The following is a 57,671-nucleotide window of genomic DNA, read 5'->3' as shown; positions in this document are numbered from 1 at the left end:
CGCACGGGAAGTCTGCGGCGTGCGCCAGCCGTCCACGATACCAGAAGACGGGCCGGAACAGGAGCAGGTCAGGCCGCGCGTGCCGTCCAGCGGCCGGCGTCCTCGGTCACGGTGAGCGCGACGCCGAACGCCTCGGTCAGGGTGGCGTCGGTGAGCACCTCGTCGATCGCGCCGGAGGCCTGGACGTGGCCGTCCGCGAGCACCAGGGCGTGGGTGAAGCCCGCGGGGATCTCCTCGACGTGGTGGGTGACGACGACGATGGCGGGCGAGTCGCTGCTCTGCGCGTAGCCGCCGAGCGTCCGGACCAGGCTCTCGCGGGCACCGAGGTCGAGCGACGCGGCCGGCTCGTCCAGGAACAGGACCTCGGGGTCGGTCATGACGGCACGGGCGATCTGCACGCGCTTCTGCTCGCCGTCGCTCAGCTCGCCGAAGGTGCGCTCGGTGAAGGCACCGAGGCCCCACTCCTCGAGCACGCGCTGGGCGCGGCGGACGTCGAGCTCCTCGTACTCCTCGTTCCAGCGCCCCGTGACCGAGTACGCCGCGGTGAGCACGACGTCGACGACCTTCTCGGTCACCGGGATGCGCCGGGCGAGCGCGGTGGACGCGAAGCCGATGCGCGGACGGAGCTCGAAGAGGTCGGCGCCGCCCAGGTCGGTCCCGAGCACCTCGACGGACCCCGACGTGGGGAACGTCTGCGCGCCCGCGACCTGCAGCAGCGTGGTCTTGCCGGCACCGTTCGCGCCGAGCACCACCCAGCGTTCGTCGTCCTGCACCTCCCACGAGATCCCGTCGAGGATGGTGGCCCCGTTGCGGACCACGGAGACGTCTGACAAGCGCACGACCGAGGGCATGTGCTCCAGCCTACGGGTTCTGCGCGAGCACCTCGTCGTAGACCTGCCGTGTCCGGTGGGCGATCGCGTCCCACGTGAACTCGGACTCCACGCGGAGGCGTCCGGCGCGGCCCATGAGCTTCGCCAGGCCCTCGTCGGCGAGCACCTCGTCCAGGGTCGCGGCGAGGTCGGCGACGAAGCGGTCGGGGTCGTTCGGGGTGCCCGTGCCGTCCTGCGCCTGGTCGATGGGCACGATGCGCCCGGTCAGACCGTCCGCGACGACCTCGGGGATGCCGCCGGTCTTCGTGCCGACGACCGGGATGCCGCACGCCATCGCCTCGAGGTTCACGATGCCGAGCGGCTCGTAGATCGAGGGGCAGACGAACACGGTGCCGGACGACAGCACGTTCACGACCTCGCGGTGGGACAGCATCCGGTCGATCCAGACCACGCCCTGCCGCGTCTCGCGGAGCGACTCGACGAGCCCGGTGACCTCGGCCATGATCTCGGGGGTGTCCGGGGCGCCGGCGCACAGGACGATCTGGACGTCCTCGGGGAGCGAGGCCACCGCGCGGAGCAGGTACGGCAGGCCCTTCTGCCGCGTGATCCGGCCGACGAACACCACGGAGCGCTTCGACGGGTCGATGCCGAGCGCGCGGACGGCGTCCTCGTCGATGGTCGGCTTCCACTCCTCGATGTCGATGCCGTTGTAGACGACCCGTACCGTCGCCGGGTCGATCGACGGGTACGAGCGCAGGATGTCGGCCCGCATGGCCTTCGACACGGCGATCACGCCGTCGGCGTTCTCGAACGCCTCGCGCTCCATCCAGCTCGAGAGCCGGTAGCCGCCGCCGAGCTGCTCGGCCTTCCACGGGCGGAGCGGCTCGAGGCTGTGGGCGGTGACCACGTGCGGGATGCCGTGGGTGAGCTGCGCGATCCGTCCGGCGGCGTTCGCGTACCAGGTGTGCGAGTGCACGAGGTCCGCACCGGCGACGTCGGCCGCGATCGCGACGTCCGTGCCGAGGGCCTGCAGCGCGCCGTTCGCCTGCTCCAGGCCGGCGGGCGTGCGGTACGCCCAGACATCGGTCTCGTCGCGGAAGGCCCCGAAGGCCCGCACGCGGACGTCCGTGTCCGTCCCCGACCGCAGCGCTGCGGTGAGTTCGGCAACGTGGACACCCGCTCCGCCGTAGACCTCCGGCGGATACTCCCTGGTCAGCAGATCGACTCGCACTGGTTCAACGTAACGGGTTCGCTGTCCGGACGCCTACTGTGAACCACATGGCACCAAAGAAGGTATTCGGCATCGTCCTCGCCGGTGGCGAGGGCAAGCGGCTCATGCCGCTCACCGCCGACCGCGCGAAGCCCGCAGTCCCGTTCGGCGGGAACTTCCGACTCATCGACTTCGCGCTCTCCAACCTGGTCAACTCCGGGTTGCAGAAGATCGTCGTCCTGACGCAGTACAAGTCGCACAGCCTCGACCGCCACGTCGCGGAGACCTGGCGCATGGAGGGGCTCCTCGGCTCGTACGTCGCCTCGGTGCCCGCGCAGCAGCGACTCGGCAAGCGCTGGTTCGCCGGGTCCGCCGACGCGATCCTGCAGTCGCTCAACCTGCTCCGCGACGAGCGCCCGGACATCGTCGTCGTGGTCGGTGCCGACCACGTCTACCGCATGGACTTCTCGCAGATGATCGAGGCCCACATCAATTCCGGCCGCAGTGCCACGGTCGCGGCGATCCGCCAGCCGATCGGCCTCGCCGACCAGTTCGGCGTGATCCAGGTCGACGAGGACGACCCGACCAAGATCGACGCGTTCCTCGAGAAGCCGAAGGACGCCGTCGGGCTGGCCGACTCCCCCGGCGAGATCCTGGCGTCGATGGGCAACTACGTCTTCACCGCCGACGCCCTCGTCGACGCGGTGCTCCGCGACGGGCAGATCGAGACGAGCAAGCACGACATGGGCGGCGACATCGTCCCGGACTTCGTGTCACGCGGCGACGCCGGTGTCTACGACCTGCAGCGCAACGACGTGCCCGGTTCGAACGAACGCGACCGGTACTACTGGCGCGACGTGGGGACGATCGACTCGTTCTTCGACGCGCACATGGACCTGATCGCGCCCGTCCCGGTCTTCAACCTGTACAACCAGGACTGGCCGATCTTCAACCAGCAGACGAACCTGCCCCCGGCGAAGTTCGTCCGCGACGGCAACGGCAACACCGGCTCCACGGTCGACTCGATCGTCTCGCTCGGTTGCCTGCTCTCGGGCGCGCAGGTCGAGCGCAGCGTCATCGGTCCCTGGTGCGGGATCGACTCCGGTGCGAAGGTCCTCGACTCGATCGTCTTCGAGCGTGCGTCCATCGGCGCCGGCGCGATCGTCAACCACGCGATCCTGGACAAGGACGTCGTCATCGCGCCGGGCGCGCAGGTCGGCGTGGACCGCGAGACCGACGAGGCCCGCGGCTTCACGGTGACGGAGTCCGGGATCACGGTCGTCGGCAAGGGCGTCCGCGTCGAGGCGTAGCGGGTCACGTCGTCGACGTGGCACCACCGGCCTGGAGGCGCGGCTGACGTCACGGACGTCGGCCGCGCCTCCGGCAGTCGGTACCGTTGGTCCGTGCCCCGCTTCCTCGTCGTCCTCGATGCCGATTCCACCCTCCTCGAGGACGAGGTCATCGAGCTCCTCGCCGACCACGCCGGGACCCGGCCACAGGTGCAGGCGGTGACGGAGCGCGCCATGCGCGGGGAGATCGACTTCGCCGAGAGCCTCCGGGAGCGGGTCGCGACCCTGGCGGGCCTCCCGGCCGACGTCTGCACGCGCGCGCAGCAGGCGGTCCGCGTGACGCGGGGCGCCGACGGACTCGTCCGCGGCGTGCACGCCGCCGGCGGGACCGTGGGCGTCGTGTCCGGCGGGTTCCACGAGGTCCTCGACCCGTTCGCCGCACGGCTCGGGCTGGACCACTGCCGGGCCAACCGGCTCGAGGTCGTCGACGGCGCCCTGACCGGCCGGGTGTCCGGCGACGTCGTGGACGCGGCGGCGAAGGCCGAGACCCTGCGGGCGTGGGCCGCCGAGGACGACGTGCCCCTCTCGCGGACCGTGGCGGTCGGCGACGGCGCGAACGACCTCGTCATGCTCGGCGTCGCGGCGCTGGGCGTGGCGTTCGACGCGAAGCCGCTCGTGCGCGCACGGGCGGACGTGGCGGTCGTGGACCGCGACCTGTCCGCCGTGCTCGCCACGCTGGGTCTGCGGGGCTGACCCGGCCCGCGGGACGGCCTAGTGGCCCATCCCGAGACCGCCGTCGACCGGGATGACCGCTCCGGAGACGTACCCGGCGCCGTCGCCGGCGAGGAACAGCGTGGCCGCCGCGACGTCCTCGACGGTGCCGTAGCGCGCCGCCGGGATCTGCTTCTTGAACTCGGCCTGCAGCTCCTCGGGGAGCGCGGCCGTCATGTCCGTCTGGATGAACCCGGGAGCGACGACGTTCGCCGTGATGCCGCGGGACCCGAGCTCGCGGGTGATCGACCGCGCCATGCCGACGAGCGCGGCCTTCGACGATGCGTAGTTGACCTGACCGACCTGGCCGTACGCACCGACGACGCTCGACATGAGCACGATGCGGCCGAACTTCGCCTTCATCATCCCCTTCGTGGCGCGCTTGACGACGCGGAAGGTACCCGTCAGGTTCGTGTCGACGACGCTCGTGAAGTCCTCCTCCGACATGCGGAGCAGGAGCTGGTCGTTCGTGATCCCGGCGTTCGCGACGAGGACCTCGACCGGGCCGAGCTCGGCCTCGACCTGCGTGAACGCGGCGTCGACCGAGGCGGAGTCCGTGATGTCCGCGGCGACGGTGAGCGCGCCCTCGGGTCCGCCCGTGCCGCTCCGGGAGGTCACGGCGACGCGGTGGCCCTCTGCGACGAAACGCTCCGCCAGCGCGTGGCCGATGCCGCGGTTGCCGCCGGTGATCAGGACGGTTCGGGGGGTGCTCATGGTCGCTCCGTTCGTGTGGTGGTACCGGGCGTCCGGTCGGTCGGACCCGCCGGACACGCCCGGACGAGCGTACCGGAGCCGGTACCCGCAGTTGTCCCCCGCGCGGCTGGCCCACTGTCGGTGGTGCGGGCTTAGGCTGGTCACCGGGAAGAGGAAGAACACCGTATGAAGTCGCAGCGCACGAAGTCGCGTACCACCGCGATGCAGAGCATCACGACGCTCCCGGACTCCCCGGAGCTGGACCGGGCGCACCGCCTGTCCAAGTACGTCTGGCAGATGGCGTTCCGCGTGGTGTGCTTCGTCGGCGCCGTCCTCATCTGGTCCGCGTGGCACACGTGGCTCGCGGTCATCCCGATCGTCGCCGCGGCCGTCATCCCCTGGGTCGCCGTGATCCTGGCGAACGCCGGCAGCCAGGCAGAGAGCGACATCGTGACGCCCGCCGGTGCCATCGAGCTCTACGACGCCGTCGACCCCCGCCTCCGCGAGCAACAGGAGGACGCCCGGGCCGAGGCCTACCGCGCCGAGCAGGAGCGCCTGCGCGAACAGGCGCAGCACGCCCAGGAAGAATGGCAGCGGAACGGCGACCGCTCCCGCGTCTGGACCGCGCGGTCGAAGGCCCGGCGCTGATGGGCGCGACCTTCGACCTCTTCACCGAGCCGGGCTCGACCCCGGTGTGCTCACGGGCCGGCTGCAGTGAGACCGCCGAGTGGCGCATCAACTGGCGGAACCCGCGCATCCACGCCACCGACCGGGTCAAGATCTGGGCCGCGTGCGACGAGCACTGCGACTTCCTCGCCGACTACCTCCGTTCGCGGTCCTTTCCCGTGCGCGTGACGGGTATGCAGGAAGAGGTCGAGCGGCTCGAGGACGTCCGGACGCGTGAGGACGCGCCGAAGAACGACGTCGGGGTGCGCTCCACCGGCACCGGACGATGACCGACCCGTTCGACCCGAGCAGCCGGTACGGCCGGAAGCACGCTGCCAAGCTGCAGCGTCAGGCAGAACAACACCGTGCAGGCTCGTCCGACAACACCGACACCGTCCCCGACGGCGTAGCTGCCGACAGCACTGCTGCCGACGGGCAGACCGTCGGCTGGCGATTCGTCCGCAGCCGTCGGTGGCTCGGCTACTTCGCGATCGCCGTCGCGTTCGCGATCGTCTGCACCCTGTTCGGCATGTGGCAGTGGGACCGGCGGAACGAGGCGGTCCGGCAGAACGAGCAGATCGCCGCGAACTACGACCACACCCCCGTCCCCCTGACCGAAGCGCTCCCGCAGGCGAGCAGCTGGGACGACGGCGACACCTGGCTCCGGGTGCAGGTCACGGGCCGGTACGACGTCGACGAGCAGCTCCTCGTCCGCAACCGCGTGCACAACGGGCAGCCCGGGTTCGAGGTGCTGACGCCGCTCGTCACCGCCGACGGACGCGCCTTCGTGGTCGACCGGGGGTGGGTCCCGACCGGCAACCGGCAGGACGCCCCGGATCACGTCCCCGCTCCCCCGGGCGGCGAGGTGACCGTGACCGCACGGCTGCAGCAGAGCGAACCGCGCATCCCCGGCCGGTCGGACCCGTCCCACACCGACCAGGTGCAGTCGGTCACGCTGCCCGACGTCGCCGACAAGGTGGACGTGCCGATCTGGACCGGTGCGTACGGGCAGCTCGCGTCCGAGTCCCCCGCGCCGACCCAGGCGGCTCCGCTCGGCTGGGACCGCCCTTCTGCCGACACCGGGCTGCACCTCAGCTACTTCATCCAGTGGTTCCTGTTCGCCGCCGGTGGCTTCGGGTTCCTGGCCTACGTGATGGTGCAGGAGTACCGGAACCTCAACCAGGACGACCCCGACGAGCGCGAGCGCGCGCTCGAGCGGCAGCGGCGGAAGGACGCCAAGCCGAAGTCCGACGACGAGGTCGAGGACCAGCTGCTCGGCGCCGGCCGCTGACGCCCGGCGGTCCTACGCCAGCTCGATGAGCTCCGCGTAGTCCTTGTTCCAGTGGTCCTCGGTGCCGTCCGGCAGCAGCAGGACCCGCTCGGGGTTCAGCGCCTCGACCGCACCGGCGTCGTGCGACACCAGGACGACGGCACCCTCGTACCCGGCCAGCGCACCGAGGATCTCCTCGCGGGACGCCGGGTCGAGGTTGTTCGTGGGCTCGTCGAGCAGCAGCACGTTCGCACCGGACACGACGATCATCGCGAGCGACAGGCGGGTCTTCTCGCCACCGGACAGGACCCCGGCCTTCTTGTAGCCGTCGTCGCCGGTGAACAGGAACGAGCCGAGGACCCGGCGCGCCTCGGTCTCGGTCAGGTTCGGCGACGCCGACACCATGTTCTCGATCACCGTGCGGTTCACGTCGATGTTCTCGTGCTCCTGGGCGTAGTACCCGATGCGCAGGCCGTGACCGGGCAGGATCTCCCCCGTGTCCGGCTGGTCCGCGCCGGCCAGGATGCGCAGCAGCGTCGTCTTGCCCGCGCCGTTGAAGCCGAGGATGACGACCCGCGAGCCCCGGTCGATCGCCAGGTCGAGGCCGGCGAAGATCTCGAGCGAGCCGTACGACTTCGAGAGCCCCTCGGCCATGAGCGGCGTCCGTCCGCAGGCGGCGGGCGTCGGGAAACGGAGCTTCGCCACGCGGTCGACGGCGCGCTCGTCCTCGAGTCCGGCCAGGAGCTTCTCGGCGCGGGCGACCATCTGGTGCGCCGCCGCGGCCTTCGTGGCCTTCGCACCGAACCGGGCGGCCTGGTCCTTGAGGGTGGCGGCCTTCTTCTCGGCGTTCGCGCGCTCCTTGCGGCGGCGCTCCTCGTCCGCGGCGCGCTGCCGCTGGTAGAGCTTCCACCCCATGTTGTAGACGTCGATGCACTGCCGGTTGGCGTCGAGGTAGAAGACGCGGTTGACGACCTCGTCAACGAGCTCGACGTCGTGCGAGATCACGATGACGCCGCCCGGGTAGGTCTTCAGGTGCTCGCGGAGCCAGACGATCGAGTCCGCGTCGAGGTGGTTCGTCGGCTCGTCGAGGATCATCGTGTCCGCGTCCGAGAACAGGATGCGGGCGAGCTCGATGCGGCGGCGCTGACCACCGGAGAGCGTCTTGAGCGGCTGGTCGAGGATGCGGTCCGGCAGCTTGAGGTTCGACGCGATGGACGCCGCCTCGGCCTCGGCCGCGTAGCCGCCGAGAGCGTTGAACTGGTCGTCGAGCCGGCTGTAGCGACGCATGGCCTTCTCGGCGACGTCCGGGTCCTCGCTCGCCATGTCGAGCGTCGCCTGGCGGATCCCCTCCACGAGCTCGCCGAGCCCGCGGGCGTCGAGGATGCGCTTGCGCGCGGTGTCCTCGGGGTTGCCGGAACGAGGGTCCTGCGGCAGGTAGCCGATCTCGCCCGAGCGGTCGATCTTGCCGCCGGTGGGCTGCGTCTCCCCCGCGAGGGCCTTGGTCATCGTGGTCTTGCCCGCGCCGTTCCGGCCGACGAGACCGATCTTGTCGCCCTTCTCGACGCGGAAGGACACGTCCTGCATGAGGAGGCGGGCCCCGACGCGGATCTCGAGTTCGTGCACGGCAAGCACAGAGGACGTCCAATCAGTTGGTGGATGTGCACAACGGTGTGTGCGGGAGGTGCACCGCTACGCTGACGGGACCGATGGTCCCGAACGGGACCAGCAGTCCATTCTAGGAGAATCCATGACGAACGCCACCGGGTTCGCTCGCCGCGCAGTCCTCGCCGACCGCCTCCGCACGCACGGCCTCGCCACCAACGTCGCCCTCGTGGCCGGCGGTGCCCTGTTCACCGCCGCGATGGCGCAGGTGCAGGTCCCGATGTGGCCGGTGCCGATCACCGGACAGACGCTCGCCGTCGTCCTCGTCGGTGCCACCCTCGGTGCACGCCGCGGCACGCTCTCGCTCCTGCTCTACGCGGTCGTCGGCCTTCTCGGTCTCCCCGTGTTCGCCGAGCACACCGGGGGCTTCGCGGCGCTCGTCTCTCCGAGCTTCGGCTACGTGATCGGCTTCGTCGTCGCGGCCGGGGTGGTCGGCTGGCTCGCCGAGCGCGACTGGGACAAGCACTTCCTGCGCGCGGGCGCTGCGATGCTCATCGCCAGCGCCGTTCCCTTCGTCTTCGGCCTGCCCTGGCTCGCGGTCGTCCTCGGCCAGCTCGGCGCGCCGAACGACCTGCAGTCGGTGCTGGCCGCCGGCCTGTACCCGTTCATCGTCGGCGGTGTCGCCAAGGCCCTGATCGCCGCTGGCGTGCTGCCCCTGGCGTGGAAGCTGGTCGGCCGCCGCTGACCTCCGGCGCCCCCACACGTAGCAGGGCCCCGCACCGGACGGTGCGGGGCCCTGCTACGTGTCCGGGTCGGAGACGCTCGCGTCCGCGCGCTCGCGAATCAGCGACCGCACTCCGCGAGCGTGCACGACACGCCGCGTGCACAACGCCGGACGGGCACTTCCGGTCGGCCGAGGGCGCCGAGTAGGCCACATGTGGCCCGCTCGGCGGGACGGGCCGACGCGCGACGCCGAGACGACGGACGGGAGGCACGGTGCCAGCTGGCACCGTGCCTCCCGTCCTGCAGGTGGTCGCGACTAGATCGAGAAGCCGAGCGCGCGCATCATCTCGCGCCCGTCGTCGGTGATCCGCTCCGGGCCCCACGGCGGCATCCACACCCAGTTGATGCGGAACGCGTCGACGATGCCGTCGAGCGCGTTGGCCGTGTCACCCTCGATGACGTCGGTCAGCGGGCAGCCCGCGCTGGTCAGCGTCATGCTGATCACGAGCGCGTTCGCCTCGTCGTCCATCGCGAGGTCGTAGATCAGGCCGAGGTCGACGATGTTCACGCCGAGCTCCGGGTCCTGGACCTCCTTGAGGCCCTCGACGACCTCGTCGAACTTCTCCGGGGAGAGTGCGGTGATCATCAGTTGCCCGCCGCAGCTGCCTGGACGTAGCGGTCGTAGCCCTCGTTCTCGAGGCGCTCGGCGAGCTCGGGGCCGCCCTGCTCCGCGACCTTGCCCGCGACGAACACGTGCACGAAGTCCGGCTTGATGTAGCGGAGGATGCGCGTGTAGTGCGTGATGAGCAGCACGCCGAGGCCGGTCGCGGCCTTCGCGCGGTTGACGCCCTCGGAGACGATCTTCAGCGCGTCGACGTCGAGGCCGGAGTCGGTCTCGTCGAGCACCGCGAACTTCGGCTTGAGGAGCTCGAGCTGCATGATCTCGTGGCGCTTCTTCTCGCCGCCCGAGAAGCCCTCGTTGACGTTGCGCTCGGCGAACGAGCTGTCCATCTTGAGGTCGGCCATCGACTGACGCAGGTCCTTGACCCAGCCGCGCAGGGCCGGGGCCTCGCCGTCGATCGCGGTCTTGGCGGTACGGAGGAAGTTCGACACCGTGACGCCCGGGATCTCGACCGGGTACTGCATCGCAAGGAACATGCCGGCGCGGGCGCGCTCGTCGACGCTCATCGACAGGACGTCCTCGCCGTCGAGGGTGATCGAGCCGCCCGTGACGTTGTAGCGCGGGTGCCCGGCGATCGTGTACGCCAGGGTCGACTTGCCAGAGCCGTTCGGCCCCATGATCGCGTGGATCTCGCCCTCGTTGATGGTGAGGTCGACACCCTTCAGGATCTCCTTGGTGCCCTGGTCGGTGTCGATCGAGACCTGCAGGTCGCGGATTTCCAGAGTGGACATTGCGTGTGTTCCTTCGGTTGCAGCTGGGGTGCGGCGTCAGCCGCGCGGGAAGAGTGGGAGGAGCCGGGGCTCAGTCGACGGGCACGGGGTCGTGGACGTCGACGTACACGTCGCCGTCCCGGACCTCGACCCGGAAGACCGGGACGGGCTCGTAGGCCGGGAAGTTCTGCGGCTTGCCCGTCGCGAGCGAGAACCGGGAGCCGTGCGCCCAGCACTCGAGCGTGTCGCCCTCGACGAAGCCCTCGGCCAGGGAGATGTCCCCGTGCGTGCAGGTGTCGCCGATCGCGTGCACGGTGCCCGCGGAGTCCTTCACGATCGCGACGGCCGTCCCGTCGACGACGACCCGCATCGGGCTGTCGACGGCGATCTCCGACTCGGCGCAGACCTTCTCGGCCATCAGGCGTCTGCCTGCTCGTCGGCGGGCGCGGCCACCGCGGTGCGGCCCTCGGCGAGCTCCTGCTCCACCGCGGCGATCAGGCGCTCCTCGAGCTCGGGCGCGCCGATCTTCTGGATGACCTCCACCAGGAAGCCCAGGACGACGAGGCGACGGGCCTCTTCCTCGGGGATGCCGCGGGCCTGCAGGTAGAACAGCTGCTCGTCGTCGAACCGACCGGTGGCGCTGGCGTGGCCGGCGCCCTCGATGTTGCCGGTCTCGATCTCGAGGTTCGGGATGCTGTCCGCGCGCGTGCCGTCGGTGAGCACGAGGTTGCGGTTCTGCTCGTACGAGTCGGTGCCGTCGCCGGCGCGGCCGATGAGCACGTCGCCGATCCAGACCGTGTGCGCGCCCTCGCCCTGCAGCGCACCCTTGTAGTTGACCCGGCCGCGCGTGTTCGGCGCGTCGTGGTTCACGTAGACCTGTTGCTCGATGTACTGCCCGGCGTCGGCGAAGTACACGCCGTACATCTCGGTGTCCGCGCCCTGCGCGCCGAGGTGCGTGGACGGGTTGACCCGGACGACGTCGCCGCCGAGCGAGACCACGACGTGCTTGAGGAAGGCGTCCCGCCCCACCTCGGCGAACTGCGTCGACACGTGCACCGCGTCGTCGTCCCAGTCCTGCAGGCTGACGACGGTCAGGCGCGCACCGTCGCGGACGACGATCTCGACGTTCTCGCTGAGCAGCGCCGAGCCACGGTTGTCGATGACGACGATGCCCTGCGCGTGCTGCTCGGCCGTGATGACCGTGTGCGCCGCGCGGGCCTGCGTGCCGAAGTCCGAGCGGGTGATCGAGATGGACTCGTGTGCCTCGGTCGCCTTGACGGTGACCTTGAGCACCGCGTCGCGCGCGGTCCACGCGGCGGCCGCGGCGCGGTCCTCGGGCAGACCCGCGGTCCCGACGGCCGGGTCGTCGCTGCGACCCCACTCGACGTCCGCGCCCTCGGTCTGACGGGCGAGGAACGGGTAGGCGGAGCCGTCGAGTCCGCCGTCGAGCAGCGGCTGGAGCTTGGCGATCGGCGCGAACTTCCAGTTGACCTCGCGACCGGTGACCGGCGGGAACGCGTCGAGGTCACCCGACTGCGGGCGCTCCGAACGGGTCTGGACGGGGACCTTCTTCGCGGCGGCGTCCGGGGCGTCCCAGCCGCCGTCCGAGTGGGCCTTCGCACCGTGCTGCTCCGAGCCGGGTGCGGGGGCGACCGGCTGGTCGATGCGGGGGGTGGGCGTGGAGCTGCTCACTAGCCGACGGATCCTTCCATGCTCATCTCGATGAGCTTGTTGAGTTCGAGCGCGTACTCCATCGGGAGCTCGCGGGCGATCGGCTCGATGAAGCCGCGGACGATCATCGCCATCGCCTCGTCCTCGGGCATGCCGCGGGACATCAGGTAGAAGAGCTGCTCCTCGCTGACGCGGGAGACCGTGGCCTCGTGCCCGAGCTGCACGTCGTCGACGCGGATGTCGATGGCCGGGTAGGTGTCGCTCCGGCTGACGGTGTCGACGAGGAGCGCGTCACAGCGCACCGTGTTCGCCGCGTGGTGGGCCGCCGGGTCCACCCGGACCTCGCCGCGGTAGCCTGCACGACCGCCGCCACGGGCGATCGACTTCGAGACGATCGACGACGTCGTGTAGGGCGCCATGTGGATCATCTTCGCGCCGGCGTCCTGGTGCTGCCCGGGGCCCGCGAAGGCCACCGACAGGGTCTCGCCCTTGGCGTGCTCGCCGGCGAGGTAGATCGACGGGTACTTCATCGTGACCTTGGAGCCGATGTTGCCGTCGATCCACTCCATCGTGGCGCCCTCGTGCGCGATCGCACGCTTGGTGACGAGGTTGTAGACGTTGCTCGACCAGTTCTGGATGGTCGTGTACCGGACGCGGGCGTTCTTCTTGACGATGATCTCGACCACGGCGGAGTGCAGCGAGTCCGACTTGTAGATCGGCGCGGTGCAGCCCTCGATGTAGTGGACGTAGGAGTCCTCGTCCGCGATGATCAGCGTCCGCTCGAACTGCCCCATGTTCTCGGTGTTGATCCGGAAGTAGGCCTGCAGCGGGATCTCGACGTGCACGCCCTTCGGGACGTAGACGAACGAGCCGCCGGACCAGACCGCCGTGTTGAGCGCGGCGAACTTGTTGTCGCCGGCGGGGATCACGGAGCCGAAGTACTCCTCGAAGAACTCCGGGTGCTCGCGGAGCGCCGTGTCGGTGTCCATGAAGATGACGCCCTGCTGCTCCAGGTCCTCGCGGATCTGGTGGTAGACGACCTCGGACTCGTACTGCGCGGCGACGCCGGCGACCAGGCGCTGGCGCTCGGCCTCGGGGATGCCCAGGCGCTCGTAGGTGTTGCGGATGTCCTCGGGCAGCTCTTCCCAGGTCTGGGCCTGCTTCTCCGTGGACTTGACGAAGTACTTGATGTTGTCGAAGTCGATGTCCGACAGGTCGGCGCCCCACGAGGGCATCGGCTTGCGGTCGAAGAGCGTCAGGGCCTTGAGGCGGAGCTTCTGCATCCACTCGGGCTCGCCCTTGCGGGTGGAGATGTCGGTGACGACCTCCTCGGAGAGGCCACGGCGCGCGGACGCACCGGCGGTGTCGGAGTCGGACCAGCCGAACTCGTATTGGCCGAGCCCTTCGAGCTCGGGACGGTCGATGAGCACGTCGGACATGGTCTCCTCGTTTCCTTCTCGCACGGCAGCGTCTCCGGGTGAACCCGTGGCGTGCGGACGCCATTCCACCGCAGACCTCCGACACGCTCGTCACGTGCAGGTCGGCCACGCTGTTGCTGCCTCGCAACGACAATGGTTCCACGCAGTCGTCCGACCGATCCGCGATCACGGCCCATTCGGAGCCGGCGCCTGCCTAGACTTGACTGCTGCTGAACCCTCGAATCCTACAGGTTCGCCGCACCGAACAACAGGAAGGCACCACCCTCGTGACTCGCGTCGGACCCACCGTCGAGCAGAGCGTCGCACCGGACGGCGGCACCGCACGGTGGTGGTCCCTCCCCCGGTCGGTCGACCGCCGCGTGATCTGGCTGGCCTGGGCCTCCTTCGTCGTCGAGGTGGTGCTCATCGGCACCGGTGGGCTCGTGCGCCTGACCGCCTCCGGCCTCGGGTGCCCCACGTGGCCGAAGTGCACCGCCGAGTCGCTCGTGTCGACGCCCGAGATGGGCATCCACGGCGTCATCGAGTTCGGGAACCGGCTCCTCACCTTCGTGCTCGTCGTCGTCGCGATCGCCGCGTTCCTGGCGGTCGTCCGGATGCGCCGTACCCGCCCGGAGCTGTTCTGGCTCGCGTTCGCACAGGGTGTGGCCATCCCGGTCCAGGCCGTGATCGGCGGCCTCAGCGTCCTGACGAACCTCAACCCCTTCGTCGTCGGCCTGCACTTCGTCGTCTCCGCGACCCTCGTGGCGATCACCGCGACGATGGTCTACCGCGCGATGCGGGGGCCCCGTACCGCCGACCGACTCGTCCCGGGCTGGTACCGCGGTGTCGTCAGCGGCACCGTCGCGGCGGTCGCCGTGACCGTGCTCGTCGGGATCCTGACCACCGGCTCCGGCCCGCACGCCGGCGCGGACGAGGCCGTGGACGGCGGCCGTCTGCACCGCACGGGGTTCGACCCCGCCCTCATGGAGCACCTGCACGCGATCCCGGCCTACGCCCTGTTCGCCCTGACGCTCGTGCTCGTCGTCGGCGCGGTCCGCCTGCGCCTGCCGAGCACCTGGGCGCTCCTGCTCCTCGTGGTCGAGTTCATCCAGATCGCGGTCGGCCTCACCCAGGCCCGCACGGGCCTGCCGGTCGGGCTCGTCGGGACGCACATGGTCCTCGCCGGACTCCTGGTCGGTGCGGTGACCGTCGTGGTCCTGTCGACGCGGGGCACCGCCGGACGCCAGGCCGCGCGGGAACCGCTGCACGCCTGACCCGGCCCACCACCGGAACCCCGCGGGCCCTCGGTCCGCGGGATTCCGTCGTCCCGAGCGCGTCGCGGCTGCGTCGCTGCCGCCGGACGACCGGGATCGCCACCGCGCCGACCGACGGAGTGTCACGTCCGCGGTCGGACGACAGCGGCGGTGATCCACGACGGCGACGATCGACCGTCACGCCGTCACGCCGTCACCCCGGCGCGTGCCGCCGGACCGACGCACCCACCCACCGGACGGGAGGCACGGCACCGGCCCGCCCCGTGCCTCCAGTCCGTCGCCGCGCACCGCCGACGCGAGACGCCCCTGAACGCACGAGACGCCGCCGGAACCGGCGGCGTCTCGTGCACAGGAGGGCGTCTCGGGCGCAGGCGGGCGTCTCGCGGAACGCGACGACCGTCTCCCGGGAGCCCCGGGCGCCCGCCGCTACAGCGAGAAGGTGAAGACCTGCGGCAGCAGCGGGTCGATGCCCACCGCGATGAACAGCAGCGTCAGGTAGGTGATCGAGCTGTGGAAGACGCGCATCGGCTGCACGTGCTCGACGTGCTGGATCGCTCGCGAGTACAGGCGGTGCGACTCGACGACGAACCAGATGCCCCCGGCCAGCGCGACGACCGTGTAGAGCGGCCCCATGCCGGCGACCGGGATCAGCAGCAGCGAGCAGACGAGCGTCGCCCAGGCGTACAGCACGACCTGCAGGCCGACGACCGTGCGGCCCCGGACCACCGCGAGCATCGGCACGGCGGCCGCGTCGTAGTCGTCGCGGTACTTCATCGACAGCGGCCAGTAGTGCGGCGGCGTCCAGAGGAAGATCACCATGAAGAGGATGATCGGCGTCCACGTCAGCGAGCCGGTCACCCCGGCCCAGCCGATGAGCACCGGCATGCAACCGGCGGACCCGCCCCAGACGATGTTCTGCGGCGTGCGGCGCTTGAGCCACAGCGTGTAGACGCAGACGTAGATGAGGATCGCGACGACGCTGAGGGCGGCCGCGAGCCAGTTCACGAGGAAGCCGAGGACCGCCGTCGACAGCACGGCGAGCACCCACGAGAACACGAGCGCTTCGCGGTCCGACAGCTCGCCGGTGACGAGCGGACGGGAGCTCGTGCGCTTCATCAGCCGGTCGATGTCGCGGTCGATGTAGCAGTTGAAGGCCGACGCGGACCCGGCGGACATCGCCCCGCCGAGCATCGTCCAGAACACGAGCCACAGGTCGGGGACGCCACGCTCGGCCAGGAACATCGTCGGCGCGGTCGTGACGAGCAGGAGCTCCATGACGCGCGGCTTGGTCAGCGAGACGTACGCACGGACCTTGCGGGACAGCGTCGAGCGGGGTCGATCGGTGTCGGGCCGGGTCACGGTGGCAGTCGGCAAGGGAACCTCAGTCTGTTCGCGTCAGCTCGCACACTCGGTGGACGGCTCCGTCGTCGTCGGGGCGTGCGTCGACCCGGAATGCACACGGGTCCTGCTTAGTTTAGGCCATCACGGCGCCGCGATGATGCCCCGCCCCGCCGGACCGCCAGAGCCACTGCAGCGCACCGACACGGTGGCCGTGTCACCTGGACACCTTCTGAGTGCGTGGTCACTATGCTGGAGGGGCCTCCCGTAGTGCGTGCCCCGAAGACGTCGGCCGTACCGAGCCGGTCGGCCGCCGTTCGGACGGCAGCACGACACCCGGCCCCGGGACGGCGATCATGTCCGTGCGATGGCACGAGCCCTCGCACATGTCGCAACAACGAAGGGTCAACATCCAAGTGGCTGAATTCACCTGGGACGCCATCGACAAGAAGGCCGTCGACACGGCGCGCGTCCTCGCCGCCGACTCGGTCGAGGCCGCCGGCAACGGTCACCCCGGCACCGCGATGAGCCTCGCGCCCGTCGCCCACCTGCTCTTCCAGAAGGTGATGCGTCGCGACCCCAGCGACTCCACCTGGATCGGCCGCGACCGCTTCATCCTGTCGGCGGGCCACGCCTCGATCCTGCAGTACGTGCAGTTCTACCTGCACGGCTACGGCCTCGAGCTCGAGGACCTGCAGCACCTGCGCAAGTGGGGCTCCAAGACCCCGGGTCACCCGGAGTACGGCCACACCGACGGCGTCGAGATCACCACCGGCCCGCTCGGCCAGGGTCTCGCCTCGGCCGTGGGCTTCGGCTACGCGCAGCGCTTCGAGCGCGGCCTGTTCGACCCGGAGACCGCCGACGGCGAGTCGCCGTTCGACCACTTCACCTACGTGATCGCCGGTGACGGTGACATGCAGGAGGGCGTCACGAACGAGGCCGCGAGCCTCGCCGGCCGCCAGCAGCTCGGTCGCCTGGTCGTGTTCTACGACTCGAACCAGATCTCGATCGAGGACGACACCGACATCGCGTTCTCCGAGGACGTCGCCGCCCGCTACGAGTCGCTCGGCTGGCACGTCCAGCACGTCGACTGGAAGAAGACCGGCGAGTACTCCGAGGACGTCGAGGAGCTCTACCGCGCCGTCGAGGCCGCCAAGGCCGAGACGACCAAGCCGTCGCTCATCGTCCTCAAGACGATCATCGGTTGGCCGTCGCCGACCAAGCAGAACTCCGGCAAGATCCACGGCTCCGCCCTGGGTGGCGAGGAGCTGAAGGGCCTCAAGGAGGTCCTCGGCTTCGACCCCGAGCAGACCTTCCACGTCGACCCCGAGGTCCTCGAGTACACGCGCGGCGCCGTCGCCAAGGGCCAGGCCGAGCACGCCGAGTGGACCAAGACCTTCGACGCGTGGGCCGCGGCCAACCCGGAGAAGAAGGCGATGCTCGACCGCATCAACGCCGGCGAGCTCCCCGAGGGCCTCGAGGAGGCCCTGCCGGTCTTCTCCACCGAGAAGGACGTCTCGACCCGCGCCGCCTCCGGCAAGGTCATCAACGCCATCGCGCCGCTCATGCCCGAGTTCTGGGGCGGTTCGGCGGACCTCGCCGAGTCGAACCTCACCACGATCGAGGGCGCGAAGTCCTTCGGTCCGGCCGAGGCGAGCACGAAGACCTGGAGCACCGACCCGTACGGCCGCGTGCTGCACTTCGGCATCCGCGAGCACGCGATGGGCTCGATCCTGTCCGGCATCGTCCTGCACGGGAACACCCGCCCCTTCGGCGGCACCTTCCTGATCTTCAGCGACTACATGCGTCCGGCGGTCCGTCTCGCCGCGCTCATGGGCGCACCGGCGATCTACGTCTGGACGCACGACTCCATCGCCCTCGGCGAGGACGGCCCGACGCACCAGCCGATCGAGCAGCTCACCGCCCTCCGTGCGATCCCGGGTCTCGACGTCGTCCGCCCGGCCGACGCGAACGAGGTCTCCTACGCCTGGCTCGAGATGCTCAAGCACAAGGATCGCCCGGCCGGCATCGCGCTGAGCCGTCAGAACCTCCCCGTGTTCGAGCGCGGTGAGGGCGAGGCCTCCGGCGACACCTTCGCCTCGGCGAAGAACGTCGGCAAGGGCGCGTACGTCCTGGCCGAGGCGCCGAACGGCACCCCGGACGTGATCCTCATCGCGACCGGCTCCGAGGTCCAGATCGCCGTCGACGCGCGCGAGCAGCTCAAGGGCGAGGGCATCAACGCCCGCGTCGTGAGCGCGCCGTCCCTCGAGTGGTTCTTCGAGCAGTCGGAGAACTACCGCGAGCAGGTCCTGCCGAAGGCCGTCACCGCGCGCGTCTCGGTCGAGGCCGGCATCGCGATGAGCTGGCGGGACATCGTCGGCGACAAGGGCCGCAGCGTCTCGATCGAGCACTTCGGTGCGTCGGCCGACTACCAGCGGCTCTTCGCGGAGTTCGGCTTCACGACGGAGCACGTCGTGGCCGCCGCCAAGGAATCGATCGCAGCTTCCTGACCCTCCAGGGCCGGGTCCGGTACGCCGGATCCGGCCCTGCTGCCGGGAGGCTCGTGGCGGGCCCCGCCCCGCGCCTCCCGGCCCACAGTCCACGGCCTCCGGGCCGACGAAAGAAGAAGTGGAACACCATGGCTGAGAACACCCCCACCGCCGCCCTCTCCGAGGTCGGCGTCAGCATCTGGCTCGACGACCTCTCGCGGGAGCTCCTCGAGACCGGCAAGCTCTCCGAGCTGATCGAGCAGAAGAACGTCGTCGGCGTCACGACGAACCCGACGATCTTCGCGTCGGCCCTCGCCAAGGGCGAGCGCTACGACGCGCAGGTCAAGGAGCTCGCCGCCGCGGGCACCGACGTGACCGACGCGATCTTCGAGATCACCACCCAGGACGTCGCGAACGCGTCCGACGTCTTCAAGCCGATCTACGACGAGACCAAGGGCTTCGACGGCCGCGTCTCGATCGAGGTCGAGCCGGGCCTCGCGCACGAGACCGCGAAGACCATCGAGCAGGCGAAGTTCCTGTTCGAGAAGGTCGGCCGCGAGAACGTCCTCATCAAGATCCCCGCGACCGTCGAGGGCCTCGAGGCCATCACCGAGGTCATCGGTGCCGGCATCTCGGTGAACGTCACCCTGATCTTCTCGCTCGAGCGCTACCGCGCCGTCATCGACGCTTACCTCGGTGGCCTCGAGAAGGCCAAGGCCGCCGGCCACGACCTCTCGAAGATCCACTCGGTCGCGTCGTTCTTCGTGTCGCGCGTCGACTCCGAGATCGACAAGCGCCTGGACGCCGTCGGCACCGACGAGGCGAAGGCCCTCAAGTCGAAGGCCGGCATCGCCAACGCGCAGCTCGCCTACCAGGTCTGGACCGAGGCGTTCGCCACCGAGCGTGCCCTGGGCCTGCTGGAGGCCGGCGCGAACACGCAGCGTCCGCTCTGGGCCTCGACCGGTGTCAAGGACCCGTCGCTGCCCGACACCCTGTACGTGACCGAGCTCGCCGCACCGAACACGGTCAACACCATGCCGGGCAAGACGCTCGACGCCACCTTCGACCACGGCGAGATCCACGGCGACGCGATCGCCGGCTCCTACGACGACGCGCAGCAGGTCATGGACCAGATCGCCGCCGCGGGCGTGGACTACGACGACGTCGTGGCGCTGCTCGAGAAGGAGGGCGTCGACAAGTTCAACGTCTCCTGGGGCGAGCTCGTCGACACGGTGAAGACCGCGCTCGAGAACAGCAAGTAGGCACCACCGGAGCCCGCGTCCGGTGACGGGACCACCGTCGCCGGACGCGCGCACCCACCGGTCAGGACCTGCCCGCCGGAGCCGCGAAGCGCCTCCCGACCGGCCCTGACCACCACGACGGCGGAGTCGCCGCTGCCCCCGCAGCGTTGCGCTCCGCCGTCTCCGTTCGACTCACAAGGAGTTCACCGACTCATGTCACCGGTGGCTGTCACCCCGGAGCACAACCCGCTCCGGTTGCCGACCGATCGTCGTCTGAACCGGATCGCGGGACCCAGCACCCTCATCATCTTCGGCGTGACGGGCGACCTGTCCCGCAAGAAGCTGATGCCCGCGGTCTACGACCTGGCGAACCGGGGGCTCCTGCCGCCCGGGTTCGCGCTGGTCGGGTTCGCCCGCCGCGACTGGGAGGACCAAGACTTCTCCCAGCTCGTCCACGACGCGGTCAAGGAACACTCCCGCACCCCGTTCGACGAGGACGTGTGGCGCCAGCTCGAGCAGGGCATCCGCTTCGTCCAGGGGTCGTTCGACGACCCCGAGGCGTTCCGGGAGCTCAAGCGCACCGTCGACACCCTCGACGAGGAGCGCGGCACCCTCGGGAACCACGCGTTCTACCTCTCCATCCCGCCGAAGATGTTCCCGGTCGTCACCGAGCAGCTGAAGCTGTCCGGGCTGACCGAGCAGCGGGAGGGCTCCTGGAGCCGGGTCGTCGTCGAGAAGCCGTTCGGTTCGGACCTCCGCACCGCACGCGAGCTCAACGCGATCGTCGAGAGCGTGTTCGCGCCCGACGACGTGTTCCGCATCGACCACTACCTCGGCAAGGAGACCGTCCAGAACCTCCTGACGCTCCGCTTCGCGAACCAGATGTACGAACCCATCTGGAACTCGAACTACGTCGACCACGTGCAGATCACGATGGCCGAGGACATCGGTGTCGCCGGTCGTGCCGCGTACTACGACGGCATCGGCGCGGCGCGCGACGTCATCCAGAACCACCTGCTGCAGCTCCTCGCCCTCACGGCGATGGAGGAGCCCGTCTCGTTCAAGGCCGGTCACCTCCGCGCCGAGAAGGAGAAGGTGCTCTCCGCGGTGCGCCTGCCGGAGGACCTCGCCACGGCGACGGCCCGCGGGCAGTACGCCGGCGGCTGGCAGGGCGGCGAGAAGGTGCTCGGGTTCCTCGAGGAAGCGGGCATGAACCCCGAGTCCACGACCGAGACCTTCGCGGCGATCAAGCTCGACATCGCGACCCGTCGCTGGCAGGGCGTCCCGTTCTACCTGCGCGCGGGCAAGCGACTCGGCCGCCGCGTCACCGAGATCGCGATCGTGTTCAAGCGCGTCCCCGAGGACGTCTTCGGCATCCCGCAGTCCCCCCTCGGCCAGAACGCACTCGTCATCCGCGTACAGCCGGACGAGGGCGTCACGCTCCGGTTCGGTTCGAAGGTCCCCGGCGTCGGCACGCAGGTGCGCGACGTGACGATGGACTTCGGCTACGGCCACGCGTTCACCGAGGCGTCCCCCGAGGCGTACGAGCGACTCATCCTCGACGTGCTCCTCGGCGACCCGCCCCTGTTCCCCCGGCACCAGGAGGTGGAGCTCTCCTGGAAGATCCTCGACCCGATCGAGGAGTTCTGGGCCACGCAGGGCCAGCCCGAGCAGTACCGTCCCGGCACGTGGGGTCCGGCCTCGGCCGACGACCTGCTCGCCCGCGACGGCCGGACCTGGAGGCGTCCATGAAGATCGACCTGCCCGACACCACGGTCTCGAAGATCCAGAAGACCCTGGTGCACATCCGCGAGGAGGGCGGCGCCGTCGCCCTCGGCCGCGTGCTGACCCTCATCGTCTCGACCGCCCTCGGGCACGAGGAAGAGGCGATCTCGGCCGCGAACGAGGCGTCGCGCGAGCACCCGATGCGCGTCATCATCGTGTCGAAGAACGCCGGGGACACGAAGTCCCCCGGTCGTCTCGACGCGCAGATCCGCGTCGGGAGCGACGCGGGCGCCAGCGAGGTCATCGTCCTCCGCGCGTACGGCGAGACCGCGACCGACGAGGAGAGCCTGGTCACCGGGCTGCTCCTGCCGGACGCCCCCGTCGTCGCCTGGTGGCCCGACGCCGCACCGTCGAAGCCGTCCGAGTCCGCACTCGGTCGGATCGCGCAGCGCCGCATCACCGACGCCGCCGCCCAGAAGGACCCGAACGAGGCGATCGCCGCGCTCGGCGAGTCCTACGTCCCCGGTGACACCGACTTCGCGTGGACCCGGCTGACGCTCTGGCGGAACCAGCTCGCCGCGGCGCTCGATCAGCCGCCGTACGAGCCCGTCACCGGCGTCGAGGTCTCCGGCGCGAGCGACAGCCCGTCGACGATCATGCTCGCCGCGTGGCTGCAGCTGCGCCTCGAGGTGCCCGTCCGCGTCGTCACGTCGCCCCGCGCGACCGGCTCGAGCGGCATCCACGGCGTGAAGCTCGAGCGCGAGTCCGGCACGATCGACCTCGAGCGCTCCCTGGTGGACGTCGCGACCCTGTCGATGCCCGGACAGCCGACGCACGACCTGTCGCTGCCGCGCCGCAACCTGCGCGACTGCCTGGCCGAGGAACTCCGTAGACTCGACCCGGACGTCCTCTTCGGGGACGTCGTCAAGCACGGGGTGCCGCAACTCCGCGAGTCGATCGCGGGCTAGCTCCACCCGGGCCGGACCGTCACCCCGGTGGCGGTCCGGCCGACCCGGTCCTGCTCGCGCGCCGGGCCGCCACGAACACGGGAGTCACGTGACCAACGAACGACGGGTGCTGGTGCACCCGGACAAGCAGGCCCTCGGCGCATCCGTCGCCGCTCGCTTCCTCACGAAGATCATCGACGTGCTCGACGAGCAGGAGCGCGCGGACATCGCGATCAGCGGTGGCTCCGTCTCCTCCCTGGTCCTCGCCGCGATCAGCCAGTCGCCGGCGCGCGAGAGCGTCGACTGGTCCAAGGTGCACGTCTGGTGGGTCGACGAGCGCTGGGTCCCCGAGGGCGACGCCGACCGCAACGTCACCGGCACGCAGACCGACTTCCTCGACCACGTCGGGATCCCCACCGAGAACGTCCACCCGATGGGCGCCTCGGACGCCGGGCACTCCATCGACGAGGCAGCCGCCCAGTACGAGCGCGAACTGCGGGACGCCGCACCCGAGGGCGCCGTCGCACCCCGGTTCGACATCACGCTGCTCGGCGTCGGCCCCGACGGCCACACCGCCTCGCTCTTCCCGGAGTTCCCGCAGCTCGCCGTCACCGACCGTGCCGTGCTGACCGTGGACGACTCCCCCAAGCCGCCGCCGCAGCGTCTGACACTGTCCTTCCCGGTGATCAACGCCTCGCAGCGTGTGTGGGTCATCCTGTCCGGCGCCGAGAAGGCCTCGGTCCTGGGGCTCGCCCTCGCCGGCGCCGCGGTGGACGAGGTCCCCGTCGGCGGCGTGCAGGGTCGGAAGCGCACGGTGTTCTTCGTCGACCAGGACGCCGCGCGCGACGTCCCCGAGAACCTCATCGCGTCGACGTACTAGGCGCACCCCCGGAAGAGGCCCGCTCGCGACCCCGCGAGCGGGCCTCTTCTGTCACGCTCGGCACTGCGCGGCGACGACTCCTGCCCGGTCGACGTGCGACCCGCGGCATGTCGTGCACACTCGCGAACGACGAAGCCCCCGCGCCCGTCCTGCGACGCGAGCAGCGAAGGCAACGACGAAGGCCCCCGTACCGGATCGGTACGGGGGCCTTCTGACGACCGTGGGGCTACTTCGCGGTGCCGCGACGCTGCCGGAGCTGCTGCAGCGCGTCCTCGAGGAGCTGCGCTGCCTCTTCCTCGGTGCGACGTTCCTTGACGTACGCCAGGTGGGTCTTGTACGGCTCGGTCTTCGCGACGACCGGAGGGTTCTCCTTGTCGCGACCGGCCGGGAGCCCGGTGGACGGCGAGTCGACCGTCTCGGGGATCTCCTCGTCGGGGAGGGTCGCCGAGAAGTACCGGACGACCTCGTTCCCGAGGGCGTCCCAGTACGAGACGGCCACACGCTCGGCCTGGACCCCGCGGTCTTGCTCCCCCATGGGCCCGGCTCCGACGCGCGAGCCCCGGATTGCACTGCCTCCGCTTGCCATGTTCAGCTCCCCGCTGTGAACTTGTTGATGAGACCGAGCACGATGATCGACACGATCCAGATCAGACCGAGGATCACCGTGATGCGGTTGAGGTTGCGCTCGGCGACGCCGGACGCCCCGAGGTTGCTCGTCACGCCGCCGCCGAACATGTCGGAGAGGCCACCACCGCGGCCCTTGTGCAGCAGGATGAGGAGCGTGAGCAGGAGGCTCGTGATCGCGAGCAGGACCTGCAGCACGACGGAGAGAATCGCCACGACGTACCTTTCGTGTCAGTCAGCCATGCAAGTGTACCGGGCTGCCGGAGTGACCGGGGCCACCGGCACCGGTGTGGCCTGGCGCCGGAGCAGCCGAGCACCGGTCTGGCCCGGTGCCGGACGCTGACCAGGCCGGCCACGCGGACGTGACCGGCCTGGGAGCGAAGTGGGACTAGAGCCCGACGTGCTGACGGAAGCGCGCGATCGCCGCGAACTCCTGCACGTCGAGCGACGCGCCGCCGACGAGCGCACCGTCGATGTCGGGTTCGCGGAGGAAGCCCGCGATGTTGCCCGACTTCACCGAACCGCCGTAGAGCACCCGCGTGGCCGCAGCGGCCTCGTCGCCCCACGCCGCAGCGATGGCCCGACGGAGCGCGGCGCAGTCGTCCTGCGCCTGCTCGGGCGTGGCGGCCTGGCCGGAGCCGATGGCCCAGACCGGCTCGTACGCCACGACGATCTCGGACGGCTGCACCGCGCGAAGGACCACGTTCAGCTGCTCGACCGGGACGACGCCCGCGCCGCGCTGCTCGCGCTCCTCGCCGGTCTCGCCGACGCAGACGACCGGGACGATGCCGTGCTTGACGGCGGCGGCGGTCTTGGCGGCGACGACCTCGTCGGTCTCCCCGTGCATCGTGCGACGCTCGGAGTGCCCGACGATGACGTACTGCGCGTCGAGTGCCTTGAGGAACGCCCCCGAGACGTCACCGGTGTAGGCACCGGAGTCGTACTGGGACAGGTCCTGGGCACCGAAGCGGATCTCGAGCTTGTCGGCCGAGATCAGCGTCTGCACGCTGCGCAGGTCGGTGAAGGGCGGGAACACCGCGACCTCGACGTCGTCGTGGTCGTGGCGCGCGTCCTTCAGCGTCCAGGCGAGCTTCTGCACCGTGGCGATCGCCTGGAGGTGGTCGAGATTCATCTTCCAGTTGCCGGCGATGAAGGGCGTACGGCTCATCGGGACCACCCCAGTGCTTCGAGACCGGGTAGCGACTTGCCCTCGAGGAACTCGAGGCTCGCACCGCCACCGGTCGAGATGTGGCCGAACCGGTCGTCGGCGAAGCCGAGCGACCGCACGGCTGCTGCCGAGTCACCGCCACCGACGACCCCGAGGCCGTCGACCTCGGTGAGCGCCTGCGCGACGGTCTTCGTGCCGGCCGCGAAGGCCGGGAACTCGAACACGCCCATCGGACCGTTCCAGAACACCGTCTTCGACCCGGACACCGCCTTCGCGAACCGGGCGGCCGTCTCCGGACCGATGTCGAGCCCGATGCCGTCCGCGCCGAACGCAGTCGACTCGATCGCGTCGGCCGCGACCGTCTCGTGCTCGGCGTCCGCCGCGAAGCCCGAGGCCACGACGACGTCGGTCGGCAGGTCGATCGTCACGCCGAGCTCGTCGGCCTTCGCCAGGTACGAGCGCACCGTGTCGAGCTGGTCCTGCTCGAGCAGCGACTTCGCGACCCCGTGGCCCTGGGCCGCGAGGAACGTGAAGAGCATGCCGCCGCCGATGCAGAGCGTGTCGACCTGCGGGAGCAGGTGGTCGATGACCCCGAGCTTGTCGCTGACCTTCGACCCGCCGAGGACGACCGTGTACGGCCGCTCGGGGTCCTTCGTCAGGCGCTCGAGCACCGTCAGCTCGGACTCGATGAGCGAGCCGGCGGCGCTGGGCAGCGCCGCGGCGAGCTCGTAGACCGAGGCCTGCTTGCGGTGCACGACGCCGAAGCCGTCCGACACGAACGCGTCGCCCAGGGCGGCGATCCGCTCGGCGAACCGCTGGCGCTCGGCGGCGTCCTTCGAGGTCTCCTCCGGGTTGAACCGGAGGTTCTCGAGCAGCAGGACGTCGCCGTCCCCGAGGGCCTCGGCGGCCGCGGTCGCCTCGTCGCCGACGGTCTCGCCGACGAACGTGACCTCTTTCCCGAGCAGCTCGGAGAGCCGCTGCCCCACGGGGGCGAGCGAGTACTCCGGCGCCGGCGACCCGTCGGGACGGCCGAGGTGCGAGATCACGATGACCCGCGCTCCGGCGTTCACCAGGGTGTTCAGCGTGCTCAGCGACGCCCGCACGCGGCCGTCGTCCGTGATCCTGCCGTCCTTGAGCGGGACGTTCAGGTCGCAGCGGACGACGACGCGCTTGCCGGCGAGGTCGCCGAGGTCCTCGAGGGTACGCAGGCTCATGCCGAGAGTCGCTCGCCCACGTACTCGGTGAGGTCGACGAGGCGGTTCGAGTAGCCCCACTCGTTGTCGTACCACGAGGTGATCTTCACGAGGCCGCCGATGACCTTGGTCAAGCCGGAGTCGTAGATCGAGGAGTGCGGGTCCGTGGTGATGTCGGTCGAGACCAGCGGGTCCTCGCTGTAGAGCAGGATGCCCTTGAGCGGGCCCTCGGCGGCCTCCTTGTAGGCGGCGTTGATCTCGTCGACGGTGACCTCGGACTTGGTCTCGAGGGTGAGGTCGGTGATCGAACCGGTGGGCACCGGCACGCGGAGCGCGTAGCCGTCGAGCTTGCCGGCGAGCTCCGGCATGACCAGGCCGATGGCCTTGGCCGCACCCGTGGAGGTCGGGACGATGTTGAGGGCGGCGGCACGGGCACGACGCGGGTCCTTGTGCGGGCCGTCCTGCAGGTTCTGGTCGGCGGTGTAGGCGTGCACCGTCGTCATCAGGCCACGCTCGATGCCGAACTTGTCGTGGAACACCTTGGCGAGCGGCGCGAGGCTGTTCGTGGTGCAGGACGCGTTCGAGATGATGTGGTGGTTCGCCGGGTCGTACTGGTCCTCGTTCACGCCGAGCACGATGGTGACGTCGTCACCCGTGGCAGGGGCGGAGATGATGACCTTCTTGGCGCCCGCGTCGATGTGCTTCTGCGCGTCGGCGGCCTTGGTGAAGAACCCGGTCGACTCGATGACGACGTCGACACCCAGCTCGCCCCAGGGGAGGTCGGCGGGGTCGCGCTCCGCGAGGACCTTGATCGGCTTGCCGTCGACGACGATGCTGTCGCCGTCGAGCTCGACGGAGACGCCGAGGCGACCGGTGACGGAGTCGAACTTCAGCAGGTTCGCGAGCGCCGCGTTGTCGGTGAGGTCGTTCACCGCCACGATCTCGAGGTCGGAGCCCTTCGCGAGGGCGGCCCGGAAGAAGTTACGGCCGATGCGGCCGAAGCCGTTGATGCCGATCTTGACGGTCAATGGATCTCCTGGTGGGTGTGGAGCGCCCCGGGGGCGCTGCTTTCGGAGTCATGGGCCCTTCGGGCCCACGTGTGGTGGACGATACGCCCCGTAACGTCGCCGTAACGACCCTAGCAGTCGGACACTGCGGACCCGCGCCGGATGACGGTCCGTCCGGACGGTCGCGCGGCCGTCCGCGGACGCGCCCCGACGACGGACGGGAGGCACGGTGCCAGCTGGCACCGTGCCTCCCGTCCGGTGGGTCGTCAGACCCGCGATCAGGCGCCCTCGAGCTCCTCGGGGACGCTCGCCTCGGTGCCCGGGATGCCCAGGTCGGAGGCGCGCTTGTCCGCCATCGCGAGGAGGCGGCGGATGCGCCCCGCGATCGCGTCCTTCGTCATCGGCGGCTCCGCGTGCTGACCGAGCTCGTCGAGCGACGCGTCGCGGTGCTCGAGGCGGAGCGAGCCGGCGTACTTGAGGTGGTCGGGGACCTCGTCGCCGAGGATCTCGAGCGCGCGCTCGACGCGGGCGCACGCGGCGACCGCGGCCTGCGCGGAGCGGCGGAGGTTCGCGTCGTCGAAGTTGACCAGGCGGTTCGCGGTCGCACGGACCTCACGGCGCTGGCGCATCTCCTCCCAGTCGGCGTTCGTGCGGGCGGCGCCCATGACGGTCAGCATCTGCCCGATGGCCTCGCCGTCGCGGATGACGACGCGGTGCACGCCGCGGACCTCGCGGCCCTTCGCGGCGATGCCGAGGCGCGACGCGGCACCGACGAGGGCCATCGCGGCCTCGTTGCCGGGGCAGGTGACCTCGAGCGCGGCCGCGCGGCCCGGGTCGGTGAGCGTGCCGGAGGCGAGGAACGCACCGCGCCAGATGGCGGCGAGGTCCTCACGGTTGCCGGTGGTCAGCCGGTTCGGCAGGCCGCGGACCGGACGGCGACGGGCGTCCATCAGACCGGTCTGGCGCGCGAGGGTCTCCCCCGCCTCGAGCACGCGGACCAGGTAGCGGGTGCCCCGACGCGACGAGGCGGACGAGCCGACGCTCGCCTCGGAGCGGACGCCGTAGAGCTCCGCGAGGTCCTTGCGGACGCGGTGGACGATGATCCGGGTGTCGAGCTCGACCTCGACGGCTATCCGGCCGGAGATGACGTGCAGGCCACCCGCGAACCGGAGGATCGTGGCGAGTTCGGCGGCGCGGACCGTGTTGCGGTTCACGACGACCCTGGCCAGTTCGTCCTTGACCTCGGCAGTCAACGGCACAGCATCATTCCTAACGTTTCTTCTGGTGGGGTCCGCAGGCCCGCGCACTGGTGAGCACCGGAGGGCTCCTGAGCACGACACGCTCGTGAGCGACGGCCGGAGGGGCGGTCACTCCCGGCCGAGGTCTCGGTTCTGCACACGCACGGCGACGTCGGGCATGCTGCGGAGGAGGTTCGCCAACTCGGCGACGACGGCGACCGAACGGTGCTTGCCGCCGGTACAGCCGATGGCGATCGTAGCGTGTCTTTTGTTCTCGCGCTGGTATCCCGCCAGGACGGGCTCCAGCACGGCCGCGTACCGCTCGACGAACGAGCGGGCTCCCGGCTGCGCGAGCACGTAGTCCGAGACCGGGGCGTCGAGGCCGGTGTGGGGGCGCAGCTCGGGCACCCAGTACGGGTTCGGGATGAAGCGGACGTCGGCCACCATGTCGGCGTCGGCGGGCAGGCCGTACTTGAAGCCGAAGCTCATCAGCGTCACCTGCACGCCGACGAAGTGGTCCTCCGCGAAGCGCTCGGTGACGGTGTTCGCGAGTTGGTGGATGTTCAGGTCCGAGGTGTCGATGATCACGTCGGCGGCATCGCGCAGGCCGGACAGCCGGGTCCGCTCGCGGCCGATGCCGTCGAGGAGCGTGCCGTCCTCCTGCAGCGGGTGCGGCCGGCGGACCTGCTCGAAGCGGCGGACGAGCACGGCGTCGGTGGCCTCGAGGAAGAGCACCCGCACGCGGGCCGAGGCGCTCGCGCGGACCTGGGCGACGGCCTGCTCGGGGTCGGTGAAGAACCGGCCGCCGCGGACGTCGACGACGGTCGCGATCTTCGGGATCTTCTCCCCCGCCCGGTCGGCGAGCTCGGTGAGGGGGCCGAGCATCTGGGTCGGGAGGTTGTCGACGACGTACCAGCCGAGGTCCTCGAGGGCCTTGCCCACGGTCGAGCGTCCGGCGCCGGACATGCCCGTCACGATGAGGATGTCGTGCTGCTGGGTCGTCCGGGCCGGGGTGGCGGGACCGTCGTGCCCCTGCTCGGGGCTGTCGTGCTCGTGACGGTGGCTGCTGTCGTGCTCGTGCTCGGCGTTGCTGTCGCTCATGGTCGGGGGCTCCGTCGTCGCGGTCCGGGCGGCGCGCCCGGGGTGTGTCGGCTGCGGGTCCAGGCTATCGCCCGGCCCGCTGGGTCGGCTGTCCGGGTCGGCTGTCCGGGTCGGCTGTCCGGGTCGGCGGTGCTGGTCGGTGATCGGATCAGCCGCGTCCGGTCGGTTGCAGCTGGTCGGCTCTCCGGGTCGGGACCCGGCCTGCTGGGCCCCCGGTCAGGCCGGGCGCAGGGGGCCGTCCTGGGAGACCGTCGGTACCTGGACCGGACCGGTCGGGGTGCTCGTCGGACTGCTGGGTTCAACTGCGCTGCCCGGGCCGGCCGGGCCGGCCGGGTCGGCCGGGCTGGCCGGGCTGGCGGCGCTGGCGGTCAGTGCGCTGGCCGGGGTCTGCGCCAGCTTCGTGACGACCGCGGCCGCGGTCGCCGGGCCGACCCCGTTCACCTCGGCGATCTGCTCCGCCGTCGCCTCGCGCAGCCGCGACACCGACCCGAAGTGCTTCAGCAACGCGTTCACCCGCGTGGGGCCGAGCCCCGGCACCTCGGACAGCTGGGACCGGACGTCGCGCTTCCGGCGGGTCCGCTGGTGCGTGATCGCGAACCGGTGAGCCTCGTCACGGATGCGCTGGATGAGGAACAGGGCCTCGGAGTTGCGCGGCATGATCACCGGGAAGTCGTCGTCCGGCAGCCAGAGTTCCTCGAGGCGCTTCGCGATGCCGACCAGGGCGATGTCGTGCACACCGGCCTCGTCCATCGCCCGCTTCGCCGCCTGCACCTGCGGCTGCCCGCCGTCGACGATCAGCAGCTGCGGACGGTAGGCGAAGCGCTTCGTCGGCTTCGTGCCCTCGACGACGTCGTCACTCGTCGCGTCCGGGACGTCGGGCACCGAGGCGTCCTCGTCGAGCCGCGCGAGTCGACGGGAGAGCACCTGGTACATGCTGTCCGTGTCGTCGGTCGTCTCGGCGATCGTGTACCGGCGGTACTGGTCCTTGCGCGGCAGCCCGTCCTCGAAGACGACCATCGACGCCACGACGTTCGTGCCCTGCAGGTGCGAGATGTCGTAGCACTCCATCCGGAGCGGCGCCTCGGTCATGCCGAGGGCCTCCTGGATGTCCGCCAGCGCGGCCGACCGGGTGGTGTAGTCCGCGCTCCGCTTCGTCTTGTAGAGCATGAGCGCCTGCGCCGCGTTCTGGGCGGCCGTCCGGGCGAGCCCGGCCCGGTCGCCGCGCTGGGCCGTGCTGAGCTTGGTGCCGCGGCCACCCCGACGTGCGCTGAGCCACTGCTCGAGGGCCTCGGCGTCCTCTGGCAGCTCCGGCACGACGACCTCGCGCGGGGGTTCCTCGCTCGTCGCGTACTGACCCTGGACGATCTGCTCGACGAGGTCGCCGGTGCTGATGTCGAGCTCCTTGTCGACGACCCAGCCCCGGACACCGCGGATGCGACCGCCGCGGACCGAGAACAGCTGCACGGCGGCGGCGAGCTCGTCCTCGGCGACGCCGAACAGGTCGAGGTCCACCGAGTCTCGGAGCACCACGGCCGACTTCTCGAGGACGGCCTCGAGCGCTCCGACCTGGTCGCGGTAGCGCGCGGCCTGCTCGTACTGCATGGCGTCCGCCGAGGCCGCCATCCGCTGCTTCAGCTCGGTGATCACCCGGCGGTCGTAGCTCGCCATGAAGCGGACGAACTGCTCGACGATCGCGCGGTGCTCGGCGATCGTCACCTTCTGCGAGCACGGGCCGCCGCACTTCCCGATCTGCCCGGGGAAGCAGGGCTTGCCGGTCTGCATCGCCCGCTTGTACGACGAGTCGGAGCAGGTGCGGATCGGGAACACCTTGATCATCAGGTCGATGGTGTCGTGGACCGCCCAGATCTTCGGGTAGGGCCCGAAGTACTTCGCGCCCTTGATCTTCCGGTTCCGCGTCACCATCACCCGCGGCGACTCCTCGCCCAGGGTGATCGCCATGTACGGGTACGACTTGTCGTCCCGGAACTTGACGTTGAACGGCGGGTCGAACTCCTTGATCCACGTGTACTCGAGCTGGAGGGCCTCGATCTCGGAGCCGACCGTCGTCCACTCGACGCTGCGGGCGGTGAGCACCATCCGGCGCGTCCGCTCGTGCAGGGTCGGCAGCGGGGCGAAGTAGTTGCTCAGCCGCGCGCGGAGGTTCTTCGCCTTGCCGACGTAGAGCACCCGACCGGCTTCGTCGCGCCACCGGTAGACGCCCGGGTCGGTCGGGATATCCGACGCCTTCGGCCGCCAGGGGACGGTGTTCGCCAACTAGCGCGCACCCGCCTTCTGCTTCGCCGTGCGGGCGCCGACGGCCTGCTGCTTGCCGACCCGGGCGTCCTGCGCGTCGAAGATCTCGCGGAGGAACACCCCGGTGTGGCTCTCGGGGACGTCCGCGACGTGCTCGGGCGTGCCGACCGCCAGGACCGTGCCACCACCGGCGCCGCCCTCCGGACCCATGTCGACGAGCCAGTCGGCCGACTTGATGACGTCGAGGTTGTGCTCGATCGTGATGACGGTGTTGCCCTTGTCGACCAGGCTCTGCAGCACGAGCAGCAGCTTCCGGACGTCCTCGAAGTGGAGACCCGTGGTCGGCTCGTCGAGCACGTAGACCGTGCGGCCGTTCGAACGGCGCTGCAGCTCGGTCGCGAGCTTGACGCGCTGCGCCTCGCCCCCGGACAGGGTCGTGGCGCTCTGGCCGAGCCGGACGTAGCCCAGGCCGACGTCGACGAGGGTCGCCATGTACCGGTGGATCGCCGAGATCGGCTCGAAGAACTCGGCCGCCTCGCTGATGGGCATGTCGAGGACCTCGGAGATGTCCTTGCCCTTGTAGTGCACCTGCAGCGTCTCGCGGTTGTACCGGGCACCACCGCAGACCTCGCAGGCGACGTAGACGTCGGGGAGGAAGTTCATCTCGATCTTGATCGTGCCGTCGCCGGAGCAGTTCTCGCAGCGGCCGCCCTTGACGTTGAAGCTGAAGCGCCCGGGCTGGTACCCGCGGGCCTTCGCCTCGGGCGTCTCGGCGAAGAGCTGCCGGATCCGGTCGAACACGCCGGTGTACGTCGCCGGGTTCGACCGCGGGGTGCGGCCGATCGGCGCCTGGTCGACGTGCACGACCTTGTCGAGCTGGTCGAGCCCCTTGACGCGCGTGTGCTTGCCGGCGATGTGCCGGGCGCCGTTGAGCTGGTTGGCGAGCACCTTGTACAGGATGTCGTTGACGAGCGTCGACTTGCCCGAACCGCTGACGCCGGTGACCGCGGTGAACACGCCGAGCGGGAAGTCGACGTCCACCTGCTTGAGGTTGTTCGCCCGCGCCCCCTGCACGCTGATCACGCGCTTCGGGTTGACCTTCCGGCGCTCGGCCGGGACCTCGATGGCACGACGGCCGGCGAGGTAGTCGCCCGTGATCGAGTCGCGGTTCTCGATGATGCCCTCGTAGGACCCGGAGTGCACGACGACGCCGCCGTTCACGCCCGCACCCGGTCCGATGTCGACGACCCAGTCGGCGGTGCGGATGGTGTCCTCGTCGTGCTCGACCACGATGAGCGTGTTGCCGAGGTCCTTGAGCTTGACGAGGGTGTCGATCAGCCGGCGGTTGTCGCGCTGGTGCAGCCCGATGCTCGGCTCGTCGAGCACGTAGAGCACGCCCGTCAGGCCCGAGCCGATCTGCGTCGCGAGACGGATGCGCTGCGCTTCGCCACCGGACAGCCCGCCGGCACCGCGGGCGAGCGTCAGGTAGTTCAGGCCGACCTCGAGCAGGAACTCGAGGCGCGCCCGGATCTCGCGCAGGACCGCGGCGGCGATGTGGGCCTCGCGCTCGGTGAGCGTCAGGGTCTCCATGAAGGCGTACGCGTCGTCGAGCGACATGTCGGTGACGTCCGCGATGCTCCGGCCGTCGACCGTGACCGCCAGGACCTCGGGCTTGAGCCGCGTGCCGTCGCACACCGGGCACGGGACCTCGCGCAGGTAGCCCTGGAAGCGCTGCCGCTGCGAGTCCGACTCGGCCTCGGCGAACTTGCGCTCGATGTAGGGCATGACACCCTCGAACCCACTCGTGTACCGCATCTCGCGCCCGAAGCGGTTCTTCCACGACACCGAGACCTGGAAGTCCTTGCCGGTCAGGATCGCCGCCTGCACCGACGGGTCGAGCTGGCTCCACGGGGTGTCGAGCGAGAACCCGAGGTCCTTGCCGAGACCGGCGAGGAGCTTCTCGAAGTACGAGTACAGCCCGCTCGTCCCGGTCCACGGCAGCAGCACGCCGTCGCGGAGGGACGCCTCGGGGTCACCGAGGACGAGGTCCGGGTCGACCGACATGCGCGTGCCGAGGCCGGAGCACTCCGGGCAGGCCCCGAACGGGGCGTTGAACGAGAACGTGCGGGGCTCGATCTCGGTCAGCGCGAGCGGGTGGTTGTTCGGGCAGGAGAGGTTCTCGGAGTAGGTCCGGACCGCGCCGGGGCCCTCGTGGTCGACGAGGTCGATCGCCACCGTGCCGCTCGTCAGCCGCAGGGCGGTCTCGAGTGAGTCGGTGAGCCGACCGAGGATGTCGTCGCTCGCCACGAGCCGGTCGATGATCACCGAGATGTCGTGCTTGACCTGCTTCTTGAGCTTCGGCGGGTCGCTCAGCTGGATCCGCTCGCCGTCGACGATCGCACGGGCGTAGCCGGAGGCCGCGAGCTCCTGGAAGAGGTCGACGAACTCGCCCTTCTTCTTCGAGATGACCGGCGCGAGCACCTGGAAGCGGGTCCCCGACTCGAACTCCATGAGCTGGTCGGCGATCTGCTGCACGCTCTGCTTGCTGATCACCTCGCCGCAGACGGGGCAGTGCGGGACGCCGATGCGCGCCCAGAGCAGACGCATGTAGTCGTAGACCTCGGTGATGGTGCCGACCGTCGACCGGGGGTTGCGGTTCGTCGACTTCTGGTCGATCGACACCGCGGGCGACAGCCCCTCGATGAAGTCGACGTCGGGTCGGTCCACCTGCCCGAGGAACTGCCGCGCGTACGCGGAGAGCGACTCGACGTAGCGGCGCTGTCCCTCAGCGAAGATCGTGTCGAACGCGAGCGAGGACTTGCCCGATCCGGAGAGCCCGGTGAAGACGACGAGGGAGTCCCGCGGGATCTCGAGGTCGACGTCGCGGAGGTTGTGCACGCGGGCACCCCGGACGCTGAGCGTCGAAGTGCTGTGCGGTGCCGTGCCGCCGGGGAGGTGGAGGTCTGCGGGCTCGCCGAAGGCGTTCCGGCCCGAGGTCGTGGTACCGCGGTCAGAGGTGATGGTCATCGCAGACGATTCTACGAAGCCGCACCGACATCCGTCCGGGCGTGGCGGTCCGGATCGGGTCAGACGAGTGCGTCGAGAGCGAACGCGACACCCGTGGCCCGTTCGCTCGCGGTCCACAGCCGTGCTGCGGCGGTGCGGTCGTGCGCCCGGATCCGGGCGGGCACGACGGCCGGTGCGCCGGCGAACTGCAGCGGGCCGCCGGGGCCCCAGTACTCCCCCGACCTGACCCCGTCGCCGACGGCGGCGTGCACGAGCGGCCACGCCCCGGCGTCCTTGCCCTGGGCGACCCAGCCGGAGCCGGCCCGCATCCAGGCCGGCTCCGAACGGGTCGGCGCGACGTCCGGCCGCGCCGGCGCGGCGGCGTCGAGCGCGAGCCCGGGGTGGGCCACGACGCTCGCCACGGAGGACCCGGCGTCGGCGAGCCGTTCGGCCAGCTCGAAGCCGAAGAGCATCACCGCGAGCTTGCTCCGGGCGTACTGCCGGTGCCCCTCGTACCGGCCGGTCGCGAGCGGGTCCCGGGGGTCGAGGGTCGCGAAGCGGTGCGCGATCGACCCGAGGTGCACGACCCGACCGACGTGCTGGTCGAGCAGCGGCAGTGCGAGCGCGGTCCAGGCGAAGTGCCCGAGGTGGTTCGTGCCGACCTGCAGCTCGAACCCCTGCGCGGTCTCCTGCCGCTCGGCCGACCCGACGACCCCCGCGTTGTTCAGCAGCGCGTGCACCGGCCCGAGGTCAGCGAGGCGCTCGGCCGCCGCCCGGACGCTCGTCAGGTCGGCGAGGTCGAGGTGCAGCATCGCGAGGTCCGCGTCGTCGACGTGCCGCCGGATGCTCCGCTCAGCAGCAGCGCCGCGCTCCGGGTTCCGCACCGCCAGGACGACCCGGTGCCCCTTCGCCGCGAGCTGCTCGGCCGCGTGGTACCCGAGCCCGGCGCTGGCGCCCGTGACGACGACCGTGCGCCGGCTCGGAGCCCGGTCGGCCACGGCGTCAGGGGACACGACCTCAGCGGACACGGCCTCAGCGGACATGGCCGGCGGACTCCATCTGCCGGAGCGCCTTCTTGAGGTCCTGGACCTCGTCGCGGAGCCGCGCGGCGAGCTCGAACTTCAGCTCGGCGGCGGCCTGCAACATCTGGTCGTTGAGGTCGGCGATCGTCGCCTCGAGCTGGGTCGCACCCTCGCCCGCGATGCCCTCGCGCTTGAGGTTCGGCGTCGGCGACTTCCGGCCGTCGGCCGCCGGACGCCCCTCGAGCAGCGCCTTGGTGTCGTCGTTCTCGCGCGCCAGGATCTCGGTGATGTCGGCGATCTTCTTGCGGAGCGGCTGCGGGTCGATGCCGTGCTCGAGGTTGTACGCAACCTGCTTCTCGCGGCGACGGTCGGTCTCCTCGATGGCCTGCTGCATGGAGTCGGTCATCTTGTCGGCGTACATGAGCACCTGGCCCGACACGTTGCGTGCCGCGCGGCCGATGGTCTGGATGAGCGAGGTCGACGAGCGGAGGAAGCCTTCCTTGTCGGCGTCCAGGATCGCGACGAGCGAGACCTCGGGCAGGTCGAGGCCCTCACGCAGCAGGTTGATGCCGACGAGGACGTCGTACACGCCCTGGCGCAGCTCGGTGAGCAGCTCGACGCGCTTGAGGGTGTCGACGTCGGAGTGCAGGTACCGCACTCGGACGCCGGCGTTCCCGAGGAAGTCGGTGAGCTCCTCGGCCATGCGCTTGGTGAGCGTCGTGACGAGCACCCGCTCGTCCTTCTCGACGCGCTGCTTGATCTCCTCGAGCAGGTCGTCGATCTGCCCGTCGCTCGGCTTCACGACGATCTCCGGGTCGACGAGGCCGGTCGGACGGATGATCTGCTCGACGACGCTGTCGGTGATGCCGAGCTCGTACTTGCCCGGGGTGGCCGACAGGTAGACCTTCTGCCCGACGCGGTCGAGGAACTCCTCGAACGTCAGCGGACGGTTGTCCAGCGCGCTCGGCAGGCGGAAGCCGTGCTCGACGAGCGTCCGCTTGCGCGAGGCGTCGCCCTCGTACATCGCGCCGATCTGCGGCACGGTGACGTGCGACTCGTCGATTACGATGAGGAAGTCGTCCGGGAAGTAGTCGAGCAGGCAGTGGGGGGCTTCGCCGGCGTCACGACCGTCCATGTGCCGCGAGTAGTTCTCGATGCCCGAGCAGAAGCCGATCTGCTCCATCATCTCGATGTCGAACGTCGTGCGCATCCGCAGACGCTGGGCCTCGAGCAGCTTGCCCTGTCCCTCGAGCTCGGCAAGCCGCTCGGCCAGTTCGTCCTTGATCCGCTCGATCGCGCGGTGCATGACGTCGGTGTCCGCGACGTAGTGGGACGCCGGGAAGATCGACACGGCGGGCAGGTCGTCGATCACGCTGCCGGTGAGCGGGTGCAGGGACGACAGCGCCTCGACCTCGTCCCCGAACATCTCGATGCGGATCGCGTGCTCTTCGTACATCGGGATGATCTCGATCGTGTCCCCGCGCACGCGGAAGGTGCCACGCGCGAAGTCCACGTCGTTCCGCTGGTACTGCATCCCGACGAACTTCCGGACGAGCTGGTCGCGCGAGATGGTCTGTCCCACGTGCAGCGCGACCGAGGCGTTCATGTACTGCTCCGGCGTGCCGAGGCCGTAGATGCACGAGACGGTGGAGACGACCACGACGTCACGGCGGCTGAGGAGCGAGTTCGTGGTGGAGTGCCGGAGCCGCTCGACCTCGGCGTTGACGGAGGAGTCCTTCTCGATGAAGGTGTCCGTCTGCGGGACGTAGGCCTCGGGCTGGTAGTAGTCGTAGTACGAGACGAAGTACTCGACGGCGTTGTTCGGCAGCAGCCCGCGGAACTCGTTCGCGAGCTGGGCGGCGAGGGTCTTGTTGTGCGCGAGCACGAGCGTCGGCCGCTGCACCTGCTCGATGAGCCAGGCGGTCGTCGCCGACTTGCCGGTACCCGTCGCGCCGAGCAGCACGACGTCGGTCTCACCGGCGTTGATGCGTCCGGCGAGCTCCGCGATCGCGGCGGGCTGGTCACCGCTCGGCGAGTACTCGCTGATGACCTCGAACGGACGGATCGCCCGGGTGGGCTCGATCGACACTGCCATGGCGTCCACGGTAGTAGGGACCGCTGACACCGACCGCGCTGCTCGCCACGGGCGGAACCGAGCGAGACCGGCGCGGACGCGAGCGGTCAGTGGGTGAGCTGCTCCCAGACCGCGTCGGCGGACCGGATCGTCGCCTCGAGCGTCCCCGTGGCGTCGACGACGTGGTCGGCCAGGGCCAGGCGCTCCGCATCGCTGGCCTGCGACGCCACCCGTCGCTCGGCCTCGTCCCTGGCCATCCCCCGGTGAGCCACGAGCCGCTCGATGCGCTGTGCAGCGGGCGCGTCCACGACGACCACGGCGTCGAACCGCAGCGGGCGGCTCCCCCGCGCCTCGGCGAGGAGCGGCACGTCGTACACCACCACTGTGTCCGGGTCCGCCGCCTCGGCCGCGTCGAACGCCCGCTGCGCGAGGCGCCAGACCTCCGGGTGGGTGATCGCCTCGAGGTCCCGCCGTGCCACCGGGTCGGCGAACACCACGGCCCCGAGTGCCGGGCGGTCGAGCGACCCGTCCGCGGCGATCACGCCGGGGCCGAACCGTTCGGCGACCTGCGCCAGCCCCGGGCTCCCCGGAGCCACCGCGTCCCGCGCCAGGCGGTCCGCATCGACCACGACGGCGCCGTGCTCCGCCCATCGACGGGAGACGGTGGACTTGCCCGCGGCGATGCCGCCCGTGAGACCGATGATGCGCACCCGACCAGGCTAGCGACGCGCGGCCCCGGAACGCCGGAAGCCCGGAACGCCGGAAGCCCGGCACCCCCGTGGGGGTGCCGGGCTTCCGGGACGGTGTGACCCGCTCGATCAGTTGCTCGAGCTGAGCTTCTCGCGGAGCGCCGCGAGCGAGGCGTCGTCGGCCAGGGTGCCCTGACCGTTCGACTCGCTCGTGAAGGACGACGAGGTCGACGCGCTGGCCGGCAGGTCGAAGTTGCCCTGCGCCTCGTCGGCGATGGTCTTCGCGACCTGCGCCTTGTGGGCCTCCCAGCGCGACTGGGCGGCCGCGTACTGGCCCTCCCACTCGGTGCGCTGGGCGTCGTAGCCCTCGAGCCACTCGTTCGTCTCCGGGTCGAAGCCGTCCGGGTACTTGTAGTTGCCCTGGTCGTCGTACTCGGTCGGCATGCCGTAGAGCGCCGGGTCGAACTCGGTGCCCTCCGGGTCCACGCCCTCGTTCGCCTGCTTGAGGCTGAGCGAGATGCGGCGACGGTCGAGGTCGATGTCGATGATCTTGACGAAGACCTCGTCACCGACGGAGACGACCTGCTCGGCGAGCTCGACGTGCTTGTTCGAGAGCTCCGAGATGTGGACGAGGCCCTCGATGCCGTCCGCGACGCGGACGAAGGCACCGAACGGCACGAGCTTCGTGACCTTGCCCGGCGCGATCTGACCGATCGCGTGGGTGCGGGCGAAGACCTGCCACGGGTCCTCCTGCGTGGCCTTGAGCGAGAGCGACACACGCTCGCGGTCCAGGTCCACCTCGAGGATCTCGACGGTGACTTCCTGACCGACCTCGACGACCTCGCTGGCGTGCTCGATGTGCTTCCAGGAGAGCTCGGAGACGTGGACGAGACCGTCGACGCCGCCCAGGTCGACGAACGCACCGAAGTTGACGATCGACGACACGATGCCCTTGCGGACCTGGCCCTTGTGGAGGTTGTTGAGGAACGTGGTGCGCGACTCGGACTGCGTCTGCTCGAGCAGGGCGCGACGCGAGAGCACGACGTTGTTGCGGTTCTTGTCGAGCTCGAGGATCTTCGCCTCGAGCTCCTGGCCCAGGTACGGGGTCAGGTCGCGGACGCGACGCAGCTCGATGAGCGAGGCGGGGAGGAAGCCGCGGAGACCGATGTCGACGATCAGGCCGCCCTTGACGACCTCGATGACCGTGCCGGTCACGACGCCGTCGGACTCCTTGATCTTCTCGACGTCGCCCCACGCACGCTCGTACTGCGCACGCTTCTTCGACAGGATCAGGCGACCTTCCTTGTCCTCCTTCTGGAGGACCAGGGCCTCGACCTCGTCGCCGACCTCGACGACCTCGTTGGGGTCGACGTCGTGCTTGATCGAGAGTTCGCGCGAGGGGATGACACCCTCGGTCTTGTAGCCGACGTCGAGGAGGACCTCGTCGCGGTCGATCTTCACGACGGTTCCGGAGATCAGATCGCCGTCGTTGAAGAACTTGAGGGTCTTCTCGACCTCGGCCAGGAAGTCATCAGCCGAGCCGATGTCGTTGATGGCGACCTGCTTGGGAGCCTTGGTCGTGGTGGTTGTCATGTAGAGATTGCTCCGAACGGACATGAGTCGGGCCGTGACGGCGAGGGAGCGACCCCCTGGTCCGCACCGATCGTCGGTACGAGCCGTCATGGCAGTGATTGGTTGGCGCGGATTGCGCCGCTCAAGTCTAACCATTGGTCGCGGGGCCCCACAACCGGGCGTGTCGTCGCGCGGACCGGCCGAGGGGCGGACTGGAGGATCGTGGCGGCGCCGCCACGATCCTCCAGTCCGCCCGCCACCGGCGTCAGCCGAGCAGCGCGGTCCGCAGCGTGTCCAGGCCGACACCACCGAGCGCGAGCGCGCGGTGGTGGAAGGCCTTCAGGTCGAACGCGGCACCCTCGCGCGCCGCGAGCTCGTCGCGGATCGACTCCCAGACGCGCTGGCCCACCTTGTACGACGGGGCCTGCCCGGGCCAGCCGAAGTAGCGCGCGACCTCGAACTGCACGAACTCGGGCGCCATGTTGACGTTCTGGCCCATGAAGTCGAGCGCGTACTCCCACGTCCAGCCGCCGCCGTCGGGGTTCGTCTTCTGCAGGTGCACGCCGATGTCGAGCACGACACGGGCCGCGCGCATCCGCTGGCCGTCGAGCATGCCGAGGCGATCGCCGTCGTCGTCGAGGAAGCCGAGCTGCTCCATCAGGCGCTCGGCGTACAGCGCCCAGCCCTCGACGTGCCCGGACGGGCCGGCGAGCTGCCGGCGCCAGGTGTTCAGCTCGCCGCGGTTGTAGACGGCCTGGCTGATCTGCAGGTGGTGGCCGGGGACGCCCTCGTGGTAGACCGTGGTCTTCTCGCGCCAGGTCCCGAACTCGGTGACGCCCTGCGGAACGGACCACCACATGCGGCCGGCCCGCGAGAAGTCGTCGGAGGGGCCGGTGTAGTAGATGCCGCCCTCCTGCGTGGGGGCGATCCGGCACTCCAGGCGCTTGATCGGGTCGGCGATGTCGAAGTACTTCCCGTCCATCGCGGCGATCGACGCGTCGCTCGTCTCCTGCATCCAGCGCTGCAGGGCGTCCGTGCCGTGCAGGATCCGGGCCGGGTCGGCGTCGAGCACCTCGATGGCCCGCGCGACCGAGGCGCCGGACTCGATGCGGTCGGCGATGCGCTCCTGCTCGTCGCGCATGCGGGCGAGCTCCTCGATCCCCCACTCGTACGTCTCGTCGAGGTCCACGACCGCGCCGAGGAACCGACGGGAGTGCAGCGCGTAGTCCTCGCGTCCGACCGCGTCCACCGGGGTGGCGAGCGGCAGGAGCTCGTGCTCGAGGAACCCGCCGAGCGACCGGTAGGCGGCGGCCGCGACCTCGGCACCGCGGCTGAGCTCGGTGCGGAGCGCCTCGGGCAGGGGCTCCCCGCCCTCGAGCGCGGCCCCGTCGACGAGCTGCCGGAAGAAGCCGTCCTCGGCGCCGTTGCGCGCTGCCTGCTCGGCGATGAGGGCGACCTGGCGGCGTGCGGGCGTCACCTGCTCGCGGGTGCCCTGGAGCAGCGTCTCGCGGTAGCCCTCGAGGGCGTCGGGCAGCGCGTGCAGGCGCCCGGCGACGTCCTGCCAGTCGTCGGTGGTCGCGGTCGGCATGAGGTCGAGCACGTCCCGGAGCTCCTGCGCGGGGCTCGCGATGACGTTCAGGTCGCGTAGGTGGAGCTTCCGCTCGTGGGACTCGACGACGAGGTCGAGCTCGGCACCCAGGTCGGTCTTCGTCACCCGGTCGACGTCGTCGGTCGCGTCGGCGGCGTCCAGGGCACGGCGTGCGGCGCGGGCGGCGTCCGCGAGGGCGTCGGCGCCGGCGGGCGAGGTGTCGCCGTAGGCCCCGGTGCGTCCGGGGACGCCGATGTACGTGGCGACGGTGGGGTCGAGGTCGACGAGGGTGGTCACCCAGTCCTCGGCGACCCGGTCGACGGCGGAGGGCTGACGGACGGGACGGTCTTCGGTCATGCCCCGACCCTACTCAGGGCACGGTCACACGCCGGGCGCCGATCCGCGCAGGGGGTGCCGTTCCGCACGTGGCAGGTCGATCCGCGCGAGGGGTGCCGTTCCTTTCGGCCTCCTCCGCGCGGTTCACCATCCCAGGTCACGTGCGATGGGCAGGAACACTCACCACGGACGGCGCAGCACCACGGACGGACGGGAGGCACGGTGCCAGCCGGCACCGTGCCTCCCGTCCGCTCGTGGGCGCGGCAGACGGAGCAGGGCGGGCCCGACGGGCCGCGCCCGACCCGCGTCAGTGCGCCGCGGCCTCCCAGTTCGGGCCGACGCCGACGGAGACGTCCAGGGGGACGCTGAGCTCGGCTGCGCCGCCCATCCGGGTGCGCAGGATCTCCTCGACGCGCTCCTGCTCGCCGGGGGCGACCTCGAGGATGAGCTCGTCGTGCACCTGCAGCAGCAGATGCGACTCGAGCCCGCCGTCCCGCAGGTCGGCGTCGACCCCGAGCATCGCGATCTTCATGATGTCCGCCGCGGACCCCTGGATCGGCGCGTTCAGCGCGGCGCGCTCGGCGTTCTCGCGGAGGACCCGGTTCGGGCTCTTCAGGTCGGGGAACGGCCGGCGGCGGCCGAAGATCGTCTCGGTGTAGCCGTCCTCGCGGGCCTGCTCCACGACCCCGCGCAGGTAGTCGCGCACGGCGCCGAAGCGGGCGAAGTACTCGTTCATGAGCGTGCGCGCCTCGGACTGGTCGATGCGGAGCTGCTTCGACAGGCCGAACGGGCTCAGGCCGTACGCGAGGCCGTACGACATCGCCTTGACCTTCGTGCGCATCTCGGCGCTGACGTCGGCCGGCTCGACCCCGAAGACCCGCGCACCGACGAAGCGGTGCAGGTCCTCGCCTTCGTTGAAGGCCTGGATCAGTCCGGGGTCACCGGACAGGTGTGCCATGATCCGCATCTCGATCTGCGAGTAGTCGGCCGTGACCAGGGTCGTGTACGGCTCGGCGACCGCGAAGGCCGAGCGGACCCGGCGGCCGACCGCGGTCTTGACGGGGATGTTCTGCAGGTTCGGGTCGGTCGACGAGATCCGGCCGGTGCTGCTGCCGGTCTGCTCGTAGCTCGTGTGGATGCGGCCGTCGACGACCGCGGCGTCGAGCGTGTCCACGATCTGCCGGAGCTTCGTCGCGTCACGGTGCTGGAGCAGCAGCCCGAGGAACGGGTGCGGGTGCTGCTCCTGCAGGTCGGCGAGGCTCGCGGCGTCGGTCGAGAAGCCGGTCTTGGTCTTCCGCGTCTTCGGCATCGCGAGCTCGGTGAAGAGCACCTCCTGCAGCTGCTTCGGCGAGCCGAGGTTGACCTCGTGCCCGATCTCGGAGAACGCCTGCTGCGCGAGCTCCGCGGCGCGCTCCCCCAGGTCGTGCGACAGCCCGGTGAGGACGGGACGGTCGATCGCGACGCCGGTGGTCTCCATACCGGCGAGCACCGGCACGAGCGGCAGCTCGATGGTGTCGAGCACGCGGAGCGAGGACTCGTCGACGCGGGCGCGCAGAGCGGTGTCGACACGGAGGACGTACCAGGCGTGCACGCCGACGTTCACCGGGTCGGTCTCGGGGACGAGCTGGTTCGGGTCGGCGGTCGGCAGTTCCTCGCCGAGCTCCTGGTACACGAGGTCGGACAGCGGCTGGCCCTGCTTGCCCGGCTGGGCGAGCCACCCGGTCAAGCGCGCGTCGCCCGCGATCCCCCGCACCGTGAACCCGACCGTCGCGAGGGCCTTGATCGCGGCCTTGGCGTCGTGGAAGTGCTTGGGCGCGTCCGAGGCGAACCAGGCCGCGAGCTGCTCGTAGTCCTTCGTGCCGCTGCCGCCGGGGACGAGCACCGCGTCGTCGTGCGTCGCGATGCCGATGGCGCTCAGTCGGCCGTCGATGACCTCGACCGCGACGCCGAACCCGTTCTCGGCGTCGTTCGCGGCCTTGCGGTCGAGCCAGTACCCGAGTTCCTCGTCGATGACGGTCGTGACGGGCGGCGGGGTCGGTGCACCGCTGTCGACGGAGCCCGCCGACTCCGCGACGTCGGACGGCTCGCCCGTGCCGGCGACCTTGAACACCCGGTCGAGCAGCGTGCGGAACTGCAGCTTCGCGAAGAGGTCACGGACCGCCTGCTCGTCGAGCGGTCGGAGCGCCACGTCGCCGGGGCCGACCGGCAGCTCGACGTCGTTCACGAGCCGGTTCAGCTTGCGGTTCCGGATCGCCCGGTCCTTCTGCTCGCGCAGGTTGTTGCCGACGACGCCCTTGATCTCGTCCGCGTGCTCGAGCACGCCGTCGAGCGAGCCGTACGCGGTGATCCACTTGACGGCGGTCTTCTCGCCGACCTTGTCGATGCCGATCAGGTTGTCGCTGGTCTCGCCGACGAGTGCCGCGATGTCCGGGTACTGGTGCGGCTCGATGCCGTAGCGCTCGTACACTTTGTCGCGGTCGTAGCGGGTGAGTTCGGAGACCCCGCGGACGGACGGGTAGAGCAGCGTGACGTCGTCGTTCACGAGCTGGATCGAGTCGCGGTCACCGGACACGACGTAGACCTGGTACCCCTGCTCCGAGCCCTGGCGGGCGAGGGTGGCGAGGATGTCGTCGGCCTCGTAGTCCTCCTTCGTGACCGTCGTGATGCCCATCGCCTCGAGCGCCTGCTGCAGGAGCGGGATCTGGCCCTTGAACTCGGCCGGGGTCTCGGAGCGGGTGCCCTTGTAGTCCTCGTACTCGCGCGTGCGGAACGAGAAGCGGGAGATGTCGAACGCGACGGCGAGGTGCGTGGGCTTCTCGCGCTGGAGGAGCATGAGCAGCATCGAGATGAAGCCGTGGATGGCGTTCGTGTGCTGCCCCTCGCGGTTCACGAAGCTGTCGACCGGGAGCGCGTAGAAGGCCCGGAAGGCGAGTGAGTGGCCGTCGATGACCATGAGGGTAGGCTTTGCGGAGTCCGACACCCGGACAGCCTACCGACGCCATCCGACACGGGAGTCCTGCGCGCGTGACCGACGAAGCGACCACCACCGGAGCCCTCGCCGACACCGGGGTGGACCCCCGACTGGCCGACCGGGGCATGGGCGAACTCGCCGAGAAGATGGGCATGGTCATCACCGAGCTGACCGCCGAGCGCGCCGTCGGTTCCATCCCGGTCGAGGGCAACCGCCAGCCCGTCGGGCTCCTGCACGGGGGCGCGTACGTCGTCCTCGCCGAGAGCCTCGGGTCGATGGCCGCGAACGTGCACGCCGGCCCCGGCCGCTACGCCGTGGGGATCGAGCTGAGCGCGTCGCACTCGCGGAGCGCCACGAGCGGCCGCGTCACCGGCACCTGCACGGCGATCCACCTCGGTGGCACGCTCACCACGCACGAGATCGTCCTGACCGACGACGAGGGCCGTCGGTGCTCGACCGTGCGCATCACGAACATGATCCGCGAGCGGCGCTAGTCCCGTCCGGCGCCGGCGGGTCAGTCCTCGGGCGGGCGCTGCAGCAGCAGCCGGGCGTCACCGAATCCGAGCCGCCGGTAGAGCGACTCCCCCATCGCGCTCGAGTGGACCACGACCCGTTCGGCTCCGGCCTCGTCGGCGAGGTCGAGCAGCGCGGCGACGAGGGCTCCGGCGACGCCGGCACCGCGCAGGTCCGGGTGGACGTAGACGCTCTGCAGCTCCGCGGCGACCCGCCCGCGAGGCCGGTGCGGCACCGGCGGCCTGGCGTTCAGCGCGAGCCACGCCATCCCGAGCACGACGCCACCCCGTTCCGCCACGACGCACCGGTGCGACGCCGCGTGCTCGCGCGCGAACGCAGCGGTCGCCTCGCGGTACTCGTCGGGCGTCGCCGTCGGCGCCCGACCGGTCTCGTCGACGCTCCACCGCCACCGCAGGTCGGCCACCGCCGCCATGTCCTCCAGCCGGGAGGCACGGATCACCACGTCGTCCATGCCCCCACCTTGCCAGGTGGTCGGCCCTGCGGCGGGGCCGGGACGCGCCTCCGGTCCGGTGCAGTGCTGCGTTGTCCTGAGGCCCGCGTTGCGTTGCGTTCCGTCGATGGAGCAGTCCCCGTCGGGTCCCGCGCCCGGACCCGACGGGGACTGCTCCATCGACTGTGGGCCGGTTGTCCGCCCGGGGACGCAGGAGCGCCGCCGGACGATGTCCGGCGGCGCTCCTGCGTGAGCGAGCGGGTGCTCGTTACTTCTTGGCGCTGAGCTGCTCGATGATCGCCTTGGCGACGTCGTGCATGGTCAGGCGGCGGTCCATCGAGGCCTTCTGGATCCAGCGGAACGCCTCGGGCTCGGTGAGGCCCATCTTCTCGTTCAGCAGGCCCTTGGCGCGGTCGACGAGCTTGCGGGTCTCGAAGCGCTCGACCAGGTCGGCGACCTCGGCCTCGAGCGTGATGATCTGCTGGTGGCGCGAGAGGGCGATCTCGATCGCGGGGAGCAGGTCGTTCGGGGTGAAGGGCTTGACGACGTAGGCGAGGGCGCCGGCCTCGGTCGCGCGCTCGACGAGGTCCTTCTGGCTGAACGCCGTGAGGAGGACCACCGGAGCGATGTGGTTCTTGGAGAGCTTCTCGGCCGCGGAGATGCCGTCGAGCTGCGGCATCTTGACGTCCATGACGACGAGGTCCGGGCGGAGGTCGGTCGCGAGCTGGACGGCGGTCTCGCCGTCGCCGGCCTCGCCGACCACGTCGAACCCGTTGTCGCGGAGGATCTCGACGATGTCGAGACGGATGAGCGACTCGTCCTCGGCGACGACGACGCGACGCGGTGCTGCTGGGGTTGCTTCTGTGTCACTCACGTCGGAGAGCCTACTAGACGGAGCAAGACCGGTCCGTCAGGCCCTCCCGGCCCTTCGGGGCCGGGCTGTCCGTACGAGTGGCGGGACCCCCGGGTCGGCGCAGCCCGCGCGCCGTGAGCCGTCCTTGTACGAGTGGCGGGACCCCCGGGTCGGCGCAGCCCGCGCGCCGTGAGCCGTCCTTGTACGAGTGGCGGGACCCCCGGGTCGGCGCAGCCCGCGCGCCGTGAGCCGTCCTTGTACGAGTGGCGGGACTCGAACCCGCACGCCGTGAGGCAGAGCATTTTGAGTGCCCCGTGTCTACCGTTCCACCACACTCGCGAGGACTTCAGGCTAGCAGCACGTGCCCCTCCGCCCGGTCCGTCGTCGGCCCGACGGCGACCGCCGGAAGGCGCAGCTCGAACACCGCGCCGCCGAGCGCTCCCGTCCCGGACGCGTGCGCGAGTGTCCCGCCGTGCGCGACGGCGATCCCGCGGGCGATCGGCAGCCCGAGTCCGGCGCCGCCGGAGCGGACGTCGCGTGCGGCCTCGAGCCGGACGAGCCGGTCGAACACCCGCTCGCGGTCGGCCTGGGGGACGCCCGGTCCGTCGTCCTCGACGCGGAGGACCGCGACGGCGTCGTCGCGGGCGAGGGTGACCGTGACCGTGCCGGATCCCCCGGTGGCACGGGCCGCGTTGTCGACCAGGTTGCCGAGCACCTGCGCGAGCCGGTCCGGGTCGACCTCGGCGTGCACCGGGTCGTCCGGCGCGCGGAGGTCCAGGGTGACGGCGGGCAGCCGGAGCCGGAGCCGCTCCACCTCGGCGCGGACCCACGGCACCAGGTCGGTGGTCCGGCGTTCGAGCGCGATGCCCCGGTCCAGCCGGGCCATCGTGAGCATGTCGTCGACGAGCCGCGCTGCCCGGTCGGCCTGGCGGACGACGTGCACGGCGAGGACCTCGCGGGTGGCGGCGTCGTCGTCCCCGCTCCGCACGAGGGTGTCGGCCGCCGCGCGCACCCCCGCGACCGGGGTCCGGAGTTCGTGCGCGGCGTCGGACAGGAACGCGCGGACCCGCTCCTCTGCGGCGAGGGCCTGTGCCTCCGCACCCTCGACGGCGTCGAGCATCTCGTCGAAGGCGACCGCGACCCGGCCGATCTCGGTGTCGGTCCGGGACGGCCGGAGTCGCCGCCCGCGGTCCCCACCGGCGATCGACCGCGCGGTGTCGGTCATCTCGTCGAGTGGTCGGAGCGATCGACGCACGACGAGCACGACGCCGACCACCGCGACGCCGAGGAACGCGACGGAGGCGCCGCCCATCACCCAGCCGAGCTGCGTGAGGGTCTCCTGGACATCGCGAGTGCCGGCGGTCAGCGTGATCCGGGTGCCGTCGTCCAGCGTCGACCGGAGGGTCAGCACGCCGTCGTCGTCGGACACCGAGGACGCGGTGATCCGGGCGCCCGACGTCGTGCTCGTGCCGGTGCTGGTGGCCGAGCCCGAGGTCGTGCCTTCCGACCCTGCGGCCCGCTTGCCGGCGGGGCCGGGCAGCCCGGCCGGATCGGGCGGGCCGGAGCGGAGCTGCTCGGGCGTCGGTCCCGCCTCGACCGCCGCGCCGTCGGGCTGCACGATGCGGACGGAGAGCCCCTGCGCGGAGAGCCGGTCGGCCAGGTCGTCGGCGTCGAGCACCCCGACGAGGGCCGCCGCCGCCGAGGCCCGGTCACGCAGGCGGTCCTCGACCTGGGCCCGGAGCCGGGCGCCGAGGACGGCCTCGACCGCGACGACGAGTCCGGAGAGCAGCACGGCCAGCAGGGCGATGATCGCCACGACCGTGCGGAGCCGCAGCGACGTGGTCCGCAGCGGGGACGTGGGCAGCGACCCGGTCACGCGGCGCCCCGGTCCGCCGCGAGCCGGTACCCGATTCCGCGGACCGTGTGCACCAGACGCGGGCCGTGCGCCTCCATCTTCCGGCGGAGCGCGCTGAGGTGCACCTCGACCAGGTTCGCCGCGACCGCGTCGTAGCCCCAGACCTGGGTCGTGATCTGGCCCTTCGACACCGTCCGCCCGCGGCTCTCGGCCAGGAAGCAGAGCAACCGGAACTCGGTCGCGGTGAGGTCGAGCAGCACGCCGTCCCGTCGGACCGTGGCACCCTCGGGGTCGATCACCAGGTCGCCGACCTCGATCACCGTCGGCACACGACCACGGCGGCGGAGCACGGCCGTCACCCGGGCCACGAGCTCGGCCATCGCGAAGGGCTTCACCACGTAGTCGTCGGCACCTTCAGCGAACCCGCGGAGTCGGTCGTCGAGCTCGTCGCGCGCGGTCATCATCACGACGGCGGCGTCCGACCGGGCCCGGATGCGGGCGGCGAGGAGGATGCCGCTCGGCCCGGGCAGCATCCAGTCGAGCAGGACGAGGTCCGGGACGGCTCGGTCGAGGTCGTCGAGGATCGTCCGGCCGTCGGGGGCCGCGGCGACGAGGTGTCCCTCGGCGCGCAGGGTCGAGACGACGGCGGTGCGGAGGGCGTCGTCGTCCTCGACCACGAGGATGCGTGCGGGTGCGTTCACGGCGGACACCGTACGGTCCGTCGGTGAGCACGGAGCATGGAGCCAGCTGGAGAACCCCTGTGCTTCAGTCCTGCTTCAGATTCGAGCTCGACCGTCGTCCTCGTCGGCGGACCACCCCGGTCCGCCACGGAGAACCGGAGACACCATGAACGACGAACTGCACGACGAGACCACGACCGACCGGGCCCCGCGCCGCCACCGCCGGCTCCGCGCGATCGGCATCGGCACCGCCGCGGCCGCGGTGCTCGTCCTCGGTGGGGTGGGCGTCACCGCGGCGATGGCCGACGGTGCCGGCAGCGGCCCGACCGTCACCGCCCCCACCGGCGCACCCAGCGGGGCGCCGACCGGCGCCCCGTCCGGAGCGCCGAAGGACGGGCCCGAGGGAGCGCCGTCGCCCGGGAAGGACGCCGCCGGCAAGGACGGCAAGGACGCTCCGGCGGCCCCGGGTTGCGTCGCCCTGCCCGCGCCGGGCAAGGACGCCCCGACCCCGCCCGCGCCGGGCAAGGACGCGAAGGCACCGAAGGACGCGCCCCCCCCGCCCGCGCCCGGCAAGGACGCACCCACCCCGCCCGCGCCCGGGAAGGACGGGAAGGCACCGAAGAACGCCCCGACCGACGCACCGACCCCTCCTGGCGCACCGGAGCAGGGCGACCAGGCGACGCCCGCACCGACGTCCGGGTCCTGACCGGACCGCACGCGCTGCGGGAGGCGCACCCCGTCGGCCGCGTGGTCGACGCGGGGCGCGCCTCCCGGCCGGTGTCCCGACCCCGTCAGCGGCGGTCGAGCGCCTCGATCGCCGCGACGAGACCGGCCCGCCGCGGGGACCGCCGCGGCAGCACCCCGAGCAGGGCGCGGAGCACCTGCGGATCCGCGGCGCCGTCCGCGGTCCGCGACCACGCCTGCAACGCCTCGACCCCGCCGTCGGTCAGCACCGACTCGCGGAACCGGGACCGGACCGCGTCCCGCAGGTCGTCGACGCCCGGCGACGCCGACCCCGGCAGGACCGGTCCGGAGTACCCGTCGACGGCCTGGAGGCGCGCCCCGCGGTCGAGCGCGGACAGCACCGTCTCGACGTCGGTGCGGATCCCGGTCAGGCGGTACGGCCGCGACGACAGGTGCGCGCCCGGCGCGTGGTCCGCGAGGACGCGGCGGAGGCGCACGACCTCAGCCCGGAGCGTGGGGACCGCACGGCGGTCGCCGTAGACCGCGACCGCGAGGTCGGCTGCGGCGAGACCGCCGGGCGTGGACGCCAGGACGGCGAGCACCTCGGAGTGCCGCTCGGACAGCCGGACGGCGCGGTCGCCGGTCCGGAGGGTGGCGGTGTCGGAACCGAGCAGCGTCAGTTCGGCCGAGGCGGCACCGCGGCGGCCTCGGTCTGCTCGGTCTGCTCGGTCTGCTCGGTCTGCGCGCGGGACGGTCGTCGAGGTCGCCCGCGTGGCGTTCCGGAGGGCGGTGAGGGCGATCTCCGCCTCGGCCGCGGCGGCTGTCGCCGTGAGGAGCGGCAGCGTGTGGCGTTCGACCGCACGGTCGTCGCCCGTGATGTCGAGGGCGCCGACGACCGAGCCGTCCGCCGCGTGCAGCGGGACGGCCGTGCAGGAGAACGCCTTCACGGCGGTGGCGTAGTGCTCCTCGGAGCGGATCTGCACGCCGCGGCCGAGGCGGAGCGCCGTCCCGGGGGCGCTGGTGCCGGCGTGCTCCTCGGCCCAGTCGGCACCGGCCGTGAAGCCCATGTCCTCGGCGGCGCGCCGGGCCGCGCGTGCGCCGTCCACCCACACGATGCACCCGGTGGCGTCGGTCAGCGCGACGACGCACTCGGCGGCACGGACGTCGTCGAGCAGGAGCCGACGGACCACGGGGAGCGCGGTGCCGATCGGTCCCTGGCCGCGGATGGCGTCGAGCTGGGCGTCGTCGAGCGCGAGCGTCGGCAGGCCGTCCGGGTCCACCCGGGCCGAGCGACGCCAGGACTCGGCGACGAGCGGGCGGAGCCCTGCGGGAGCGGGCACGGTGCCTCCCCTCGCAGGTCTCCGCCGCGCCGTCGCGGTCGGTGCCGTCAGCCTACGTCGGCCACACCGCCGGGACCAGGCCCAGGTCCTCGAGCTCGGCGTCGGTCAGCATCCGTGAGCGGGTGAGGAACCGCTTGCCCTCGGGGACCTCGACCGAGAACCCGCTACCCCGCCCGTCGACGACGTCGATCGTGAGGTGGGTGTACTTCCAGTACTCGAACTGCGCTCGGGACATGTACACCTCGATGGGCGCTGTGACCTCCACGGGGTCGAGCTCGGGGACGTCGAGCGTGCCGAGCAGGACGTCGCCGGGACCGGTGCGGAACATCCCGACGGGGTAGCACATCGGGCTCGAGCCGTCGCAGCAGCCGCCGGACTGGTGGAACATCAGCGGGCCGTGCCGGGCCGTGAGCGCGCGGAGTAGCTCGGCCGCCTCCGGCGTGACGGCGACGCGGGCGGTGGTCCCGGGGTGCGTCATCAGGAGGATCCCCCTCCCGGCGCTGCTCCCTCGGCGTGAAGATGCGTCATCAGAAGAACCCCATCGGTCCCTCGGCGTACGAGACGAGCAGGTTTTTCGTCTGCTGGTAGTGGTCGAGCATCATCTTGTGGTTCTCGCGGCCGACACCAGACTGCTTGTAGCCGCCGAACGCCGCACCGGCCGGGTACTGGTGGTAGGTGTTCGACCAGACACGTCCGGCCTGGATGTCGCGGCCCGCCCGGTAGAGCGTCGTCGCCTCGCGGCTCCAGACACCCGCGCCGAGTCCGTACAGGGTGTCGTTGGCGATCCGGATCGCGTCGTCGTACCCGCTGAAGCGCGTGAGGGAGAGGACCGGTCCGAAGATCTCCTCCTGGAAGATGCGCATGCTGTTGTCGCCCTCGAACACCGTCGGGGTGACGTAGTACCCGCCGCTCAGCTCACCACCGAGATCCGCGCGCTCACCGCCCGTGAGGAGCTTCGCGCCTTCCTGCTTGCCGATGTCGATGTAGCTCAGGATCTTCTCGAGCTGGTCGTTCGACGCCTGGGCACCGATCATCGTCGACACGTCCAGCGGGTGGCCCTGCTTGACCGCGCGCACCCGGTCCAGACCGTCGGCCACGAACCCGTCGTAGATCTCCTTCGCGACCAAGGCACGCGACGGGCACGTGCAGACCTCGCCCTGGTTGAGGTTGAAGAAGGCGAAGCCCTCGAGCGCCTTGTCGTAGAAGGCGTCCTTCTCCTGGGCGACGTCGGCGAAGAACACGTTCGGGCTCTTGCCGCCGAGCTCGAGCGTCACCGGGATCAGGTTCTGCGACGCGTACTGCATGATCAGGCGCCCGGTCGTGGTCTCGCCCGTGAAGGCGACCTTGCGGACGTCCGGGTGCTGCGCGAGTGGAGCCCCTACCTCGAACCCGAAGCCGTTCACGACGTTGACCACCCCGACGGGCAGCAGGTCCTCGATCAGACCGAGGAGCACGTGGATCGACGCGGGCGTCTGCTCGGCGGGCTTCAGCACGACGCAGTTGCCGGCGGCGAGTGCCGGTGCGAGCTTCCACACCGCCATCAGGATCGGGAAGTTCCACGGGATGATCTGCGCGACCACCCCGAGCGGCTCGTGGAAGTGGTACGCGACGGTGTCGTGGTCGATCTCCCCCGTCGAGCCCTCCTGCGCGCGGATCGCGCCGGCGAAGTAGCGGAAGTGGTCGATCGCGAGCGGGATGTCCGCGCCGAGCGTCTCGCGGATCGGCTTGCCGTTCTCCCACGTCTCGGCGACGGCGAGCATCTCGAGGTTCTGCTCCATCCGGTCGGCGATGCGGTTCAGGATGTTCGCGCGGTCGGTGACGCTCGTCCTCCCCCAGGCGGGGAAGGCCTTCCACGCGGCGGCGACGGCCTTGTCGACGTCCGTGGAGTCGCCTCGCGCGACCTCGGTGAAGGTCTTCCCGGTGACCGGGGTGGGGTTCTCGAAGTACTGCCCACCCGTCGGCGGGACGTACTCGCCGCCGATGTAGTGGTCGTACCGGGAGCGGAAGGCGACGAGCGCTCCGTCCTCGCCCGGTGCGGCGTAGGTGGTCGGCGATGCTGCGATGGTCATGGTGGTGCCCTCTCGACGACGGTGTCGACGGCGCATGGTCTGTGCGCCTCGGGCGGGACGCTACGGCGGCGGGGGTTGCAGCGGGTTGCGAGGCGGCCCCGCCCCGGCGCTGCGCGCCGCCGTCCCGGTATGGTCGGTTGCATGGGGATCGAGCACCCGCTGGTGGACGGGACCGGCGACGGCTACGTCGTCAGCGAGACCGTCGGGCGGCTCGTGGCGCTCACCCCGATGCGCGCGGACCTCGTCGTCCAGGCCTCGGCTGCCGGACTCCGGGTGGTGTTCCTGACCCCGGAGACCTCCCGCCTGACCGAACCGTTCCGGCAGGTCCTCGACGCGGCCGACGGATGCTGGGTCGTCCGGTCCGGTGACGGCGCGCTGCGCGACGGGTCGACCGGCACGTCGCTGCTCGGACTCGCCGACGCCTTCCGCGCCCCGGGGACCACCGACGCCGTCGACCCGCGGTACCTCGAGGTCCCGCGACCGGAGCAGGTGCAGTTCGTTGTGTCGGCGTCGATCCGCCACCGCCCCGACGCCGGCACACGTCTGGGTCGTGCGTGGGAGACGTTCGCCGCGCTCGGGCCCGGCACGACCCCGAGTGGTTGGGGCTCGCACGAACCGGTCGAGGCCGACTGGGACAAGGACACCCTCACCGCTGCCGCACGCGCACGGATGCCGCAGGACGCCCGGTTCGTGGTCGTCGGCGACGAGCGGGCGCCGCTGGCCGGGTCGCTCACCGCGCGGCGTACCGAGCACGGGGTGGAGGAGGTCGTCTCCGGCCTGGTCGGCGTCGGGGTCCCCGGCAGCGACGCGGTCCAGCGCGCGCACGACGCCGTGACCGTGCTGCTCGGCGACCTGTGCCGCACTGCGCTCCCGCTGGTCGCGATGGTGTTCGCCCGCGTCGGCTCGGCCGACCTGACCGTGCGCCCGACGCTGGAGCAGGACCCCGAACCCGTGGCGATGCTGCTCGGCTCCCCCGCTGTCAAGGGCCTCGGACTCGACGTCGACGAGATGCGCGACCGGTTCGGAGCCGAACGGGTCGGCCGTCCGCGGGTGCCGTCGCTCGTGTTGCGGTTCCGCGACGGCCCCTCGCGCCCGGACGCCACCGGGTGGGAACGCCTGCGCCCCGTGGTCGACCACCTGGGCCGCGACGCCCTCGAACGCCTGACCGGCCGGGACCTCGGCGCCGGCCGGACCCCGCAGGAGGAGCAGCACCGTGCCCCGTGAACTCACGATCCTCGGTCCGACGCTCGTCGGCGACGCCGAGTTCCGCCCCGCGGCCGCCGCGGTGGACCCCGGGATCGGCCTGCGACTCGTCCGCGGCGGACTGGTCGGACGCTTCACGGACGCCGACGGACGGGTCGTCGCCACCGTGCAGCACCCCCGCCGCGTCCGCTCGGACACCGAGGTCCGTCGCCTGCTGCCCGACCTCACCGAGCTCCCGCCCGAGGCGGAGGGTGGCGGCTGGTGGTGGACCGACGTCTTCGTCCCCCTGCACGACGACGCCGGGTCCGTCGGCACCGCACTGGCCGAGGCGATCGCGGACCACGCGCACGCCGCGCTCTCGACACAGGACGGTGGCCCGCGATGACCGACGACCCGCTCTTCGCCAGCCTCTTCGCCGCCGTGCAGGCAGCGCCCGACGACGTCGCCCTGCGCGGCCAGGTCGCGCAGCTGCTCCTGCAACGCGGCCGGGCGGCCGAGGCACTCCAGCACGCCGCCGTGGTGCTGCAGCTGGACCCCGGCAACGCGCTCGCCCTGCACGTGCTCGCGGACGCGAGCGCCGCGCTCCGGACGCCCGGACCCACCGACGTCGGCGACGCGGCCACCGGCACCGAGCCTCCCGGCCGTCCCGAGGAGGCGTTCGACTGGCGACGTGCCGAGGCGGAGCTGGGACGCAGCGTCCCGCCGCCCTTCGTCGAGTCCGCCGGCGGCCCGCAGGACGGGCCGACACCGCCGCCCGAGGCGTCGGCCGGGCCGTCGGCCGTGCCGTCGGACGTGCCGGAGAAGATCCGGCTCGACGGCGAGGGCGAGCACGTCGTCGACGTCGAGGTCGAACGGCCCGACGTCACCCTCGACGACGTCGGCGGACTCGCGGACGTCAAGCAGCGCATCCGCGAGTCCTTCCTGGAACCGATGCGGCACCCGGAGATCGCCGCGGCCTTCGGGCAGACGCTGCGCGGTGGGCTGCTGCTCTACGGACCGCCCGGGTGCGGCAAGACCTTCATGGCGCGGGCCATCGCCGGCGAACTCGGCGCGCACTTCGTAACCGCGCGGATCGACCAGGTGCTCGATCCCTACCTCGGCAACACGGAGAAGAACCTGCACGCCGTCTTCGAGGCGGCGCGGGCGCAGACGCCGGCGGTGCTGTTCCTCGACGAGATCGACGCGCTCGGCGCCCGACGGTCGAGCATCGGCAGCGGCTGGAGCGGACTGCGGCAGATGGTGAACCAGCTGCTGCTCGAACTCGACTCCGTCGGGTCCGAGAACGACGGGTTGTTCGTGCTCGCCGCGACGAACAGCCCGTGGGACGTGGACCCGGCGTTCCTGCGCCCCGGACGACTCGACCGGATGACGCTCGTGCTGCCGCCGGACGCCCCCGCGCGCGAGGCGATCCTGCGCCACCACTTCGCCCGGCGCCCGATCGCCGGTATCGACCTCGGACAGGTCGTCGCGGCGACGGAGGACTTCTCCGGGGCCGACCTGGCGCACCTCGTGACCTCCGCGGCCGAACAGGCGATGGCCCGCTCTGTCGCCGCGGGTGAGATCCAGCCGCTCGTGATGGCGGACGTGCAGCACGCTCTCGGCCAGGTCCGACCGTCGACGGGCTCGTGGCTCGTGACCGCGAAGAACGTCGCCGCCTTCGCGAACGCCGACGGCCGGTACGACGACCTGGTGGCGTACCTGAAGCAGAAGCGTGTCCTCTGACGCCACCGAGTCGGTCGTCGCGCGGGCCGGATCGCTGCGGGCCCTCGGGCAACTCGACGCTGCCGAGCGACTGCTGCGGGACGCGCTCGGTACGGCGCCGGGCGACGCTGCGCTGCTGACGGAGTGGGCCGCGCTGCTGCAGGCGCGTGGCGACCTGCCGCGGGCCGAGCAGGCCGCGCGGTCCGCGCTGCAGGCCGCCCCCGACACCCTGCCCCCGTACCTGCGGCTGGTGGCCGTGCTCATCGTGGCCGGCCGGGCCCCGGAGGCGCTGACCATGACCTCGCAGCTGGTCGGCATGGCGCCCGACGTCGCCGGCGTGTGGGCACAGCACGCGCTGGCGAGCATCGACGGGCGTGGCCGCCGCATCGAGCAGGTCCGGCACGCGTACCACCGGGCGCTCGAGCTGGAGCCGGGGTCACCGGAGTGGCACACGGTCGCTGCCGTCTGCGAACGGGTGCACGGCAACACCGGGCTCGCGCGGGGGTTCGTCGCCGCGGGGCTCGAGCGGGCGCCGCAGCACCCGGCACTCCTGGCGCTCCGAGCCGAGTACGCACCCGTGGCCGAGCAGCCCGGGTTGTTGCTCGACATGCTCGTCACCAACCCGGGTGACGAGGAGTCGCGGGAACTGCTGGACGCGGCTGTCACCTGGGAGCGTCGAGCAGCGTCCGCCGTCGCGCTCGTCCCGGTGGTCGTCGCGGCCGTCGCGCTGGCAGGACCCGGTCTCCCCGGAGCCGTGGCGGCGACCCTCGCCGCCGCCGGGGGCGCCGCCGCGGTCTGGGCGGCGCTGCGGCGGTACCGACGGCGTCGTGATCGGCTGCCGGCGAGCTACCTCGCCACGCTGCGCCGCCGCGGATCCGTCGTCGCCCGATGGGCCGCGATGGTCGCGACCGGGTTGGTCGTGCTCGGTGTCGCAGTGCGCTGGGTGGCGGTCGGCGTCGACGGTCCCGCCTGGGAGCTGGCCAGCGCGTGGGTGCTCGGCACCGCGGTCGTCGCCGGGCTGCTGTCCGTCGCGGCGCCGCTGCCCGGGGAC

General features: G+C 71.2%; 49 protein-coding genes, 1 tRNA gene and 1 pseudogene (1 of these 51 only partly in view). 18 read left to right on the top strand and 33 right to left on the bottom strand.

Annotation, left to right across the window (positions count from 1 at the left end; translation table 11 throughout):
• Positions 1-68: 68 nt before the first annotated feature.
• Positions 69-851: an ABC transporter ATP-binding protein gene (locus HUN58_RS00515; protein WP_058743382.1), complete on the bottom strand. Its 783-nt coding sequence runs from the start codon at positions 849-851 to the stop codon at positions 69-71.
• A 10-nt stretch (positions 852-861) separates the two neighbouring features.
• Positions 862-2,061 (bottom strand): glycogen synthase, encoded by a 1,200-nt coding sequence (glgA, locus tag HUN58_RS00510; protein WP_180225323.1) that lies wholly within the window; start codon positions 2,059-2,061, stop codon positions 862-864.
• 47 nt (positions 2,062-2,108) lie between these two features.
• Between glgA and HUN58_RS00505 the strand changes: the two genes are divergently transcribed.
• Together HUN58_RS00505 and serB are read left to right on the top strand one after the other, a co-directional pair.
• A complete protein-coding gene (locus HUN58_RS00505; protein ID WP_180225324.1) occupies positions 2,109-3,350 on the top strand; it encodes a glucose-1-phosphate adenylyltransferase in 1,242 nt (413 codons plus the stop codon).
• 93 nt (positions 3,351-3,443) lie between these two features.
• Complete coding sequence (gene serB, locus HUN58_RS00500) at positions 3,444-4,082, top strand: phosphoserine phosphatase SerB (protein WP_114849921.1); 639 nt, start codon at positions 3,444-3,446, stop codon at positions 4,080-4,082.
• An 18-nt stretch (positions 4,083-4,100) separates the two neighbouring features.
• Here serB and fabG read toward each other — a convergent pair whose 3' ends face one another.
• Positions 4,101-4,814: a 3-oxoacyl-ACP reductase FabG gene (gene fabG, locus HUN58_RS00495; protein WP_114850118.1), complete on the bottom strand. Its 714-nt coding sequence runs from the start codon at positions 4,812-4,814 to the stop codon at positions 4,101-4,103.
• A gap of 165 nt (positions 4,815-4,979) precedes the next feature.
• Here fabG and HUN58_RS00490 point away from each other — a divergent pair, with 165 nt between their 5' ends.
• The 3 genes and pseudogenes from HUN58_RS00490 (at position 4,980) to HUN58_RS00480 (ending at position 6,750) form a co-directional block, all read left to right on the top strand.
• Positions 4,980-5,441: a DUF3099 domain-containing protein gene (locus HUN58_RS00490; protein ID WP_114849922.1), complete on the top strand. Its 462-nt coding sequence runs from the start codon at positions 4,980-4,982 to the stop codon at positions 5,439-5,441.
• Positions 5,441-5,647, top strand: a pseudogene (locus tag HUN58_RS00485) (hypothetical protein); the annotation flags it as partial. The gene HUN58_RS00490 and the pseudogene HUN58_RS00485, both read left to right, overlap by 1 nt.
• Positions 5,648-5,745: 98 nt before the next feature.
• Positions 5,746-6,750 (top strand): SURF1 family protein, encoded by a 1,005-nt coding sequence (locus HUN58_RS00480; protein ID WP_180225325.1) that lies wholly within the window; start codon positions 5,746-5,748, stop codon positions 6,748-6,750.
• A gap of 12 nt (positions 6,751-6,762) precedes the next feature.
• On the opposite strand, the gene HUN58_RS00475 is transcribed toward HUN58_RS00480, so the two are convergent.
• Entirely contained in the window at positions 6,763-8,361 is a 1,599-nt protein-coding gene (locus HUN58_RS00475; RefSeq protein WP_058743387.1) for an ABC-F family ATP-binding cassette domain-containing protein, read from the bottom strand.
• 115 nt (positions 8,362-8,476) lie between these two features.
• Here HUN58_RS00475 and HUN58_RS00470 point away from each other — a divergent pair, with 115 nt between their 5' ends.
• Positions 8,477-9,076, top strand: a complete 600-nt coding sequence (locus HUN58_RS00470) for a biotin transporter BioY (protein WP_114849924.1) — start codon at positions 8,477-8,479, stop codon at positions 9,074-9,076.
• A gap of 294 nt (positions 9,077-9,370) precedes the next feature.
• On the opposite strand, the gene HUN58_RS00465 is transcribed toward HUN58_RS00470, so the two are convergent.
• The 5 genes from HUN58_RS00465 to sufB all read right to left on the bottom strand — a co-directional run bounded on the left by HUN58_RS00465 (position 9,371) and on the right by sufB (position 13,556).
• Complete coding sequence (locus HUN58_RS00465) at positions 9,371-9,700, bottom strand: metal-sulfur cluster assembly factor (protein ID WP_022902786.1); 330 nt, start codon at positions 9,698-9,700, stop codon at positions 9,371-9,373.
• Positions 9,700-10,467, bottom strand: coding sequence for a Fe-S cluster assembly ATPase SufC (gene sufC / locus HUN58_RS00460; protein WP_058727807.1), 768 nt, complete (start codon positions 10,465-10,467; stop codon positions 9,700-9,702). The genes HUN58_RS00465 and sufC overlap by 1 nt, the downstream gene beginning before the upstream one ends.
• Positions 10,468-10,537: 70 nt before the next feature.
• A complete protein-coding gene (locus HUN58_RS00455; RefSeq protein ID WP_111238524.1) occupies positions 10,538-10,867 on the bottom strand; it encodes a non-heme iron oxygenase ferredoxin subunit in 330 nt (109 codons plus the stop codon).
• On the bottom strand, positions 10,864-12,138 hold the full coding sequence (gene sufD, locus HUN58_RS00450; RefSeq protein ID WP_180225326.1) for a Fe-S cluster assembly protein SufD: 1,275 nt from the start codon (positions 12,136-12,138) through the stop codon (positions 10,864-10,866). The genes HUN58_RS00455 and sufD overlap by 4 nt, the downstream gene beginning before the upstream one ends.
• Positions 12,138-13,556, bottom strand: coding sequence for a Fe-S cluster assembly protein SufB (sufB, locus tag HUN58_RS00445; protein WP_114849926.1), 1,419 nt, complete (start codon positions 13,554-13,556; stop codon positions 12,138-12,140). Before sufB ends, sufD begins: the two co-directional genes overlap by 1 nt.
• A 266-nt stretch (positions 13,557-13,822) precedes the next feature.
• On the opposite strand from sufB, the gene HUN58_RS00440 reads away from it, so the two are divergent.
• On the top strand, positions 13,823-14,809 hold the full coding sequence (locus HUN58_RS00440) for a heme A synthase (protein ID WP_180225327.1): 987 nt from the start codon (positions 13,823-13,825) through the stop codon (positions 14,807-14,809).
• 426 nt (positions 14,810-15,235) lie between these two features.
• Here HUN58_RS00440 and HUN58_RS00435 read toward each other — a convergent pair whose 3' ends face one another.
• Positions 15,236-16,168: a heme o synthase gene (locus tag HUN58_RS00435; protein ID WP_058742902.1), complete on the bottom strand. Its 933-nt coding sequence runs from the start codon at positions 16,166-16,168 to the stop codon at positions 15,236-15,238.
• Positions 16,169-16,563: 395 nt separating this feature from the next.
• Between HUN58_RS00435 and tkt the strand changes: the two genes are divergently transcribed.
• The 5 genes from tkt to pgl all read left to right on the top strand — a co-directional run bounded on the left by tkt (position 16,564) and on the right by pgl (position 23,429).
• Entirely contained in the window at positions 16,564-18,657 is a 2,094-nt protein-coding gene (gene tkt / locus HUN58_RS00430; RefSeq protein ID WP_114849929.1) for a transketolase, read from the top strand.
• A 128-nt stretch (positions 18,658-18,785) separates the two neighbouring features.
• Positions 18,786-19,898 carry a transaldolase gene (gene tal / locus HUN58_RS00425; RefSeq protein ID WP_114849930.1) on the top strand — a complete coding sequence of 371 codons (1,113 nt, stop codon included), beginning with the start codon at positions 18,786-18,788 and terminating at the stop codon, positions 19,896-19,898.
• A 192-nt stretch (positions 19,899-20,090) separates the two neighbouring features.
• Positions 20,091-21,629 (top strand): glucose-6-phosphate dehydrogenase, encoded by a 1,539-nt coding sequence (zwf, locus tag HUN58_RS00420; RefSeq protein ID WP_065959048.1) that lies wholly within the window; start codon positions 20,091-20,093, stop codon positions 21,627-21,629.
• On the top strand, positions 21,626-22,570 hold the full coding sequence (locus HUN58_RS00415; protein ID WP_180225328.1) for a glucose-6-phosphate dehydrogenase assembly protein OpcA: 945 nt from the start codon (positions 21,626-21,628) through the stop codon (positions 22,568-22,570). The genes zwf and HUN58_RS00415 overlap by 4 nt, the downstream gene beginning before the upstream one ends.
• 88 nt (positions 22,571-22,658) lie before the next feature.
• Positions 22,659-23,429: a 6-phosphogluconolactonase gene (gene pgl, locus HUN58_RS00410; RefSeq protein WP_180225329.1), complete on the top strand. Its 771-nt coding sequence runs from the start codon at positions 22,659-22,661 to the stop codon at positions 23,427-23,429.
• A 226-nt stretch (positions 23,430-23,655) separates the two neighbouring features.
• On the opposite strand, the gene HUN58_RS00405 is transcribed toward pgl, so the two are convergent.
• From HUN58_RS00405 to polA, 15 genes are all read right to left on the bottom strand, one after another.
• Positions 23,656-24,015 carry an RNA polymerase-binding protein RbpA gene (locus tag HUN58_RS00405; protein WP_058742908.1) on the bottom strand — a complete coding sequence of 120 codons (360 nt, stop codon included), beginning with the start codon at positions 24,013-24,015 and terminating at the stop codon, positions 23,656-23,658.
• A 2-nt stretch (positions 24,016-24,017) separates the two neighbouring features.
• Positions 24,018-24,269 carry a preprotein translocase subunit SecG gene (gene secG / locus HUN58_RS00400; RefSeq protein ID WP_058742909.1) on the bottom strand — a complete coding sequence of 84 codons (252 nt, stop codon included), beginning with the start codon at positions 24,267-24,269 and terminating at the stop codon, positions 24,018-24,020.
• A gap of 172 nt (positions 24,270-24,441) precedes the next feature.
• Positions 24,442-25,221, bottom strand: a complete 780-nt coding sequence (tpiA, locus tag HUN58_RS00395) for a triose-phosphate isomerase (RefSeq protein WP_114850119.1) — start codon at positions 25,219-25,221, stop codon at positions 24,442-24,444.
• Complete coding sequence (gene pgk / locus HUN58_RS00390) at positions 25,218-26,435, bottom strand: phosphoglycerate kinase (protein ID WP_180225330.1); 1,218 nt, start codon at positions 26,433-26,435, stop codon at positions 25,218-25,220. Before pgk ends, tpiA begins: the two co-directional genes overlap by 4 nt.
• Positions 26,432-27,442, bottom strand: a complete 1,011-nt coding sequence (gap, locus tag HUN58_RS00385) for a type I glyceraldehyde-3-phosphate dehydrogenase (RefSeq protein WP_180225331.1) — start codon at positions 27,440-27,442, stop codon at positions 26,432-26,434. Before gap ends, pgk begins: the two co-directional genes overlap by 4 nt.
• A 257-nt stretch (positions 27,443-27,699) precedes the next feature.
• On the bottom strand, positions 27,700-28,680 hold the full coding sequence (gene whiA, locus HUN58_RS00380; RefSeq protein WP_058742912.1) for a DNA-binding protein WhiA: 981 nt from the start codon (positions 28,678-28,680) through the stop codon (positions 27,700-27,702).
• A gap of 108 nt (positions 28,681-28,788) precedes the next feature.
• Positions 28,789-29,760: an RNase adapter RapZ gene (gene rapZ, locus HUN58_RS00375; protein ID WP_180225332.1), complete on the bottom strand. Its 972-nt coding sequence runs from the start codon at positions 29,758-29,760 to the stop codon at positions 28,789-28,791.
• Positions 29,761-29,976: 216 nt separating this feature from the next.
• Positions 29,977-32,034 carry an excinuclease ABC subunit UvrC gene (uvrC, locus tag HUN58_RS00370; RefSeq protein WP_180225333.1) on the bottom strand — a complete coding sequence of 686 codons (2,058 nt, stop codon included), beginning with the start codon at positions 32,032-32,034 and terminating at the stop codon, positions 29,977-29,979.
• Positions 32,035-35,040 carry an excinuclease ABC subunit UvrA gene (uvrA, locus tag HUN58_RS00365; RefSeq protein WP_229666684.1) on the bottom strand — a complete coding sequence of 1,002 codons (3,006 nt, stop codon included), beginning with the start codon at positions 35,038-35,040 and terminating at the stop codon, positions 32,035-32,037.
• Between the two features lie 59 nt (positions 35,041-35,099).
• Positions 35,100-36,032 (bottom strand): SDR family NAD(P)-dependent oxidoreductase, encoded by a 933-nt coding sequence (locus HUN58_RS00360; RefSeq protein WP_180225334.1) that lies wholly within the window; start codon positions 36,030-36,032, stop codon positions 35,100-35,102.
• A gap of 19 nt (positions 36,033-36,051) precedes the next feature.
• Positions 36,052-38,124, bottom strand: a complete 2,073-nt coding sequence (gene uvrB / locus HUN58_RS00355) for an excinuclease ABC subunit UvrB (protein ID WP_114850120.1) — start codon at positions 38,122-38,124, stop codon at positions 36,052-36,054.
• A 98-nt stretch (positions 38,125-38,222) separates the two neighbouring features.
• Entirely contained in the window at positions 38,223-38,825 is a 603-nt protein-coding gene (coaE, locus tag HUN58_RS00350; protein WP_180225336.1) for a dephospho-CoA kinase, read from the bottom strand.
• Between the two features lie 108 nt (positions 38,826-38,933).
• A complete protein-coding gene (rpsA, locus tag HUN58_RS00345; protein ID WP_058742916.1) occupies positions 38,934-40,397 on the bottom strand; it encodes a 30S ribosomal protein S1 in 1,464 nt (487 codons plus the stop codon).
• A 244-nt stretch (positions 40,398-40,641) separates the two neighbouring features.
• Complete coding sequence (locus HUN58_RS00340) at positions 40,642-42,321, bottom strand: DUF885 domain-containing protein (RefSeq protein ID WP_114849938.1); 1,680 nt, start codon at positions 42,319-42,321, stop codon at positions 40,642-40,644.
• Between the two features lie 286 nt (positions 42,322-42,607).
• On the bottom strand, positions 42,608-45,253 hold the full coding sequence (gene polA, locus HUN58_RS00335; protein WP_254631582.1) for a DNA polymerase I: 2,646 nt from the start codon (positions 45,251-45,253) through the stop codon (positions 42,608-42,610).
• A 143-nt stretch (positions 45,254-45,396) separates the two neighbouring features.
• Here polA and HUN58_RS00330 point away from each other — a divergent pair, with 143 nt between their 5' ends.
• The gene (locus HUN58_RS00330) at positions 45,397-45,765 is read left to right on the top strand and encodes a PaaI family thioesterase (RefSeq protein WP_058743365.1); all 369 of its coding nucleotides are present in this window, start codon (positions 45,397-45,399) and stop codon (positions 45,763-45,765) included.
• Positions 45,766-45,785: 20 nt separating this feature from the next.
• Here the strand turns inward: HUN58_RS00330 and HUN58_RS00325 are convergent, their stop codons facing one another.
• From HUN58_RS00325 to HUN58_RS00305, 5 genes are all read right to left on the bottom strand, one after another.
• On the bottom strand, positions 45,786-46,256 hold the full coding sequence (locus tag HUN58_RS00325; RefSeq protein WP_180225338.1) for a GNAT family N-acetyltransferase: 471 nt from the start codon (positions 46,254-46,256) through the stop codon (positions 45,786-45,788).
• 247 nt (positions 46,257-46,503) lie between these two features.
• Positions 46,504-47,109 (bottom strand): ANTAR domain-containing response regulator, encoded by a 606-nt coding sequence (locus HUN58_RS00320; RefSeq protein ID WP_022903868.1) that lies wholly within the window; start codon positions 47,107-47,109, stop codon positions 46,504-46,506.
• 237 nt (positions 47,110-47,346) lie between these two features.
• Positions 47,347-47,427 (bottom strand) — tRNA-Leu (locus HUN58_RS00315).
• A 7-nt stretch (positions 47,428-47,434) separates the two neighbouring features.
• A complete protein-coding gene (locus HUN58_RS00310; RefSeq protein WP_180225339.1) occupies positions 47,435-48,964 on the bottom strand; it encodes a HAMP domain-containing sensor histidine kinase in 1,530 nt (509 codons plus the stop codon).
• Complete coding sequence (locus HUN58_RS00305; RefSeq protein ID WP_167510077.1) at positions 48,961-49,644, bottom strand: response regulator transcription factor; 684 nt, start codon at positions 49,642-49,644, stop codon at positions 48,961-48,963. The genes HUN58_RS00310 and HUN58_RS00305 overlap by 4 nt, the downstream gene beginning before the upstream one ends.
• A gap of 145 nt (positions 49,645-49,789) precedes the next feature.
• Between HUN58_RS00305 and HUN58_RS00300 the strand changes: the two genes are divergently transcribed.
• Positions 49,790-50,329: a hypothetical protein gene (locus tag HUN58_RS00300; RefSeq protein WP_208745299.1), complete on the top strand. Its 540-nt coding sequence runs from the start codon at positions 49,790-49,792 to the stop codon at positions 50,327-50,329.
• An 85-nt stretch (positions 50,330-50,414) separates the two neighbouring features.
• Here HUN58_RS00300 and HUN58_RS00295 read toward each other — a convergent pair whose 3' ends face one another.
• From HUN58_RS00295 to HUN58_RS00285, 3 genes are read right to left on the bottom strand one after another with little or no spacing between them, the layout of a single operon-like run.
• The gene (locus HUN58_RS00295) at positions 50,415-51,647 is read right to left on the bottom strand and encodes a GAF domain-containing protein (RefSeq protein WP_180225341.1); all 1,233 of its coding nucleotides are present in this window, start codon (positions 51,645-51,647) and stop codon (positions 50,415-50,417) included.
• Between the two features lie 52 nt (positions 51,648-51,699).
• Positions 51,700-52,125 (bottom strand): DUF779 domain-containing protein, encoded by a 426-nt coding sequence (locus HUN58_RS00290; RefSeq protein ID WP_180225342.1) that lies wholly within the window; start codon positions 52,123-52,125, stop codon positions 51,700-51,702.
• 49 nt (positions 52,126-52,174) lie between these two features.
• Positions 52,175-53,716 carry an aldehyde dehydrogenase family protein gene (locus tag HUN58_RS00285; RefSeq protein WP_180225343.1) on the bottom strand — a complete coding sequence of 514 codons (1,542 nt, stop codon included), beginning with the start codon at positions 53,714-53,716 and terminating at the stop codon, positions 52,175-52,177.
• Positions 53,717-53,857: 141 nt separating this feature from the next.
• Between HUN58_RS00285 and HUN58_RS00280 the strand changes: the two genes are divergently transcribed.
• The 4 genes in view from HUN58_RS00280 to HUN58_RS00265 are tightly spaced (each overlapping or abutting the next) and all read left to right on the top strand, a layout consistent with a single transcriptional unit that may run on beyond the window.
• Entirely contained in the window at positions 53,858-54,940 is a 1,083-nt protein-coding gene (locus HUN58_RS00280) for a DUF6177 family protein (RefSeq protein ID WP_180225344.1), read from the top strand.
• Positions 54,930-55,304: a hypothetical protein gene (locus HUN58_RS00275; RefSeq protein WP_180225345.1), complete on the top strand. Its 375-nt coding sequence runs from the start codon at positions 54,930-54,932 to the stop codon at positions 55,302-55,304. The genes HUN58_RS00280 and HUN58_RS00275 overlap by 11 nt, the downstream gene beginning before the upstream one ends.
• Positions 55,301-56,641 (top strand): AAA family ATPase, encoded by a 1,341-nt coding sequence (locus HUN58_RS00270; RefSeq protein WP_180225346.1) that lies wholly within the window; start codon positions 55,301-55,303, stop codon positions 56,639-56,641. Before HUN58_RS00275 ends, HUN58_RS00270 begins: the two co-directional genes overlap by 4 nt.
• Positions 56,631-57,671 carry the 5' portion of a tetratricopeptide repeat protein gene (locus tag HUN58_RS00265; protein ID WP_180225347.1) on the top strand. 522 nt of this gene lie beyond the right edge of the window, so 1,041 of the gene's 1,563 nt are visible here — the first part of the coding sequence; it begins with the start codon at positions 56,631-56,633; its stop codon lies off the right edge, out of view. Before HUN58_RS00270 ends, HUN58_RS00265 begins: the two co-directional genes overlap by 11 nt.

It is taken from the genome of Curtobacterium sp. Csp1, from assembly GCF_013347185.1.
The sequence above is the reverse complement of the archived record's forward strand: the minus strand, read 5'-3'. Positions and strand labels throughout refer to the sequence as shown.

Bases quoted from the DNA above. Each gene is read 5' to 3' on its own strand.
- HUN58_RS00515 (WP_058743382.1), bottom strand. From the start codon at position 851: ATGCCCTCGGTCGTGCGCTTGTCAGACGTCTCCGTGGTCCGCAACGGG.
- HUN58_RS00505 (WP_180225324.1), top strand. From the start codon at position 2,109: ATGGCACCAAAGAAGGTATTCGGCATCGTCCTCGCCGGTGGCGAGGGC.
- fabG (WP_114850118.1), bottom strand. From the start codon at position 4,814: ATGAGCACCCCCCGAACCGTCCTGATCACCGGCGGCAACCGCGGCATC.
- HUN58_RS00490 (WP_114849922.1), top strand. From the start codon at position 4,980: ATGAAGTCGCAGCGCACGAAGTCGCGTACCACCGCGATGCAGAGCATC.
- HUN58_RS00480 (WP_180225325.1), top strand. From the start codon at position 5,746: ATGACCGACCCGTTCGACCCGAGCAGCCGGTACGGCCGGAAGCACGCT.
- HUN58_RS00470 (WP_114849924.1), top strand. From the start codon at position 8,477: ATGACGAACGCCACCGGGTTCGCTCGCCGCGCAGTCCTCGCCGACCGC.
- HUN58_RS00465 (WP_022902786.1), bottom strand. From the start codon at position 9,700: ATGATCACCGCACTCTCCCCGGAGAAGTTCGACGAGGTCGTCGAGGGC.
- sufC (WP_058727807.1), bottom strand. From the start codon at position 10,467: ATGTCCACTCTGGAAATCCGCGACCTGCAGGTCTCGATCGACACCGAC.
- sufB (WP_114849926.1), bottom strand. From the start codon at position 13,556: ATGTCCGACGTGCTCATCGACCGTCCCGAGCTCGAAGGGCTCGGCCAA.
- tal (WP_114849930.1), top strand. From the start codon at position 18,786: ATGGCTGAGAACACCCCCACCGCCGCCCTCTCCGAGGTCGGCGTCAGC.
- zwf (WP_065959048.1), top strand. From the start codon at position 20,091: ATGTCACCGGTGGCTGTCACCCCGGAGCACAACCCGCTCCGGTTGCCG.
- HUN58_RS00415 (WP_180225328.1), top strand. From the start codon at position 21,626: ATGAAGATCGACCTGCCCGACACCACGGTCTCGAAGATCCAGAAGACC.
- HUN58_RS00405 (WP_058742908.1), bottom strand. From the start codon at position 24,015: ATGGCAAGCGGAGGCAGTGCAATCCGGGGCTCGCGCGTCGGAGCCGGG.
- tpiA (WP_114850119.1), bottom strand. From the start codon at position 25,221: ATGAGCCGTACGCCCTTCATCGCCGGCAACTGGAAGATGAATCTCGAC.
- pgk (WP_180225330.1), bottom strand. From the start codon at position 26,435: ATGAGCCTGCGTACCCTCGAGGACCTCGGCGACCTCGCCGGCAAGCGC.
- rapZ (WP_180225332.1), bottom strand. From the start codon at position 29,760: ATGAGCGACAGCAACGCCGAGCACGAGCACGACAGCAGCCACCGTCAC.
- uvrA (WP_229666684.1), bottom strand. From the start codon at position 35,040: ATGACCATCACCTCTGACCGCGGTACCACGACCTCGGGCCGGAACGCC.
- rpsA (WP_058742916.1), bottom strand. From the start codon at position 40,397: ATGACAACCACCACGACCAAGGCTCCCAAGCAGGTCGCCATCAACGAC.
- HUN58_RS00340 (WP_114849938.1), bottom strand. From the start codon at position 42,321: ATGACCGAAGACCGTCCCGTCCGTCAGCCCTCCGCCGTCGACCGGGTC.
- polA (WP_254631582.1), bottom strand. From the start codon at position 45,253: ATGGTCATCGACGGCCACTCACTCGCCTTCCGGGCCTTCTACGCGCTC.
- HUN58_RS00330 (WP_058743365.1), top strand. From the start codon at position 45,397: ATGGGCGAACTCGCCGAGAAGATGGGCATGGTCATCACCGAGCTGACC.
- HUN58_RS00325 (WP_180225338.1), bottom strand. From the start codon at position 46,256: ATGGACGACGTGGTGATCCGTGCCTCCCGGCTGGAGGACATGGCGGCG.
- HUN58_RS00300 (WP_208745299.1), top strand. From the start codon at position 49,790: ATGAACGACGAACTGCACGACGAGACCACGACCGACCGGGCCCCGCGC.
- HUN58_RS00290 (WP_180225342.1), bottom strand. From the start codon at position 52,125: ATGACGCACCCCGGGACCACCGCCCGCGTCGCCGTCACGCCGGAGGCG.
- HUN58_RS00285 (WP_180225343.1), bottom strand. From the start codon at position 53,716: ATGACCATCGCAGCATCGCCGACCACCTACGCCGCACCGGGCGAGGAC.
- HUN58_RS00280 (WP_180225344.1), top strand. From the start codon at position 53,858: ATGGGGATCGAGCACCCGCTGGTGGACGGGACCGGCGACGGCTACGTC.
- HUN58_RS00270 (WP_180225346.1), top strand. From the start codon at position 55,301: ATGACCGACGACCCGCTCTTCGCCAGCCTCTTCGCCGCCGTGCAGGCA.